This window comes from Curtobacterium sp. YR515, assembly GCF_900113095.1.
Classification (GTDB): Bacteria; Actinomycetota; Actinomycetes; order Actinomycetales; family Microbacteriaceae; genus Curtobacterium.
On sequence record NZ_FOOD01000001.1, the window covers coordinates 455,043 to 512,713 of the forward strand.

The 57,671-nt window shown below is 71.6% G+C and carries 50 protein-coding genes and 1 tRNA gene (1 of these 51 only partly in view); 17 read left to right on the forward strand and 34 right to left on the reverse strand.

Features of this window, described 5'->3' with window-relative positions; all coding sequences use genetic code 11:
* Nucleotides 1–8: 8 nt before the first annotated feature.
* Nucleotides 9–1,271 (forward strand): DNA recombination protein RmuC, encoded by a 1,263-nt coding sequence (rmuC, locus tag BM028_RS02150; protein WP_092384276.1) that lies wholly within the window; start codon nucleotides 9–11, stop codon nucleotides 1,269–1,271.
* A gap of 187 nt (nucleotides 1,272–1,458) precedes the next feature.
* Here the strand turns inward: rmuC and glpX are convergent, their stop codons facing one another.
* Nucleotides 1,459–2,448, reverse strand: a complete 990-nt coding sequence (gene glpX, locus BM028_RS02155; protein ID WP_079238384.1) for a class II fructose-bisphosphatase — start codon at nucleotides 2,446–2,448, stop codon at nucleotides 1,459–1,461.
* 160 nt (nucleotides 2,449–2,608) lie between these two features.
* Here glpX and fbaA point away from each other — a divergent pair, with 160 nt between their 5' ends.
* Together fbaA and BM028_RS02165 are read left to right on the forward strand one after the other, a co-directional pair.
* Entirely contained in the window at nucleotides 2,609–3,637 is a 1,029-nt protein-coding gene (gene fbaA, locus BM028_RS02160; protein ID WP_070416752.1) for a class II fructose-bisphosphate aldolase, read from the forward strand.
* Nucleotides 3,638–3,731: 94 nt separating this feature from the next.
* Entirely contained in the window at nucleotides 3,732–4,991 is a 1,260-nt protein-coding gene (locus BM028_RS02165; RefSeq protein WP_071302380.1) for a M18 family aminopeptidase, read from the forward strand.
* A 23-nt stretch (nucleotides 4,992–5,014) separates the two neighbouring features.
* Here BM028_RS02165 and BM028_RS02170 read toward each other — a convergent pair whose 3' ends face one another.
* Both BM028_RS02170 and BM028_RS02175 read right to left on the reverse strand, forming a co-directional pair.
* Nucleotides 5,015–5,746: a DUF6264 family protein gene (locus BM028_RS02170; RefSeq protein WP_092384278.1), complete on the reverse strand. Its 732-nt coding sequence runs from the start codon at nucleotides 5,744–5,746 to the stop codon at nucleotides 5,015–5,017.
* Nucleotides 5,743–6,807, reverse strand: coding sequence for a 4-hydroxy-3-methylbut-2-enyl diphosphate reductase (locus BM028_RS02175; RefSeq protein WP_441294436.1), 1,065 nt, complete (start codon nucleotides 6,805–6,807; stop codon nucleotides 5,743–5,745). Before BM028_RS02175 ends, BM028_RS02170 begins: the two co-directional genes overlap by 4 nt.
* A gap of 124 nt (nucleotides 6,808–6,931) precedes the next feature.
* On the opposite strand from BM028_RS02175, the gene xseA reads away from it, so the two are divergent.
* Complete coding sequence (gene xseA / locus BM028_RS02180; protein ID WP_092384280.1) at nucleotides 6,932–8,167, forward strand: exodeoxyribonuclease VII large subunit; 1,236 nt, start codon at nucleotides 6,932–6,934, stop codon at nucleotides 8,165–8,167.
* A gap of 52 nt (nucleotides 8,168–8,219) precedes the next feature.
* Here xseA and BM028_RS02185 read toward each other — a convergent pair whose 3' ends face one another.
* On the reverse strand, nucleotides 8,220–8,963 hold the full coding sequence (locus BM028_RS02185; RefSeq protein ID WP_092384282.1) for an alpha/beta hydrolase: 744 nt from the start codon (nucleotides 8,961–8,963) through the stop codon (nucleotides 8,220–8,222).
* Nucleotides 8,964–9,048: 85 nt separating this feature from the next.
* On the opposite strand from BM028_RS02185, the gene BM028_RS02190 reads away from it, so the two are divergent.
* From BM028_RS02190 to BM028_RS02205, 4 genes are all read left to right on the forward strand, one after another.
* Complete coding sequence (locus BM028_RS02190) at nucleotides 9,049–9,294, forward strand: exodeoxyribonuclease VII small subunit (protein ID WP_022906010.1); 246 nt, start codon at nucleotides 9,049–9,051, stop codon at nucleotides 9,292–9,294.
* The gene (locus BM028_RS02195; RefSeq protein ID WP_092384284.1) at nucleotides 9,291–9,929 is read left to right on the forward strand and encodes a DUF4245 domain-containing protein; all 639 of its coding nucleotides are present in this window, start codon (nucleotides 9,291–9,293) and stop codon (nucleotides 9,927–9,929) included. The genes BM028_RS02190 and BM028_RS02195 overlap by 4 nt, the downstream gene beginning before the upstream one ends.
* A 68-nt stretch (nucleotides 9,930–9,997) precedes the next feature.
* On the forward strand, nucleotides 9,998–10,612 hold the full coding sequence (locus BM028_RS02200; RefSeq protein WP_070416758.1) for a carbonic anhydrase: 615 nt from the start codon (nucleotides 9,998–10,000) through the stop codon (nucleotides 10,610–10,612).
* A gap of 119 nt (nucleotides 10,613–10,731) precedes the next feature.
* Nucleotides 10,732–12,132, forward strand: a complete 1,401-nt coding sequence (locus BM028_RS02205) for a class II fumarate hydratase (protein WP_092384906.1) — start codon at nucleotides 10,732–10,734, stop codon at nucleotides 12,130–12,132.
* Between the two features lie 155 nt (nucleotides 12,133–12,287).
* On the opposite strand, the gene BM028_RS02210 is transcribed toward BM028_RS02205, so the two are convergent.
* From BM028_RS02210 to BM028_RS02220, 3 genes are all read right to left on the reverse strand, one after another.
* Nucleotides 12,288–13,649 (reverse strand): PhoH family protein, encoded by a 1,362-nt coding sequence (locus BM028_RS02210; RefSeq protein WP_175473660.1) that lies wholly within the window; start codon nucleotides 13,647–13,649, stop codon nucleotides 12,288–12,290.
* 188 nt (nucleotides 13,650–13,837) lie between these two features.
* Entirely contained in the window at nucleotides 13,838–14,947 is a 1,110-nt protein-coding gene (locus tag BM028_RS02215; protein ID WP_092384286.1) for an aminotransferase class V-fold PLP-dependent enzyme, read from the reverse strand.
* Nucleotides 14,948–15,042: 95 nt separating this feature from the next.
* The gene (locus BM028_RS02220) at nucleotides 15,043–15,828 is read right to left on the reverse strand and encodes an isoprenyl transferase (protein WP_229085150.1); all 786 of its coding nucleotides are present in this window, start codon (nucleotides 15,826–15,828) and stop codon (nucleotides 15,043–15,045) included.
* A 99-nt stretch (nucleotides 15,829–15,927) separates the two neighbouring features.
* On the opposite strand from BM028_RS02220, the gene trhA reads away from it, so the two are divergent.
* On the forward strand, nucleotides 15,928–16,662 hold the full coding sequence (trhA, locus tag BM028_RS02225) for a PAQR family membrane homeostasis protein TrhA (RefSeq protein ID WP_070419188.1): 735 nt from the start codon (nucleotides 15,928–15,930) through the stop codon (nucleotides 16,660–16,662).
* Nucleotides 16,663–16,787: 125 nt separating this feature from the next.
* Here trhA and BM028_RS02230 read toward each other — a convergent pair whose 3' ends face one another.
* Both BM028_RS02230 and mca read right to left on the reverse strand, forming a co-directional pair.
* A complete protein-coding gene (locus BM028_RS02230) occupies nucleotides 16,788–17,135 on the reverse strand; it encodes a hypothetical protein (RefSeq protein ID WP_092384288.1) in 348 nt (115 codons plus the stop codon).
* Entirely contained in the window at nucleotides 17,132–18,022 is an 891-nt protein-coding gene (gene mca / locus BM028_RS02235; protein ID WP_092384290.1) for a mycothiol conjugate amidase Mca, read from the reverse strand. The genes BM028_RS02230 and mca overlap by 4 nt, the downstream gene beginning before the upstream one ends.
* A 33-nt stretch (nucleotides 18,023–18,055) precedes the next feature.
* Here mca and BM028_RS02240 point away from each other — a divergent pair, with 33 nt between their 5' ends.
* Together BM028_RS02240 and greA are read left to right on the forward strand one after the other, a co-directional pair.
* Nucleotides 18,056–18,547, forward strand: coding sequence for a DUF4307 domain-containing protein (locus BM028_RS02240; protein ID WP_175473661.1), 492 nt, complete (start codon nucleotides 18,056–18,058; stop codon nucleotides 18,545–18,547).
* 67 nt (nucleotides 18,548–18,614) lie between these two features.
* Complete coding sequence (greA, locus tag BM028_RS02245) at nucleotides 18,615–19,103, forward strand: transcription elongation factor GreA (protein WP_070416763.1); 489 nt, start codon at nucleotides 18,615–18,617, stop codon at nucleotides 19,101–19,103.
* An 82-nt stretch (nucleotides 19,104–19,185) separates the two neighbouring features.
* Here the strand turns inward: greA and ilvA are convergent, their stop codons facing one another.
* Both ilvA and BM028_RS02255 read right to left on the reverse strand, forming a co-directional pair.
* Nucleotides 19,186–20,430, reverse strand: a complete 1,245-nt coding sequence (gene ilvA, locus BM028_RS02250; protein WP_070416764.1) for a threonine ammonia-lyase — start codon at nucleotides 20,428–20,430, stop codon at nucleotides 19,186–19,188.
* A 45-nt stretch (nucleotides 20,431–20,475) separates the two neighbouring features.
* Nucleotides 20,476–21,744 carry an AI-2E family transporter gene (locus BM028_RS02255; RefSeq protein ID WP_254789358.1) on the reverse strand — a complete coding sequence of 423 codons (1,269 nt, stop codon included), beginning with the start codon at nucleotides 21,742–21,744 and terminating at the stop codon, nucleotides 20,476–20,478.
* 94 nt (nucleotides 21,745–21,838) lie between these two features.
* On the opposite strand from BM028_RS02255, the gene BM028_RS02260 reads away from it, so the two are divergent.
* Nucleotides 21,839–23,098, forward strand: a complete 1,260-nt coding sequence (locus tag BM028_RS02260) for a winged helix-turn-helix domain-containing protein (protein ID WP_092384294.1) — start codon at nucleotides 21,839–21,841, stop codon at nucleotides 23,096–23,098.
* A gap of 73 nt (nucleotides 23,099–23,171) precedes the next feature.
* Here BM028_RS02260 and BM028_RS02265 read toward each other — a convergent pair whose 3' ends face one another.
* Nucleotides 23,172–24,071 carry a M48 family metalloprotease gene (locus BM028_RS02265; RefSeq protein ID WP_071302385.1) on the reverse strand — a complete coding sequence of 300 codons (900 nt, stop codon included), beginning with the start codon at nucleotides 24,069–24,071 and terminating at the stop codon, nucleotides 23,172–23,174.
* Between the two features lie 22 nt (nucleotides 24,072–24,093).
* On the reverse strand, nucleotides 24,094–24,675 hold the full coding sequence (locus BM028_RS02270) for a LemA family protein (protein ID WP_070416768.1): 582 nt from the start codon (nucleotides 24,673–24,675) through the stop codon (nucleotides 24,094–24,096).
* 238 nt (nucleotides 24,676–24,913) lie between these two features.
* Here BM028_RS02270 and BM028_RS02275 point away from each other — a divergent pair, with 238 nt between their 5' ends.
* Both BM028_RS02275 and BM028_RS02280 read left to right on the forward strand, forming a co-directional pair.
* Nucleotides 24,914–27,271 (forward strand): Ig-like domain-containing protein, encoded by a 2,358-nt coding sequence (locus tag BM028_RS02275; protein WP_092384296.1) that lies wholly within the window; start codon nucleotides 24,914–24,916, stop codon nucleotides 27,269–27,271.
* A 145-nt stretch (nucleotides 27,272–27,416) separates the two neighbouring features.
* Entirely contained in the window at nucleotides 27,417–29,090 is a 1,674-nt protein-coding gene (locus BM028_RS02280; RefSeq protein ID WP_092384298.1) for a class I adenylate-forming enzyme family protein, read from the forward strand.
* A gap of 94 nt (nucleotides 29,091–29,184) precedes the next feature.
* Here the strand turns inward: BM028_RS02280 and BM028_RS02285 are convergent, their stop codons facing one another.
* The 8 genes from BM028_RS02285 to BM028_RS18135 all read right to left on the reverse strand — a co-directional run bounded on the left by BM028_RS02285 (nucleotide 29,185) and on the right by BM028_RS18135 (nucleotide 37,456).
* On the reverse strand, nucleotides 29,185–30,525 hold the full coding sequence (locus BM028_RS02285) for a threonine/serine exporter family protein (RefSeq protein WP_092384300.1): 1,341 nt from the start codon (nucleotides 30,523–30,525) through the stop codon (nucleotides 29,185–29,187).
* Nucleotides 30,526–30,633: 108 nt separating this feature from the next.
* Nucleotides 30,634–30,707: transfer RNA gene (locus BM028_RS02290), tRNA-Leu, on the reverse strand.
* 72 nt (nucleotides 30,708–30,779) lie between these two features.
* Nucleotides 30,780–32,267 (reverse strand): NAD(P)/FAD-dependent oxidoreductase, encoded by a 1,488-nt coding sequence (locus tag BM028_RS02295; RefSeq protein WP_092384302.1) that lies wholly within the window; start codon nucleotides 32,265–32,267, stop codon nucleotides 30,780–30,782.
* Between the two features lie 43 nt (nucleotides 32,268–32,310).
* On the reverse strand, nucleotides 32,311–32,859 hold the full coding sequence (locus BM028_RS02300) for a DUF501 domain-containing protein (RefSeq protein WP_071294715.1): 549 nt from the start codon (nucleotides 32,857–32,859) through the stop codon (nucleotides 32,311–32,313).
* A gap of 35 nt (nucleotides 32,860–32,894) precedes the next feature.
* Nucleotides 32,895–33,428, reverse strand: coding sequence for an FtsB family cell division protein (locus BM028_RS02305; RefSeq protein WP_070416773.1), 534 nt, complete (start codon nucleotides 33,426–33,428; stop codon nucleotides 32,895–32,897).
* A gap of 300 nt (nucleotides 33,429–33,728) precedes the next feature.
* Complete coding sequence (gene eno / locus BM028_RS02310) at nucleotides 33,729–35,012, reverse strand: phosphopyruvate hydratase (protein ID WP_071294716.1); 1,284 nt, start codon at nucleotides 35,010–35,012, stop codon at nucleotides 33,729–33,731.
* Nucleotides 35,013–35,110: 98 nt separating this feature from the next.
* Complete coding sequence (gene hisS, locus BM028_RS02315) at nucleotides 35,111–36,355, reverse strand: histidine--tRNA ligase (protein WP_092384304.1); 1,245 nt, start codon at nucleotides 36,353–36,355, stop codon at nucleotides 35,111–35,113.
* A gap of 318 nt (nucleotides 36,356–36,673) precedes the next feature.
* Nucleotides 36,674–37,456, reverse strand: a complete 783-nt coding sequence (locus BM028_RS18135) for a MazG family protein (RefSeq protein WP_139219726.1) — start codon at nucleotides 37,454–37,456, stop codon at nucleotides 36,674–36,676.
* Nucleotides 37,457–37,577: 121 nt separating this feature from the next.
* Here BM028_RS18135 and nhaA point away from each other — a divergent pair, with 121 nt between their 5' ends.
* A complete protein-coding gene (gene nhaA / locus BM028_RS02325) occupies nucleotides 37,578–38,756 on the forward strand; it encodes a Na+/H+ antiporter NhaA (protein WP_092384306.1) in 1,179 nt (392 codons plus the stop codon).
* 214 nt (nucleotides 38,757–38,970) lie between these two features.
* On the opposite strand, the gene mfd is transcribed toward nhaA, so the two are convergent.
* From mfd to BM028_RS02390, 13 genes are all read right to left on the reverse strand, one after another.
* On the reverse strand, nucleotides 38,971–42,582 hold the full coding sequence (gene mfd, locus BM028_RS02330) for a transcription-repair coupling factor (protein ID WP_092384308.1): 3,612 nt from the start codon (nucleotides 42,580–42,582) through the stop codon (nucleotides 38,971–38,973).
* A 79-nt stretch (nucleotides 42,583–42,661) separates the two neighbouring features.
* Nucleotides 42,662–43,246 (reverse strand): aminoacyl-tRNA hydrolase, encoded by a 585-nt coding sequence (pth, locus tag BM028_RS02335; protein ID WP_070416779.1) that lies wholly within the window; start codon nucleotides 43,244–43,246, stop codon nucleotides 42,662–42,664.
* A 30-nt stretch (nucleotides 43,247–43,276) separates the two neighbouring features.
* Nucleotides 43,277–43,909: a 50S ribosomal protein L25/general stress protein Ctc gene (locus tag BM028_RS02340; RefSeq protein ID WP_070416780.1), complete on the reverse strand. Its 633-nt coding sequence runs from the start codon at nucleotides 43,907–43,909 to the stop codon at nucleotides 43,277–43,279.
* A gap of 278 nt (nucleotides 43,910–44,187) precedes the next feature.
* Nucleotides 44,188–45,564 carry an RbtT/DalT/CsbX family MFS transporter gene (locus BM028_RS02345; protein WP_092384310.1) on the reverse strand — a complete coding sequence of 459 codons (1,377 nt, stop codon included), beginning with the start codon at nucleotides 45,562–45,564 and terminating at the stop codon, nucleotides 44,188–44,190.
* Nucleotides 45,565–45,885: 321 nt separating this feature from the next.
* The gene (locus tag BM028_RS18400) at nucleotides 45,886–46,869 is read right to left on the reverse strand and encodes a hypothetical protein (protein WP_092384312.1); all 984 of its coding nucleotides are present in this window, start codon (nucleotides 46,867–46,869) and stop codon (nucleotides 45,886–45,888) included.
* Nucleotides 46,870–46,886: 17 nt separating this feature from the next.
* Entirely contained in the window at nucleotides 46,887–48,239 is a 1,353-nt protein-coding gene (gene manD, locus BM028_RS02355; RefSeq protein WP_229086823.1) for a D-mannonate dehydratase ManD, read from the reverse strand.
* Nucleotides 48,236–49,522, reverse strand: a complete 1,287-nt coding sequence (locus BM028_RS02360) for a mannitol dehydrogenase family protein (protein WP_092384314.1) — start codon at nucleotides 49,520–49,522, stop codon at nucleotides 48,236–48,238. The genes manD and BM028_RS02360 overlap by 4 nt, the downstream gene beginning before the upstream one ends.
* Nucleotides 49,519–50,406: a sugar phosphate isomerase/epimerase family protein gene (locus BM028_RS02365; protein ID WP_092384316.1), complete on the reverse strand. Its 888-nt coding sequence runs from the start codon at nucleotides 50,404–50,406 to the stop codon at nucleotides 49,519–49,521. Before BM028_RS02365 ends, BM028_RS02360 begins: the two co-directional genes overlap by 4 nt.
* Nucleotides 50,403–51,599 carry a Gfo/Idh/MocA family protein gene (locus BM028_RS02370; protein ID WP_071303149.1) on the reverse strand — a complete coding sequence of 399 codons (1,197 nt, stop codon included), beginning with the start codon at nucleotides 51,597–51,599 and terminating at the stop codon, nucleotides 50,403–50,405. Before BM028_RS02370 ends, BM028_RS02365 begins: the two co-directional genes overlap by 4 nt.
* Nucleotides 51,596–52,432: a sugar phosphate isomerase/epimerase family protein gene (locus tag BM028_RS02375; protein WP_092384318.1), complete on the reverse strand. Its 837-nt coding sequence runs from the start codon at nucleotides 52,430–52,432 to the stop codon at nucleotides 51,596–51,598. The genes BM028_RS02370 and BM028_RS02375 overlap by 4 nt, the downstream gene beginning before the upstream one ends.
* 93 nt (nucleotides 52,433–52,525) lie before the next feature.
* Complete coding sequence (locus tag BM028_RS02380) at nucleotides 52,526–53,479, reverse strand: carbohydrate ABC transporter permease (RefSeq protein ID WP_175495959.1); 954 nt, start codon at nucleotides 53,477–53,479, stop codon at nucleotides 52,526–52,528.
* Nucleotides 53,476–54,507 (reverse strand): carbohydrate ABC transporter permease, encoded by a 1,032-nt coding sequence (locus BM028_RS02385; RefSeq protein WP_092384320.1) that lies wholly within the window; start codon nucleotides 54,505–54,507, stop codon nucleotides 53,476–53,478. Before BM028_RS02385 ends, BM028_RS02380 begins: the two co-directional genes overlap by 4 nt.
* Entirely contained in the window at nucleotides 54,507–55,865 is a 1,359-nt protein-coding gene (locus BM028_RS02390) for an ABC transporter substrate-binding protein (RefSeq protein ID WP_175495960.1), read from the reverse strand. Before BM028_RS02390 ends, BM028_RS02385 begins: the two co-directional genes overlap by 1 nt.
* A gap of 187 nt (nucleotides 55,866–56,052) precedes the next feature.
* Here BM028_RS02390 and BM028_RS02395 point away from each other — a divergent pair, with 187 nt between their 5' ends.
* Nucleotides 56,053–57,090 carry a LacI family DNA-binding transcriptional regulator gene (locus BM028_RS02395; RefSeq protein WP_070416787.1) on the forward strand — a complete coding sequence of 346 codons (1,038 nt, stop codon included), beginning with the start codon at nucleotides 56,053–56,055 and terminating at the stop codon, nucleotides 57,088–57,090.
* A gap of 11 nt (nucleotides 57,091–57,101) precedes the next feature.
* A protein-coding gene (gene uxaC, locus BM028_RS02400; protein ID WP_092384915.1) for a glucuronate isomerase crosses the window boundary here: on the forward strand, nucleotides 57,102–57,671 show its 5' end (the start). It continues 870 nt past the right edge of the window; 570 of the gene's 1,440 nt are visible here — the first part of the coding sequence; it begins with the start codon at nucleotides 57,102–57,104; its stop codon lies off the right edge, out of view.

The window sequence follows — 57,671 nt, forward strand, 5'->3', positions numbered from 1 at the left end:
GTCGCGACATGCAGATCCTCGCCCTGGTCATCGGTCTCGTGATCGGCGTCGCCGTCGGTGCGGTCGTCGCCTGGTCGCTCGCGCGGTCCCGCGCCGGCGTGGACGCGGCCACGTCCCGCGCCAGCGCCGAGGCGCTCCGGTCGCGCCTCGACGAGGTCCGTCGCGACGCCGAGGAACGGCTCGACGCGCAGGACGCGCAGTACCGGCGGCAGGTCGACTCGCTCGAACGCCGGGCTGCCGAACTCGAGCACCTCGTCCAGCGCATGCACGGCGCCGACGCCGCCCGGACCCAGGGCGAGTCGAAGGTGCTCTCCGCGCTCAGCCCGGTCGCCCAGACGCTCGACGTCATGCGCGCCAAGATCGCCGAGCTCGAACAGTCCCGCAGCGAGCAGTACGGGGCCCTCTCCGCACAGCTGCGCTCCGCTGCCGAATCCGAGGAACGGCTGCGCGCCACCGCCGACACGCTGGCCAGCGCCCTGTCGTCGAACAGCACGCGCGGCGTCTGGGGCGAGACCCAGCTGCGCAACGTGGTCGAGGCCGCGGGACTCCTCGAGCGCGTCGACTTCGACGTGCAGTCCTCCGTCACCACGACCGCCGGCACCACACGCCCCGACATGGTCGTGCACCTGCCGGGTGGCAAGACCATCGCCGTCGACGCCAAGGTCCCGTTCAGCGCCTACCTGCAGGCTGCCGAGATCCCGGCGACCGCGACCGGCGCCGAAGGAGCCCGGCGCGATGCGCTCATCGGGCAGCACGTCAAGGCACTGCGGGCGCACGTCGACGCCCTCGCCGCGCGGGAGTACTGGACCGGCTACGACGCGTCACCCGAGCTCACCGTGGCGTTCATCCCGTCGGAGTCGCTCATCTCGAGCGCCCTCGCCGCCGACCCCGGGCTGCTCGACCACGCGTTCCGCAAGCGCATCGCACTCGCGTCGCCGGTGACGCTGTGGTCGGTGCTGAAGACCGTGGCGTTCTCGTGGCAGCAGGACGTCGTCTCACAAGAGGCGCACGAGCTCTTCCGGGTCTCCCGCGAGCTCTACGGTCGCCTGGCCACCATGGCCGGACACGTCGACAAGCTCGGGCGGTCGATCCGGGGCTCCGTGGTCGACTACAACCGGTTCGTGGGGTCGCTCGAACGGCAGGTCCTGCCGAGTGCCCGGCGGCTGTCACTCCTCGACGAGTCGAAGGTCATCGCGGACCCGGCGACGATCACCGACGAGCCGAGGCTGCTCACCGCGCCGGAGCTCGTCGGCGCCCTCGACGACGACTGAGCGCGCGCTCCGGCGCGCTGGCGCCGCCCCGCCCCGCTTCGCCCGGCGCCGCCCCGCCCCGTCCCGCCCCGCACAACGAAAGTCCGTCCGAACCACGCGGGAACGTGGTTCGGACGGACTTCGGTTGTGCGAACGCGATGTGCGCCGCGCCGCCGCGCAGCGCCGGCCGCGCCGCGGCGTCAGCGGATCAGAACCACTTCTCCGCGCGGTGGTCCGCCTGGATGCGACGGATCGTGTTCGAGCGGGACCGCAGCACGAGCGAGTCCGTGTGGATGACGCCGCGCGACCGGCGGACACCGTCCACGAGCACGCCGTCGGTGACACCCGTGGCGACGAAGAACGTGTTGTCGCCCGTGACCAGGTCGTCCTGGTCGAGGACCTTGTCGAGATCGTGTCCGGCGGCGATCGCCTTCTCGCGCTCCTCGTCGTCCTTCGGCTGGAGCTTGCCGAGGATCACACCACCGAGCGCCTTGATCGCGCACGCGGTGATGATGCCCTCCGGGGTGCCGCCGACACCGACGCACATGTCGATCGTCGATCCGGGCAGCGCCGCCGCGATGCCACCGGCGACGTCACCGTCGAGCAGCAGACGGGTGCCGGCACCGGTCGCACGGATCGCCCGGATGAGTTCGTCGTGGCGGGGACGGTCGAGGACGGCGATCTGCATGTCCTCGAGGTCCTTGCCCTTCGCCTTCGCGAGCGCACGGATGTTGTCACCGATGGGCTTCTCGAGGTCGAGGACGCCGCGACCCTCGGGGCCGGCGGCGATCTTGTCCATGTAGAACACGGCGGACGGGTCGTACATCGAGCCGCGGTCCGAGACGGCCATCACCGAGATCGCGTTCTGGCGACCCGCGGCGGTCAGCGAGGTGCCGTCGATCGGGTCCACGGCGATGTCGCAGGCCGGGCCGTGCCCGTTGCCGACGTGCTCGCCGTTGTAGAGCATCGGGGCGTTGTCCTTCTCGCCCTCGCCGATGACGACCACGCCGTCGAAGTTCACCGTGCCGAGGAACTTGCGCATCGCGTCGACGGCGGCACCGTCCGCGAGGTTCTTCTCACCACGCCCGACCCACGGCTGCGCACGGATCGCCGCGGCCTCCGTCGCACGCACGAGCTCGAGCGCCAGGTTGCGGTCGGGCTGGAGGAACAGGGAGCCGGTTTCCGTCGTGGGAGTCACGACCGCCAGCCTACCGACCGGCAGCCGACCGACGGTCCGGACAACGGGCCCGTGGACGCATGTGCACGCCGGGCGCGGGCCGACCGCGTAACCCGCACCGCGCCTCCAGTCCGGCTGACTACGATCGGCGAGGACACCACCGAAGTCGAAGGAGATCCACGTGCCCATCGCAACGCCGGAACAGTACGCCGAGATGATCGAACGAGCGAAGGCCGGCAAGTTCGCGTACCCCGCCGTCAACGTGTCGTCGTCACAGACGATCAACGCGGTCCTCCAGGGCCTCGCCGAGGCGGGCTCGGACGGCATCCTCCAGGTGACCACGGGTGGCGCCGACTACTTCGCGGGCCACACCGTCAAGAACCGCGCCGCCGGTGCCCTCGCGATGGCGAAGTTCGCCCACGAGGTCGCGAAGAACTACGACATCACCGTCGCGCTGCACACCGACCACTGCCCGAAGGACGCCCTCGACGGCTTCGTCCTGCCGCTCATCGCAGCGAGCGAGGAAGAGGTCCGCGCCGGCCGCAACCCGATCTTCCAGTCGCACATGTGGGACGGCTCGGCCGTGCCGCTCGACGAGAACATCGAGATCGCCAAGACCATGATCGAGAAGACGCGGAACATCAACGCGATCCTCGAGGTCGAGATCGGCGTCGTCGGCGGCGAAGAGGACGGCGTCGAGCACGAGGGCACGAACGACGCCCTGTACACGACCCCGAACGACGTCGAGAAGGTGGTCGACGCACTCGGCCTGGGCGACAAGGGCCGCTGGATCGCCGCGCTCACGTTCGGCAACGTGCACGGCGTCTACAAGCCGGGCAACGTCAAGCTCCGCCCCGAGCTCCTCGGCGAGATCCAGGCCTCGGTCGCGGCCAAGCACGGCACCGGCGAGAACCCCCTCGACCTCGTCTTCCACGGTGGCTCCGGCTCGACCGACGACGAGATCCACGAGGCCGTCCGCAACGGCGTCATCAAGATGAACATCGACACGGACACGCAGTACGCGTTCACGCGCTCGATCGCCGACTCGATGTTCCGGAACTACGAGGGCGTCCTGAAGATCGACGGCGAGGTCGGCAACAAGAAGCAGTACGACCCGCGCGCCTGGGGCAAGGTCGCCGAGACCGCGATGGCGGCTCGCGTCGGCGAGGCCGCGAAGGTGCTCGGCTCGGCCGGCCACACCAAGGGCTGACACCCCGAGCAACAGCCTGGAGGAACGGGGCGCGTCCGACGGACGCGCCCCGTTCTGCGTCCGGTCACCTCCACCGTCGTGCCACGATGGTCGAGTGACCGCCGACGCCATCGCCTCCGACTTCGCCCAGTTCGTCACCGAGTCCCCCACCGCGTTCCACGCGGCAGCGGCCGCCCGGGACCGCCTCGTCGCCGCGGGGTTCGAGGAGCTCGACGAGCTCGGCGCCTGGCCGACGACGCCCGGCGCCTACGTGGTGGTCCGTGACGGTGCCGTCATCGCCTGGCGTCTGCCGTCCGGGGCCACCCCGACCACCCCGTTCCGGATCCTCGGCGCCCACACCGACTCCCCCGGGTTCCGCATCAAGCCGAACCCCGGCGTGCGCACCGGCGGCTGGGAGCAGCTGAACGTCGAGGTCTACGGCGGCGCGCTCCTCTCCACGTGGTTCGACCGCGACCTCCGCATCGCCGGCCGGGTCGTCGACGCGGACGGGACGGTCCGTCTGGTGTCCACCGACGCCGTCGCCCGCATCCCGAACCTCGCGATCCACCTCGACCGCGGCGTGAACGACGGCAAGGAGATCGACCGCCAGCGCCACACCCTGCCGATCGTCGGGGTCGACGGCGACACGGGCGGGACGGACGTGGTGTCGTGGCTGCGCGCCCGGCTCGGCGACGGTGCCGTGTCGTGGGACCTCTTCCTCGCCGACACCCAGGTGCCGGCCCGGATCGGCATCGACCGCGAGTTCCTCGCCTCGGGCCGGATGGACAACCTGACGAGCGTGCACGCCGGACTCCGCGGCATCGTCGAGGCCCCGGCCGACGGCGACCACATCCCCGTGTTCGCGGCGTTCGACCACGAGGAGATCGGGTCCTCGACCCCGTCCGGTGCCGGCGGTCCCTTCCTCGAGGACGTCCTCGGTCGCGTGCAGGAGGGCCTCGGCGCCACCCGTTCCGAAGCCGCGCGGGCGTTCCGTGCCTCGTGGCTGCTGTCGAGCGACGCCGGGCACCTCGTGCACCCGAACCAGCCGGAGAAGCACGACCCCACGAACCGCCCGCGTCCGGGAGCGGGCCCGCTCCTGAAGATCAGCGCGAACCAGCGCTACATGACCGAGGCGAAGGGCGAGGCCGTCTGGGCCACCGCGTGTGCTGCCGCGGGCGTGCCGTGGCAGCCCTTCGTCAACGTGAACACCATCCCGGGCGGCTCGACCATCGGCCCGATCGCGGCGACCCGGCTCGGGATCCCGACGATCGACATCGGCGTCGGGCTGCTGTCGATGCACTCGATCCGCGAGCTCGTGCACGTCGACGACCTCGCGTCCCTGCACGGCGCCGTCGCCGCGTTCCTGGCCGGCTGACGCGGGAGCGCCCGGCGGGCGGGTCAGCCGCCGGCGGCCATCCGCTGCACGTACGCCGTGAACGCCGGGTCCTGGAAGAGCACGACCATCACCGGCACGATGCCGAGCACCGACGCGACGACACCGCCCACGAGCGGGACCCAGAACGTCCAGCGCCGGGCACGGAGCCGTCGGATCGACCACCAGGCCACGAGCACGAACACCACGACGAGCACGACCGCCCGCACGAGCACGGCGGTCGACAGCGCCGCCGGGTCGGACAGCTCGGTGTACTGGCGCTCGACGAGGGTCCGGATGGTCGAGGCGGTCGTGCCGACGGCGAGGGACTCGACGACCGACCAGAGCCCGATCACGAGCAGCCCGACCGTCAGGACGAAGTCGATCGGGGTGCGGCCGAAGCGTCCGGCGAGGGGTGTCGGGCGAGCCGTCCCGCCGTCGGTCGCCGGGCCGGGCCGCTGGGCGCCGGCACGGGGATCGCGGTCGCGAGCGGGGTGGTCGCGGGTCTCGCGTTCGCCTGCGGCTCGGGAGCGCTCCTCGTGCTCGAGGCGCTCCTGTTCGACGAGCACCGGGTTCACCCAACCGTCGGGCGCGTACTCGCCGTACTGCGGTGCCGGACGGCCGTGGACGCGACCGTGCGCGTCACCGTCGGCCGACGGGGCGGGGGTGCGCCGCGCCTCCTGGCCGAGGGAGGGATCGACGACCTGACCCGGCTCGCGGGCGGGCACCGCGGACCAGCCGTCCGTGCCCCCGCTCACCGGCGACGCCCGCCGAGTGCGCGCGTCGGGTTGCCCGACGCGTCCGTGCGGAGTTCCTTCGGCAGCGAGAACATGAGGTCCTCGTGCGCCGTGACGACTTCTTCCACCGTGGCGTAGCCGGCGTCCGCGAGCTGGTCGAGGACCTCGGTGACGAGCTCTTCCGGCACGCTGGCGCCGCTCGTGACGCCGACGGTGCCGACTCCGGTGAGCCAGTCCTGCTGGATCTCGGCGGCGTAGTCGACGCGGTGTGCGGCCTTCGCGCCGTGCTCCAGCGCGACCTCGACCAGGCGGACGCTGTTCGAGGAGTTCGCCGAGCCGACCACGATCACGAGGTCGGCTCCGGGGGCGACCTTCTTGATCGCGACCTGGCGGTTCTGGGTGGCGTAGCAGATGTCGTCGGAGGGCGGGTCCTCGATCGTGGGGAACTTCTCGCGCAGGAGCCGGACGGTCTCCATCGTCTCGTCGACGCTCAGCGTGGTCTGCGAGAGCCAGACGAGGTTCTCGGGGTCGGGGACCTCGAGCGCGGCGACGTCGTCCGGTCCGTTGACCAGGATCGTGCGGTCGGGTGCGTGGCCCATGGTGCCCTCGACCTCTTCGTGGCCGGCGTGCCCGATGAGGATGATGGTGCGGTCGGCCTTCGCGAAGCGCGTCGCCTCCCTGTGGACCTTCGTGACGAGCGGGCACGTTGCGTCGATGGCGTGCAGGTCGCGGTCGGCGGCGCCCGCCACCACGGCCGGTGAGACGCCGTGCGCGCTGAAGACCACGTGCGAACCGCGCGGGACCTCGGCGACGTCGTCGACGAAGACCGCTCCCCGCTGCTCGAGCGTCGACACGACGTGGACGTTGTGGACGATCTGCTTGCGGACGTACACGGGCTCGCCGTACTGCTCGAGCGCCTTCTCGACCGCGACCACGGCGCGGTCGACGCCCGCGCAGTACCCGCGGGGGGCGGCGAGCAGGACCTTCTTCGTACCGGCGACCGGTTCGTCCCGCAGGCGGCCGCGCGCCGCGAGGACCCGCGGCGGGGCGAGCGGGACCGTGTGGCCGTTGGTGATCGTCACGTCCCCGATGATAGGTGAGCGGGACGCGCGCGGGCTGAGCGCGCACGGACCTGTGGACAACCCGTCCGGAGCGCGCTGTCACCGGTCTCGGGCAGCATGGACGTCCCGCGTGGAAGGAACGACATTGGCGATCGAACAGGGTCCCCCGACGGCTGACGACCCGTGGCCCGTCGCGCTGCTCGGCGCGAAGCTCCGCGACTGGATCGACCGGCTCGGCACCGCTTGGGTCGAGGGCGAGATCACCCAGTGGAACGTCGCGGGCGGCAACGTCTACGGCAAGCTCAAGGACGTCGACGTCGACGCCACCGTGTCGTTCTCGATCTGGTCGAGCGTGCGCTCCCGGGTCCCCGCGGACATCAAGCAGGGCGACCGGGTCGTCGCGGCCGTCAAACCGAACTACTGGGTCAAGGGCGGCTCGCTGACGATGCAGGTCGTCGAGATGAAGCACGTCGGACTCGGCGACCTGCTCGAGCGGCTCGAACGCCTGCGCCGCACCCTCGCCGAGGAAGGGTTGTTCGACCCGTCCCGGAAGAAGCGCCTGCCCTTCCTGCCGCACCGGATCGGGCTGATCACCGGCAATGACTCCGACGCCGAGAAGGACGTCAAGCGCAACGCCCAGCTCCGGTGGCCGCAGGTCGAGTTTCGGACGGTCCACACGGCCGTGCAGGGCGAGCGCGCCGTGAGCGAGGTCACCGCGGCGATCCTCGAGCTCGACGCCGACCCGACCGTCGACGTCATCATCGTGGCCCGCGGCGGCGGCGACTTCCAGAACCTGCTCGGCTTCAGCGACGAGGGACTCGTCCGTGCCGCGGCCGCTGCGAGCACCCCGATCGTCTCGGCGATCGGGCACGAGGCCGACCGGCCGATCCTCGACGAGGTCGCCGACCTCCGTGCCTCCACCCCGACCGACGCGGCCAAGCGCGTGGTGCCCGACGTCGCCGAGGAACTCGCCAACGTCCGGCAGGCGCGGGCACGACTCGGGCTCCGGTTGTCGCACACCCTCTCGGTCGAGGCGGACCGGATCGCGGCCCTGCGCTCCCGCCCCGCCCTGGCGTCCACCGCCTGGCTCGTCGACACCCGCGCGGAAGAGGTGGCGCGCGACCTCTCCCGCGCCCGTGAACTCCTCGACCGCCGGCTCGAACGCTCCCACTCCGAGGTCGGGCACCTCACCGCCCGGCTCCGGGCGCTGTCCCCGCGGGACACCCTGCGGCGCGGCTACGCGATCGTGCAGACGGCCGACGGCGGCGTGGTGCGGGGCTCGGAGGACCTCAGCGGTGCGACGCCCGTGCACGTGACGCTCGGCGCGGGCACCGCCACCGGGACGCTCGAGCCGGACGGTCCCGGTCCGGACGGGGCCTGACCCCGGTCGACGTCGCGGCGGGTGTCGCGGCGGGTGTCGCGGCGGCGAGGGGTCACCACCCGCGATCGCGCAGCCAGGCCTCGGCGACGTCCGGCCACGCGGCAGCGGTCCCGGTACCCTCGGCGAGCCCGATCCCGTGCGCGCCACGCTCGAACACGTGCAGTTCGAACGGCACCGCCCGGCGCGCGAGTGCCTCCCCGTAGCGCAGCGAGTGCGTGACGTGGACGGCCGGGTCCTCGGCGGTGTGCCAGAGGAACGTCGGCGGGGTAGCGCCGTCGACCATGAGCTCCGTGTCGAGCGCCCCCAGCGCCCACACCGTCGCACCCGTGCCGAGCAGGTTGTCCGCGCTCCCCCGGTGTTGGTGGTCGGTCATCGAGACCACCGGGTAGCAGAGCAGTGCGAGGTCGGGTCGGTCGTCCACGTCCGACACGGCGCGTTCGTCGGGCGTCGGCGCGTTCGAGACGAGGGCAGCGAGGTGGCCACCCGCGGACGAGCCGACCAGCAGGACGCGTGGAGCGGACGGGAGGCCCGGGTACCGTCCGGCGCGCAGGTCGCGCAGGAGCGTCCTGGTCGCCACCACGGCGTCGGGGTGCCGGTGCGGGGCGACCGGGTACGCGAAGACCACGGCGGAGATGCCGATCGTGTTGAGCCACCGGGCGTAGCCCTCCCCCTCGTGGGCGGCGTGGCCGTGGTACCCGCCGCCGGGCAGGACGAGGGCAACGTCGGGTCGCGCGTCCGCGGGGTCCGGGGCGGTCGGGGCCGGGTACCAGGTCGCGCCGTCGGGGAGGTCCGTCATGCCCCCAGACCCTACGCGGCCGGGAGTTGTCCACGGGTTCGTCCCCGCGGGCGGCACGTCGGTGGGCGCTCGGTAGGATCGAGGGGTGTCATCCCAGCAGGAACCCGAGCAGCCCGACGTCCGGTCGCTGAGCTACGAAGCGGCGCGCGACGAACTCGTGCGCGTCGTCGCCGAGCTCGAACAGGGATCGGCCACGCTCGAACGCTCGCTGTCCCTGTGGGAACGGGGCGAGTCCCTGGCCGCCCGGTGCGAAGAGTGGCTCGTCGGCGCCCGGGCCCGGCTCGACGCCGCACGCGCCGCGTCCGAGTCCGAGGACGGCGCAGCGCGATGACCGACGCCGACGGCCGCCCGATCGTCGCCGAGCTGGGCCGCCCCGAGACACCGGAGGAGACCTGGGCGCGCAAGGACGCTGCCCGCACCGCCCGGCGGCAGCACCAGACCGCGTTCAACCTCGTGCTCGCACTCATCGCGTCGCTCGGCATCGTGCTGTTCCTCGTCGCGGTCGTCGTGCGTCCGGACAACACGATCGGCGACCGGACGGTCGACTACCGCCAGGTGGCCTCGCAGGCCCAGGTGCCGGGCGTCACGCTCGCCGCGCCCGCGTTGCCGGGGGACTTCTCGTCCAACCGTGCCGACTACCAGGACAAGACGTCCGACGGGGTGAGCGTCTGGACCGTCGGCCTGCTCACGCCGGACAAGCAGTACATCGGCCTGCAGCAGGGCATCGACGCGAACGCGACCTGGGTGTCGAACCAGCTCGACCAGCACGCCGCCACGGGCACCCGCACGATCGCCGGGACGAAGTGGACGGTGTACGACCGTCGGGCCGAGGGCGACGACGCGGGCAACCAGGCGTACTCGCTCGTGTCGACGTTCGACCAGGGCACCGTCGTCCTGTCCGGCACCGCCGACGACACCTCCTTCCGGACCGTCGCGACCGCCGTCAGCAAGCAGTTCGCGAACTGACGAGCCAAGACCCGCCGCAGCAGCAGCACGACCACGACCCGAACCACCCGAAGCACCCGAGGAGCCCCATGCCCGACCGCGCCGCCTCCACCCCGTCCGACGCCCTCCGACTCCTCGTCGAGGGCAACGCCCGCTTCGCCGCCGACAAGCGCCGCACCGGCCGGATCGACCCGGACCGCCGCTCGGAGCTCGCCGGGTCGCAGGCACCGTTCGCCACCGTCCTCGGCTGCTCGGACTCCCGCGTGCCGTTCGAGCACGTGTTCGACGCCGGCATCGGGGACCTCTTCGCCATCCGCAACGCCGGCCAGATCGTCGACGACGTCGTGCTCGGATCGATCGAGTTCGCCGTCGTCGCGCTCGGCACGCCGCTCGTGGTCGTCCTCCGGCACACCAAGTGCGGTGCCGTCGCGGCCGCCCGCTCCGGCGAGCCCGTCCCCGCCCCGCACCTGCAGGCCCTCGTCGACGCCATCGCCCCGAGCGTCGAGCGCGTCCGCACCACCGACGCCGACGTCCCGCAGGAATCCGTCGGCGCCGCCCACCTCGAAGCCACGCTCCGTCAGGTGATCGAACGCTCCGGCGCCGTCTCGGACGCGATCGCCGAGGGTAGATTGGCCGTCGTCGGCGCGACCTACGACCTCACCACGGGCGAGGTCGCCGTCGACACCGTCGTGGGCCAGGCCTGACCGACCGCCACGACGACCCGTCCCGGACACCATCGGGACACCCACCAGCCGGCGCGACCGCGGCCGGCGAGCACCCCAGGAAGGACCACGACGACGTGACCGACACCACCCCGACCACCGTGACCGACAGCTCCGGCGAGTACCGCATCGAGCACGACACCATGGGCGAGGTCCGGGTGCCGGTGTCCGCGCTCTACCGGGCGCAGACGCAGCGCGCGGTGGAGAACTTCCCGATCTCCGGGAGCGGGCTCGAGTCGGCCCAGATCGTCGCCCTCGCCCGGATCAAGCGGGCGGCCGCGATCGTCAACGGTGAGCTCGGCATCGTCGACCCGACCCTGGCCGCTGCCGTGGTCGAGGCGGCGGACACCATCATCGGTGGCGCCCACCACGACCAGTTCCCCGTCGACGTCTACCAGACCGGCAGCGGGACCTCGTCGAACATGAACATGAACGAGGTCCTCGCGACCCTCGCGTCCGAGGTCGCCGGTGCCCCGGTGCACCCGAACGACCACGTGAACGCCTCGCAGTCCTCGAACGACGTGTTCCCGACGTCGGTGCACGTCGCCGTGACCGAGGCCCTCATCCGCACGCTCGTCCCGGCGCTCGAGCACCTCGCCGAGTCGCTCGAGGCGAAGGCCACGCTCTGGGCCGACGCGGTGAAGTCCGGCCGCACGCACCTCATGGACGCCACGCCCGTCACCCTCGGGCAGGAGTTCGGCGGCTACGCGCGCCAGGTCCGTCTCGGCATCGAGCGGGTGAACGCGACGCTCCCCCGCGTTGCCGAGGTCCCGCTCGGCGGCACGGCCGTCGGTACCGGGATCAACACCCCGAAGGGCTTCCCGCAGCGGGTCATCGCCCAGCTCGCCAGCGACACGGGGCTGCCCGTCACCGAGGCACTCGACCACTTCGAGGCGCAGGGCGCCCGGGACGCCCTGGTCGAGGCGTCCGGGGCGCTCAAGGTCATCGCGGTCAGCCTGACGAAGATCAACAACGACCTCCGGTGGATGGGCTCGGGGCCGAACACCGGCCTGGGCGAACTGCACATCCCGGACCTCCAGCCCGGCTCGTCGATCATGCCCGGCAAGGTCAACCCCGTCATCCCCGAGGCCACGCTCATGGTCGCCGCACGGGTGATCGGCAACGACGCCACCATCGCGTGGGCGGGCGCCTCCGGTGCGTTCGAGCTGAACGTCGCGATCCCCGTGATGGGCACCGCGCTGCTCGAGTCGATCCGCCTGCTCGCGAACAGCTCGCGGGTGCTCGCCGACAAGACGATCGACGGGCTCGAGGCGAACCTCGACCGGGCCCGCGCGTTCGCCGAGTCCTCGCCGTCCATCGTCACCCCGCTCAACCGCGTGATCGGGTACGAGGCGGCGGCGAAGGTCGCGAAGTTCGCGGTGCAGGAAGGCGTCACCGTGCGCGAGGCCGTGATCGCCCTCGGCCACGTCGAGCGGGGCGAGGTCACCGAGGAGCAGCTCGACAGCGCCCTCGACGTGCTCAGCATGACGCACCCGAACTGACCCACCCCGTCACGGACAGGAGGCGCGGTGCCAGCTGGCACCGCGCCTCCTGTCCGTCGGGTTGTTCGGAACCACGAAACCGACATCGAACCAGCATCCAGGGCCGGTTCGACGTCGGTTTCGTGGTTCGACGCGCAGCGTGCCGCGCGCCGCCGCTAGACCAGGTCGGGCGAGTCGAGCATCTCCGTGACCAGCGCCGCGATCGCGGACCGCTCCGAGCGCGTCAGCGTCACGTGCGCGAACAGCGGGTGCCCCTTGAGCCGCTCGATCACCGAGGCGACCCCGTCGTGCCGACCGACCCGCAGGTTGTCGCGCTGCGCCACGTCGTGCGTGAGGACCACCCGCGAGTTCTGCCCGATGCGGGACAGCATCGTGAGCAGCACGTTCCGCTCGAGCGACTGCGCCTCGTCCACGATCACGAACGCGTCGTGCAGGGAGCGTCCGCGGATGTGCGTCAGCGGGAGCACCTCGAGCATGCCCCGCTCGACGACCTCGTCGAGGACGTTGTCGGAGACCAGGGCGCCGAGCGTGTCGTACACCGCCTGTGCCCACGGGTTCATCTTCTCGGACGCGTCGCCCGGCAGGTACCCGAGCTCCTGGCCGCCCACCGCGTAGAGCGGCCGGAACACCATGATCTTCTTGTGCTGCTGGCGTTCGAGGACGGCCTCGAGACCGGCGCAGAGCGCGAGCGCCGACTTGCCCGTGCCGGCGCTGCCGCCGAGCGAGACGATGCCGATCTCCGGGTCGAGCAGGGCGTCGATCGCCAGCCGCTGTTCGGCGGAGCGCCCGCGGAGGCCGAAGACCTCGCGGTCGCCACGCACCAGCGCCACCGCACCGGCGGTGTGCACCCGGCCGAGGGCCGAGCCGCGCTCGGAGTGGATGACGACGCCGGTGTTGACCGGGACGCCGTCGAGCTGCGACGAGCGGATCTCCTCCTTCTCGTAGAGGTCGGACATCTGCTCGCCGGACACCTGCAGGTCGGCGATGCCCGTGTACCCGGAGTCGACCGCGAGCTCGGCGCGGTACTCCTCGGCCGCCATGCCGATCGAGGACGCCTTGACGCGCAGCGGCAGGTCCTTCGACACGACGACCACGTCGAGTCCGTCGTTCTTGAGGTTCGAGGCGACCGCGAGGATCCGCGAGTCGTTGTCGCCGAGCTGCAGCCCGGACGGGAGGACGGACTGGTTCGAGTGGTTCAGCTCGACCCGGAACGAGCCGCCGTCGCCGATCGCGATCGGGAAGTCGAGCCGCTCGTGCTCGATCCGGAGCTCGTCGAGGAGCCGGAGTGCCTGCCGGGCGAAGTACCCGATCTCCGGGTCGTTGCGCTTGGACTCCAGTTCGCTGACGACCACGACGGGCAGGACCACCGCGTGCTCCGCGAAGCGGAACAGTGCCCGCGGATCGCTGAGGAGCACCGAGGTGTCGAGCACGTACGTGCGCTGGGCGACCGATGTGGACGAGTCCGCGGTGTGCTGCTGCTGTGTTCCGCGAGAGACGTTCTGAGAGGTCACGACCACTCCATCCCCGGGCCGCGCTCGGCCCGGTCCATGTCCTCGAACGCGGCCGTGGAGCGGGTCTGCGAAGCACCGACTGTGGCCGCTTCGATCGGGCGCGGTGCCCGATGGGGACAAGCTACGTCCGACCCCCGACACGGCACCAGCGACACGCGGTTCCCCGAGTTACGGTCACGTGAACAACGCGGCCGCTACTGCATCGTGGCGTACGACAGGCAGGCGTCGCGGAACATGTCGAGCGTCTCGTCCGTGGTGGACGCGAACACCGACACCCGCGCGACCCCGAGCCGCGTCGTGACCGTCACGCCGTGGTTGTGGAACGCCGCGGACAGCGCGGTGAGCCGTCCCTGCGGCGGTCGGAGCACCACGATCCCGGCGCGCTCCCGGGGGTCGCGGCTGGACTCGACGGAGAGGCCGAACTCGTCGGCGATGTCGAACACCCGCTCGACCCGGTCGGTGACCCGCTCCTGCACGACGGCGACACCGACGGCCGTGAGCCGGTCGAGCGACACCGCCAGGCGTGCCTGCGACACCGGGTCGGTGCGGGTCATCTGGAAGCCGGCGGCACCCGGACGGACCGACGGGACCTCGGTCGGCCACCCGGTCGTGCCGTGCGGGCCGGACAGGGCGGGCCGGAGGCGGTTCAGCGCACGGTCGCTGAACGCGGTGAACCCGGTGCCCCACCCGGCGTGCAGCCACTTCTGGCCGCCGGTCGCGACGACGTCGGCGAGCTCGTACGGGGCGTCGACCACGCCGAAGCCCTGGATGGCGTCGACGATGAGGAGGCGGTCGCCGATGACCTCGCGGATGGCGGCGAGGTCGGCGAGGTAGCCGGTCTGCCAGTCGACGAGCGAGACGGCGACCGCGGTGACGTCGTCGGACAGGCGCGACTCGATGAGCGACGGCGTCATCCACCCGGCGCCGGACTCGACCACGACGGGCTGGACGCGACCGCCCGTGGCCGAGGCAGCACTCGCGAGGGCCAGCGGCAGCGAGGGGTACTCGTCGGCGGAGACGAGCACGCCGCCGGTGAGCCCGAACGCGGTGTGCAGGAGCCCTGGCGTCGTGGCGGTCTGCGAGACGACCTGGTCCTCGCGCCGGCCGACGAGCCGTGCGGCGACGGTGCGGACCCGGGCGTCCTGCTCGTCGAGCGTCTCCATGGCGCCGAAGCGCATGTGCTCCTGGATCGTCCCGAGCACGCGCTGCTCCTCGAGGACCGCGGTCTGGACGGGACCGAACGCGGCGTGGTCGAGGTAGCCGGGCTCCTCGGCGAAGCCTGAGGCGTACTCGGCGATGTTCACAGGGGCAACCTTCCGTGGGACGAAAACCCTGTGAGTCTACTGGGATGAACGGCCGACAGCCGCCGCAGTGCGGGGAACGGCGCGACCCCGACCGCTCAGCCGCCGTACCGGCGGGACCGCAGCCCGAAGTCGCGGACGGCGCGCAGGAAGTCGACCTCGCGCAGGTCCGGGTAGAGCGCCTCGACGAAGTAGAACTCGCTGTGCGCGCTCTGCCACAGCATGAAGTCGGACAGCCGCTGCTCGCCCGACGTCCGGATGACCAGGTCGGGGTCCGGCTGCCCCTGGGTGTAGAGGTGGTCGCCGATGAGCTCGGGCGTGAGGACCTCGGCCAGGGTGTCGAGCGTGCCGCCGCCCTCGTCGTGCGCCTGCACGATGCTGCGCATGGCGTCCGCGATCTCCCGACGGCCGCCGTAGCCGACCGCGAGGTTCACGTGCAGCCCGGTGTGCTCCGCCGTGCGCTGCTCGGCGGCGGAGAGCGCGGCGACGAGGGGTTCGGGCAGGCCCTCGTTCGAGCCGACGTGCTGGACCCGCCAGTCCCGGTGGTCGGCCAGGGTCCCCGCGAGGTCGGCGATGATGCCGACGAGCTGCTCGAGCTCGTCGCCGCCACGACCCTTGAGGTTGTCGGACGACAGCAGGTAGAGCGTCACGACCTCGATGCCGAGGTCGTCGCACCACGTGAGGAACTCCGGGATCTTCGCGGCGCCCGCGCGGTGCCCGTGCGCGGCGGACTCGAGGCCGAGCTGCTTCGCCCAGCGACGGTTGCCGTCCACGATCATGGCGACGTGCTTCGGCATCGCCGAGCCGTCGATCTGCCGGCGGATCCGGTTCTGGTAGGCGCGGTAGAGGATCCCTCGTCCTGCCCATCCCACCCTGCCGGTCACGGAACGAACATAGTGCACGGCGCCTCGGAGCGAGCCGCGTTCCCCGGGCCGTCCGCCCGTGTTCGGCGTTCGTTCGGCATCGGCCCCTACGGTCGGACCATGCAGGCCGAGCACGACACCGGGACCCTCCCCCACGTCCCCTTCACCGACGAGGCCGCGAGCACCGCGACCGCCGGACGGACGACCGCCAGCGCGTCCGAACCCCGGCCCGCGTGGCGCGGTTGGATCCACCTCGGGGCGTTCCCGTTCGCCATCGCGATGGGCATCGTGCTCATCGTCCTCGCGGGCTCACCCGCGGCGAAGGTGGGCAGCGCCGTGTTCATGGCGACGTCGCTCGCGATGTTCGGCGTCTCGGCGACCTACCACCGGTTCCCCTGGGGCCCGACGGTCAAGGCGGTGCTCAAGCGCATCGACCACACGAACATCCTGCTGCTCATCGCCGGCACGTACACACCCGTGGCGATCTGCGCCCTGCCGCACACCCTGATGGTCGTGGTGCTCTGGGTGATGTGGTCCGGCGCGGCGCTCGGCATCGCCTTCCGGGTCCTCTGGATCGGGGCGCCCCGATGGCTCTACGTGCCGATCTACCTCGTCCTCGGCTGCGCGGCGCTCGGGCTGCTGCCGCAGTTCTTCGCCGCGAGCGTCCCGATGACGGTCCTCGTGCTCTCCGGCGGCGTGGCCTACATCCTCGGTGCGCTCGTGTACGGCTTCAAGCGGCCGAACCCGTCGCCGACGGTGTTCGGCTTCCACGAGGTCTTCCACGCCCTCACGGTCGTCGCGTTCGCCGCCCAGTGGGCGGGTGTCCTCATCGTGGCGCTGGACCCGGTGCGCTGACCGCGACGGTCCGTCGGACGGGAGGCGCGGGTCGGGCCCGCACCGTGCCTCCCGTCCCGCACTCACGCGGGTCCACCGCGCCCGTCGCGTCAGCCGCGCCGGTCGCGTCAGCCGCGCCGGTCGCGTCAGCCGCGCTCGGTGTCGTCCCCGACGTCGGCCCGGCCGTCCTCGGCCGCACGCCGCTCCGGCTCGTCCGTCGCGACGCCGTCGCGATCGATGCCGTCACGGTCGATGCCGTCACGATCGCCACCCGCGGTGCCGTTCGCCTCGGCCTCGAGCCGCTCCCGGATCTCCGCCCGGTAGCGGGTCCGCCGGATGCGCCGGGTCATGTCGATCACGAGCAGGATCGTCACGATGGCCACGACCGCGATCGCGATGAAGCCCGCGACGCCGGGCGTCACGTCGACGTCCGGGACGCTCGAGGTCGGGCTCGGGCTGGGGGTCGCGGCGAGTGCCGCGTGGAGGGTGCTCACGCAGTGGTGTCCTTGTCGGCAGGGATCCCCGCGAACAGGTCGGACTCGGGGAGCTCGGTCGGCACGCGGGCCTCGACGAGCTGGTAGTCCTCGGTCGGCCACACCGTCGCGAGGAGGTCGTTCGGCCAGTAGAAGAAGGCGCTGTCCGGCGGCACCTGGCTCGCGTGGGCCCGGAGCGCCGCGTCACGCGCGTCGAAGTACTCGTGCACGTCGACGTGGGTCGTGGCGAGGTCGGGCCGGTCGGCGAACCGTTCGACCCACTCGCGCAGCTGCTCGACCGCCGGGCTGTCCGGGTCGCGTTCCTGCAGGGCCTCGAAGACCGTCCGGAAGCGCCGGGGGTTCATGGTGCGCTCGTAGTAGAGCTTCGCGACGGACCACGCGGGCCCGGCATCGGGGTACTTCTCGGGGTCCGCGGCGTCGCGCCAGGCGGCCACCGAGACCTCGTGCGTCCGGATGTGGTCCGGGTGCGGGTAGCCGCCGTTCTCGTCGTACGTGACGAGCACGTGCGGGCGGAAGCGCCGGATGACCCGCACGAGCGCCTCGGTCGAGTACTCGAGCGGCACCGTCGAGAAGGTGCCGCGGCGGACCGTCTCGCCCTTGTCGGCGTCGGGCAGGCCGGAGTCGTGGTACCCGAGCCACAGGTGGTCGATGCCGAGCGCCGCCTGGGCCCCGGCCATCTCGGTGCGGCGGTACCCGGCCATGTCGCGGTGCGCCCGGCTCGTGGCGGGCTCGCCGAGCTGGTCGTTGAGGATGTCCCCCGCCTCGCCGCCCGTGCAGGAGACCACGAGGACCTCGTTGCCCTCGGCCGCGTACTTCGCCGCGGTCGCCGCTCCCTTGCTCGACTCGTCGTCGGGATGGGCGTGGACGGCCATCAAGCGGTACGGCACTGGTCTTCCTCACTGATCGCGTGGCAGCACACAGTGTCACGTGAACTACCCTGGGATCAGGATAATCACCCCGGGAGCCCCGAACTGTCCGAACCGCAGCACCAACCGGCACCTCAGCCGTCCGCCAGCACCACCGCGACGCTGGACGACCGCTACGGCCGCACCCCCGGACGCGCTCGTCGCACGCGGCTGATCGGGATCGTCGCCGCTGCCGCCGTCGCCCTGGTGTTCATCGTCTGGGTGGTCTGGGCCGGTCCCGGGCAGACCAGCCACGGCCTCGACACCGACGACGTCGGGTACCAGGTCGTCTCCGACCACCAGGTGGTCGTGCACACGCAGATCTCCGTCGACCCGGGCACGGTCGCGAAGTGCGCCGTCCAGGTCCTCGACAAGTCGTACACGATCGTCGGCTGGCGCGAGATCCGGGTGCCGGCATCCGATCAGCGCGTCCGGAGCATCAGCACGCCCGTGAACACCGTGTCACGCGGTGTGACCGGCTTGATCCACGACTGCTGGGTTCCCTAGACTGCTGTGATTCGCGGACAAGACCGGCCACACCGGCCGGTCTTGTTCTTTGCTGAAGGGAATCACCATGAGCAACGACACCCAGGTCACGTGGCTGACGCAAGAGGCGCACGACCGCCTCACGGCCGAGCTCGAGACGCTGTCCGGTGAAGGTCGCCAGGAGATCGCGAACCGCATCGAAGCCGCTCGCGAAGAGGGCGACCTCAAGGAGAACGGCGGCTACCACGCCGCCAAGGACGAGCAGGGCAAGATCGAGGCCCGCATCCGTCAGCTCACCGAGCTCCTCAAGCACGCCACCGTCGGCGAAGCGGACTTCGACGGCACGGTCGAGCCCGGCACCGTGGTGACCGCCGTCATCGCCGGTGACGAGTCGACGTTCCTGGTCGGCAACCGCGAGATCGTCGGCGAGGGCTCGGACCTCACCGTCTACAGCCCGGTCAGCCCGGTGGGCGCGGCCATCGTCGGCCTGCGCGCCGGCGAGAAGGCCACGTACACCGCGCCCAACGGCAAGGAGATCGCCGTCGAGGTGACGAAGGTCGAGCGCTACGAGCCGTAGACGCGACCGTTGACGGACAGGAGGCGCGGTGCCGGCTGGCACCGCGCCTCCTGTCCGTCTCCGGCTCGGTCCAGCGCCCGTCTCAGTGCTCGAGCAGCTCCGGCTGGAAGCCCACCTCGTGCAGGCGGTGGATGACCTCCTGTGCGTGCTCGGGGCCGCGCGCCTCGATCGACAGGTCGAGTGCCACCTCGTTGATGACGAGCCCCTGGCCGTGCCGGGTGTGGAGCACCTCGACGACGTTCGCGCCGGCGTCCGAGATGACCTGCGAGACGCGGGCGAGCTGACCGGGGCGGTCCGGCAGCATGATGCGGATGCCGATGTAGCGCGACGCCGCGACGAGGCCGCGGGTGATCACGCGTTCCATCATGAGCGGGTCGATGTTGCCGCCGCTGAGCAGGACGACGGTGCGACCGGTGTCCCGGACGGCACCGGACATGATCGCCGCGACGCCGACGGCCCCGGCGGGCTCGACGACGAGCTTGGCGCGTTCGAGCAGCACCAGGAGCGACCGGGCGACGTCGTCGTCGGACACGGTGACGATGTCGTCGACGAGGTCGCGGATGATCGGGAAGTTCAGGTCGCCGGGTCGCGCCACGGCGATGCCGTCCGCGATCGTCGGCTTCGTGCTGACGGTGACGGGCTCGCCGGCCTCGAGCGAGCTCGGGTAGGCGGCTGCGTTCTCGGCCTGCACCCCGATGACCCGGATGGTGCGTCCGAGGCGCTCGGCGACGCCCTTGACGGCGAGGGCGATGCCTGCGATGACGCCGCCGCCGCCGATCGGCACGATGACCGTGTCGGCGTCGGGCACCTGGTCGAGGATCTCGAGCCCGAGCGTGCCCTGGCCGGCGATGACCGCGGGGTGGTCGAACGGCGGGATGAAGACCGCTCCGGTCCGTGTCGCGAAGTCCTTGGCCGCGCTCAGCGCCTCTTCCACCGAGTGCCCGCGCAGGACGACCTCGGCGCCGTAGTGCCGCGTGGCCTGGAGCTTCGGCAGGGCGACGCCGACCGGCGTGAAGATCGTCGCGGGGATGCCGAGCTCGCGCGCGGCGAGGGCGACCCCCTGCGCGTGGTTGCCGGCGCTCGCGGCGACGACCCCCGCGGCCCGCTGCTCCGGGGTGAGGGTCGACAGGCGGTTGTACGCACCGCGGACCTTGTACGCACCGGTGCGCTGCAGGTTCTCGCACTTGAGGTGCACCGGCGACCCGAGGACCTCGGCGAGGAACTGCGAGGTCTCCATCGGGGTGACACGGGCGACCCCGGCGATCGTCACACGTGCCTTCTCGATGTCGTCGAGCGTGGGGATCAGCGGCGTGGTGGTGTCGGTCACGGGTCCATCATCGTCGCTCGCGGCACTCCTGACGAACCCGTGACGTCAGTTGGTGCTGGCAGTGCCCTCAGCCGCCGCCGGCTCCGGCTTGCTGCCCGGTGCCGGGACCGCGTCGCCGACCTTGTGGCGGCGGCCACGCCGGAGCTGGAGCTGCCCGTGCTGGCCGCGCCTCGGGGTGGCCTCGAGCACGTGCTCGGAGTCGAGTCCACGCCAGCGGCCGCTCGCGATCGTCATGACCATCGTGTTCACGGTGGCGATCAGCGGCACGGCGAAGAAGGCACCGGCGATGCCCGCGAGCCCGGAGGCCGCCGTGACGCCGAGGACCACCGCGAGCGGGTGGACCTTGACCGCGTTGCCCATGACGAGCGGCTGGAGGATGTGTCCCTCGATCTGCTGCACGAGCAGCACGACCGCGAGGACGAGGACGGCCGCGAGCGGGCCGTTGAAGATGAGCGCGACGAAGACGGCCAGGAACCCGGTCACGATCGCACCGACGACGGGGATGAAGGCACCGAGGAAGACGAACGCCGCGATCGGGATCACCAGCGGCATGCCGCCGAAGAACAGCCCGACGATGAAGGCGCCGAGCCCGATGCCGACGGCGTCCACGAACGCGACGAAGATCTGCACGCGGATGAAGCTCGTCAGGGTGATCCACCCCGCGACACCGGCGCCGTCGACGGTCGCACGGGCCTTCTTCGGGAAGAGCCGCACGGCCCACCGCCACACGTTCTTGCCGTCGATGAGCAGGAAGATCGTGGTGAACAGGATGATGAAGAGCGCCTCGAACACGTGCGTGGCACCGGACCCTGCGCTCGCGACCCCGGAGAGGATCGACGCGCTGTTGTCCTGCAGCCACTTCGTGCCGTCGTCCAGCCAGCCGTTGACGTCGCCCTGCGTGATGCCCAGGCCGGAGTTCAGGACGAGGTCCTTGATGTTCGCGTACTGGTCGACCGTCCGGTCGCGGAGTGACGGGTAGGACGCGATGATCTGGTCGACGACGAGCCACACCAGCGCGCCGATCGCCGCGAGTCCGCCGAGCAGGCTGATGACGACCGCGAGCCACTTCGGCACGTGGTGGCGCTGCATCCAGTTCGAGATCGGCACGAGCAGCGCCGAGACGACGATGCCGACGAGGAACGGGATGAGGATCTGGCTGAAGATCGTCATCAGCCAGATGAAGACCGCGATCACCCCGATGACGACCAGGATCCGCCACGACCACGCGCCGGCGATCCGCATGCCGGTCGGGACCGACTCCTCGACCACGGGGTCCGGATGCGTCGGTTGCTGCTGCTTTCTGCCCCATGCCATGGTCGCGAGTGTACCGATGTGCGGCCCGACAGGTACCAGATACGGCATACGTCACCGGACGCGGGGTGTCGGCGGCGATCGGTAGCCTTCGGACATGGTCAGGACCACGCTCTCCGCTGCCGAGGCCCGCCGCGTCGCACTGGCTGCCCAGGGCTTCGGCCAGCCGCCTGCCGACGCCGTGTCGACCCGGGCGCTGAACGCTGGGTTCGCGCGCCTCGGCCTGCTGCAGATCGACTCCGTGAACGTCTTCGAGCGCAGCCACTACCTGCCGCTCTTCGCCCGGCTCGGCGCCTACGACCGGTCCACGCTCGACCGTCTGACGATGTCGAAGCGCGGTCCCTACGCCGAGTACTGGGCGCACGAGGCCGCCTTCGTCGACCGCACCGATCTCCCCCTCTTCCGGTGGCGGATGGACGCGCTGCGCGAGCGCGACTCGTGGCCGAACCGGATCGACGGCGTCCGGCGGACCGAGGGGGTCCGGCGCGAGCTCCGGGCGCTGCTCGCGGCCGAGGGGCCGATGCCGGCGAGCGCGGTCGAGCACGAGTCGAACGTCCGTCGGGGGCCGTGGTGGGGCTGGAGCGACGTGAAGCTCGGACTCGAGCAGATGTTCCGCTGGGGCGACGTCGTGAGCGCCGGACGGTCCGGCTTCGAGCGGGTCTACGCGCTCCCCGAGCAGGTCCTGCCTGCCGGCACGCTCGAGGACGCACCGGCGCGACCCGCAGCCGTCCTCGAACTCGTCCGTCGGGCCACCCGGGCACTCGGCGTCGGCACCCGCGCGGACATCGCCGACTACTACCGGCTCCGTTCCGACGACACCGCCGCGGCGATCGCCGAACTCGTCGCCGCCGGGGAGCTCGTGCCGGTGCGGGTCGAGTCCTGGGGCGAGCGCGCCTGGATGCACGCCGACGCCCGGGTCCCGCGGCACGTGACGGCCGACGCCGTGCTCAGTCCGTTCGACCCGGTCGTGTGGTTCCGGCGGCGGGCCGAGCGGATGTACGGCTTCCACTACCGGATCGAGATCTACACGCCGGCACCGAAGCGGGTCTTCGGCTACTACGTCCTGCCCGTCCTGCAGGACGACCGGCTCGTCGGGCGGGTCGACCTGAAGAGCGACCGGCAGCGCGGGGTCCTGCGCGTGCGGACGGCGTGGGAAGAGCCGGGCGAGCGGCTCGATGCCGGGCGACTCGCCGAGACCCTCCGACGGACGGCCGCGTGGCAGGGGCTCGACGGGGTCGAGGTCACCGATCGCGGAACCGCCGCGGCTGCGGTCGCAGGGGCGCTCGGCGTCCGGCTGGTGCCGCACGTCGCAGCCGACGACGCGGACGCGAGCGTGGCGTTGGAACCGGCCGTCTGACGGGCCGGTGGCGTGGGGCGGGGCCGACCCGCGCCTCCTGGGCCACACCCGGTCGCCGGCACCCGCCGTCGGGTCAGAACCGGTCGAGACTCCCGCGCAGCCGCGCGATCCGGTCCGGCAGCGGCGGGTGCGTGGAGAACAGTCGGTCCATCAGGCCGGGCCGCATCGGGTCGGCGATCCAGAGGTGCGCCATCGACGAGTTCTGCGTCTGCATCGGCCGGCCGTACGCGCCGAGCTTCTCGAGCGCACGGGCGAGCCCCTCGGGGTGGCGGGTGGTCATCGCGCCGGTCGCGTCCGCCAGGTACTCCCGCTGCCGGGACACCGCGGCCTGCACGCCCGCCGCGGCGATCGGCGCCACGATGACCGCGACGAGGCCGGCGATGAGCAGGATCGGGTTGTTGCCGCCGTTGTCGTTGTTCCGGTTCCGACCGCCGGCGAGCCCGCTGAAGATCGAGATGCGGAGGAGCACGTCGGCGATGAGACCGACCGCGACCACGAGCCCGAACACCATCGTGGAGACGCGGATGTCGTAGTTCCGGACGTGCCCGAGCTCGTGGGCCATGACGCCCTGGAGCTCCTGGTCGTCCATGATCGCCAGCAGCCCGGTCGTCGCGGCGACGATCGCGTGGTCGGGGTCACGGCCGGTGGCGAAGGCGTTGGGCGACGGGTCCTCGATCACGAAGACGCGCGGCATCGGCATCCCGGTGGCGATCGCGAGGTTCTCGACCGTGCGCCAGAGTCGTGGCTCGGTGTTCCGGTCGATCTCGATGCCGCCCGCGATCGCCGTGGCCTGGCGACCCGCGGCGAAGTACTGCACCAGCGCGTACCCGAGCGCGACCACGAGGACGATCACGCCGATCGACACGTTGCCGGCGAGGTAGCCGCCGAGGAACCCGAGCGCCCCGATGATCAGCAGGAAGACCAGGACGATGAGGACCGTGTTGCGCTTGTTGCGCGCGATCGCGCTGTACACGTCGCAGCCGTCGCCCGGCGGGTCAGAACTGGACGCGCGGCGGTTCGGCGATCGCCGCGGGCTCGGCGGTCTCGAAGAACGACGCCTCGGTGAAGCCACGGCTCTTCGCGAACGACGAGTTCGGGAAGACCCGGATCTTGGTGTTCAGTTCGCGGACGCCGCCGTTGTAGAAGCGACGGGCGGACTGGATCTTGTCCTCGGTGTCGACGAGTTCGGACTGCAGCTGCAGGAAGTTCTGGCTGGACTGCAGCTGCGGGTACCCCTCGGCCACCGCGAACACGCTCTTCAGTGCCTTCTGCATGTGTCCCTCTGCCGTGGAGGCGCTCGAGGCGTCCCCGGCGCTGAGCGTCTCGGCGCGGGCCTTCGTCACGGCCTCGAACACGGACTTCTCGTGCGTGGCGTAGCCCTTCACCGTCTCGACGATCGTCGGGATGAGGTCGGCGCGGCGCTTGAGCTGCACGGAGATGTCACTCCACGCCTCGTCGACGCGGACCTTCAGCGTGACGAGCGAGTTGTACGTGACCCACAGGTAGATCCCCACGACGACGAGGAGGACCACCACCACTCCGACGACGATCAGCGTCGTGATGAGTCCGGTGTCCATGAGGGCGTACTCCTTTGCGCGTCGGGATCGCGGTGTGACGGGGCCGTCGGGCCTGCGTCACGGCCGAGGACGATTGTATCGACCAGCGGGGTGCCCTCTCGTCCACGGCCCCGGTTCACGGGCGATTCCCGAGTCGCACACACCGCGCGCTCGGGCTGCTCGGCGTGTCGCTCGGTCCACGGACATCATCCGATCGACGTATTGACCCGAGCGGCTCGATCACGTGGGATGGACTCGGATGAACGCGCGCGGGGAGAACGTGGACGACCGGGCTGTCGGGGGCGACGGCCCCGTTCGCCGAACCCGGATCACGCTGGCCGTCGCCGCGGGGGCCGCCCTGGTCGTGGGCCTGCTCGCCCTCGCCGTGGCCCCGGCCACCGCCGTGACGTCCGCAGCCGTGACGTCCACCGCTGCTGCCGCTGCGGACCCCGATCCGGGCACGACACCCACCCCCACGCCAGCGCCCCAGGACCACCTGACCCCGGCGCCCCCGACCACGTCGCCGAGCCGGCCCCCGGTGCGCCCGTCGATCGACGACCCCGGCGACATCACCAGCGGGACCGTGCGCTTCAGCGGCAGGGGCACCCCCGGGCACGACCTGCGGGTCACCGGTCCGGCGTCGACCGGGTCGACCGGCTGCACCGCGACCGTCCACGACGACGGTGCCTGGTCCTGCCTCGCGACCGTCCGGAGCGGACCTCAGCAGGTCTTCACCGTGGCGGACCAGAGCTTCCCCGGGCTCGGCTCGGCGCGCACCCCGGCGTCCGACGTCATCGTCCCGCCGGTCGTCACCACCGCACGGCCCACGAACGGTCCGGTGACCGGCACCGGGCACGCAGGGTCGACCGTCACGCTCTCGGTGTCCGGGTCGTCGACGGACCGGACCGCCACGGTCGGTGCCGACGGTCGGTGGACGGTGTCCCTCCGCGGCGGCACCCCGGGCGGCGACGCACGGCTCTCCGTCACCGCCACGCAGACCGCGAGCACGGCCGACGGATACCGGTCCGACCTGCGGAGCGCCGCGTCGACCCCGGTGACCGTGACGCTCGACCGGACCGCGCCGACGGCACCGCGCATCACCGCGCCCGGCTCCGGCGACCGCGTGCGCGTCCAGCCCCTGACCGTCAGCGGAACGGGCGAGGCGGGCGCCGTGCTCACCGTGTACGTGGACCGTGCCCCCGTGTGCCGGACCGAGGTGCCTGCCTCCGGCCGGTGGTCCTGCACCACGGCGGGTTCGACGCTGGGCGCCGGTACCCGGGCGGTGACGGCGACGCAGCACGACGCCGCCGGCAACTTCTCGCCGACCTCGACGGCCGTCCGGGTCGTCGTCTCCCGTGCGTCGGCGGCGCCGGGCACGCCGGGTGACGGGTCCACCGGCAGCGGCTCGCCGTCCGGGACCCCTGGTACCGGGACGGGCAGCACCGGCACGACGACGCGCCCGAACGGCCACGGCACCGCGACCGGTGGCTCCTCCGGCCCCGGCACCGGTTCGGACTCCGGTCCGGGCTCCCGTCCGGGCTCCGGTCCGGGTTCCGGTTCCGATGGAGGCGCCGGCAGCGACAGCGGGTCCGGCACCACCACGGGCGGGCACGGCCGCGGGCTGGATTGGTCCGGCCCGGCGGGCGACTGGACCGCCTCCACCGCGTACGACACCACCGTGCCGACCATCCAGGCGGCGTTCTCGTGGCGCACCGTCCTCGTCGCCACGGCCGTCGCCGCCGGGTTCCTCGTGCTCATCGCGGGGCCGCTCGCACTCGTCGCCGGCGTCGCCCGGGGCCGGATCCGTTCGCCGTTCGCCGGGCTCCTCGGTCGCAACCGCCCCCGTGACGAGCGACGCCGCGGCGAGGACGTGCTCCCGACCTGGGCCTCGATCACCGTCGCGGTGCTGGTCGTCGGGCTGTGCACGCTCCTCGGCGTGGGCATCTCCCTCGAGGCCCGCTACGTCCGTCTGGCGATCGCGGTCCTGCTCGGCGCGGCCGTCCTCACGACGACGATCGTCCTCGCCACCCGCTGGGCAGCCGGCACCGATCGCAGCACCATCGGGTTCCGGGTCTCCCCCTGGCTGGTGCTCGCCGCCCTCGTGGCGTGCGGCGTCACCCGGACGTTCGACCTCTCACCTGCTGTGATCGTCGGTGCCGTCCTCGTGCCGATCGGCCGACCGGACCTCGACACCCGGGCGCTCCGGCTCGGCTCCTCGATCGCTTCCGGCGCCCGCAGCGCCACCTGGCGGTCGATCTCGCTGCTCGTCGTGGCGGCGGCCGGCTGGGTCCTGCACTCCGTCACGCCGGGGTCCGGCTTCTGGGTGTCGTTCGTGTCCGAGTTCGCGATCACCCTGTGCGTCGGCGGCCTCGGCGCCGTCGTCGTGACGCTGCTGCCGGTGGCCGGGTCCGCCGGGCAGTCCCTGCTCGCGCGGTCCCGTGGTCGGTACGCCGCCATCGCCGCGGTCGCCGTCGCGTTGGCCGCCGCCGTGTACTCCGGGTCGGCCGGGACGCACGTCTCCCCCGTCGCGCTGGTGGTCGTCGCCGCGGTCTGCACCGCCGGAGCCGTCGCCGTCTGGTGCTGGCAGCGGGCGGCCCGGGTCGACCAGCGCGCCTGAACGTGGCACCGTCAGGGCTCGGATCGGGCTGCCGCCGAGGCTCGCTGCACGGATACGCTGACGAGCGGTGCGCGCGACATCACGAACGGAGCGCGCCGTACCACGGACGGTGCGTGCAGCACCACGACCGCTGCTGGGAGCGACGATGACCGAGACCCGATCCGACTACGACCCGACCCGCTTCCGCGACGTCTTCGAGCACAGCTACACGTACGCCAACGGCTTCGCCCGGAACACCCACCGCTTCGCCGGCCGACCGGCGCTCCGCGATCCCGACACCGACCGCTCGTGGACGTACGCCGAGCTCGGCGCCGACGTCGACCGCGTCGCCGGGTGGCTCGTGCGCCACGGGGTCGGTCGCGGCTCCGTGGTCATGGTCGAGCTGTTCAACTCCCCCGAGTTCGCGATCCTGTACCTGGCGGCCCACCGCATCGGCGCGGTGTTCTCCCCCACCAACTTCCGACTCGCGTCGGACGAGGTCGCGTTCATCATCGAGGACTCCGCCCCCGTGGTCCTCGTCCACGACGCCGCCCGCTCGACCGACATCACGGCCGCGCTCGCCAGCTCCGACCACACGCCCGAGCACGTCGTCGTGGTCGGCGACGGAACCCGACCCGGCGACGTCGACTTCGCCGCGCTCCTCACCAGCGACCCCGTCACCGCCGACGAGCTCGCCGCGTCCGAGCCCCGCAGCACCTACGACGAGACGACGCGCCTGTACACGAGCGGCACGACCGGACGGCCGAAGCCCGTGCCGCTGCCGAGCCTCGTCGAGGTCCTCAGCGCCCACGACGTGATCATGCACTTCCCGCTGAGCCCGTTCGACAAGACCCTCAACATGTCGCCGCTCTTCCACCGCGGCGGTCTCTACTCCGGCGGCCCGAACCCGGTGTTCTACGTCGGCGCCGAACTCACCACGCTCCGGCACTTCGACGCCGACCGTGTGCTCGACCTGGTCGAGTCCGAGCAGCTGACGTTCCTCATCGGCGCCCCGCCGAACCTCGTGCAGCTCGCGAACGCCCAGGAGCAGCGGCCCCGCGACCTGTCCTCCCTCAACGGCATCGTGACGATGGGCGCACCGCTGGACCGGGCCGCGGCGCTCCGGTACCAGGAGCTCCTGTCGCCCCGCATCTTCAACGGCTACGGCACGACCGAGACCTTCTGGAACACCTTCCTCCGTCCCGAGGACTTCCCCGACGGTGCCGGGTCGACCGGCCGGGCCTCGACCGACGACGACGTCGCCGTGGTCCGCGTCTACGAGGACCGCCTCGCCGACCCGAGCGACACCGTGCCGAAGGACGGTTCGGAGATCGGCGAGTTCGCGGTCCGCACCGTGAAGTCCGGCTACTCGTACCGCAACCCCGGGCTCGAGGCCGAGAAGTTCGCGAACGGCTGGTTCTACCCGGGCGACCTCGCCACGTGGGACGAGCACGAGCGCGTGACGATCGTCGGGCGCAAGGACGACATGATCATCTCCGGCGGCGAGAACGTCCACCCCGTGCAGGTCGAGGCCGCACTGCAGGAGCACCCGGGCGTCGCCGACGCGATCGTGGTCGGCGTCCCCGACGAGCGCTGGGGCGAGGTCGTGACGGCGTACGTCGTCCGCGCGCCCGGGCGGCTGCCGGAGGACGACGTCGAAGCCGCCGCCGCCCTCGAGGAGTGGACCGCGTCGCACCCCGGCCTCGCCCGCTACAAGCGGCCGCGGCTCTACCGATTCGTCACCGAGCTGCCGTACAACGCCACGGGCAAGAAGGTGCACTACCTCGCGAAGGAGACGGCTGTGGACGACCAGGCTGCGGGGCTCCTGCTCGCGCCGTGACGGCCTGGAGGCGCGGTGCGGGCCGGCACCGCGCCTCCCGTCCCGCAGTGGGTCGCGTCCACGGCGACTGCCGCGCTCTCCGCGCTGCGCGCGTCTACTGGGTCGCGTCGGCCCCGCGGTGCGGTGCGTTCCGTGCGAACAGCCCCGGCAGCAGGCCGCCGATCTTCGTGCCGATGCAGAGACTGACGAACGTCGCGAGCGGGTTCGCCAGCGCCTCCGGGTCGAACGTGGCGACCGCGACGAGCCCGACCGTCCCCGGCACGAGCAGCAGGAACGCCGGGAAGAACGAGACCGTCGCCGGGATCGCCGGCACCAGTCGCTCCAGCAGCCGCGTCGCGACGAACAGCAGCGCGGCGGTCGCACCGGTGGCGACGACGCTCCCCCACAGCGGGGTCGTCCCACTCACCAGCGCGTAGGCCGTGACCATGACCGCGACGGACACGAGCGTGAGCCGCCACCCCGACCGGAAGACCAGGCCGAGGCCGACGGCCAGCCCGACCACCGCGACCCACGACACCCAGTAGGACGGCACGGCCTCCCACCCGCCGCGGTCCGTGCCGACGCCGGCGACCTCGCCGACGAGTGCCGCCGAGGACGGGTCGACGTGCAGCCCGGTCAGCGCGCTCCCCGATGCGATGCCCGCAGCCATGAACCCGAGCATGATGAGCCCCTGCACGAGCCGCGACGACCCGGTCACGATGTCGGCCGCGGTGAGCTCGAGCAGGGCGTTGGTGATGAGGGCTCCCGGCACGAACACGGCCACGGGGGCGCACACGGCGAAGAGCGGGACGTGGTCGAACCCGGTGCCGGCGGCGACGAGCCCGACGATGGTCGTGGACACGAAGGCCGCGAGGAACGGGATGATCGCCACGGCCTCGCGGAAGCGACGGAGCACGAGCCCGATCACGCCGACGAGGGCTCCGACGGCCAGCGCCACGAGGATCGCCCACCACGGGCAGCGGAACACCACCGCGAGTCCGGCCGAGGTCAGGGCGTTGCCGAGGATCCACGGCAGTGCCGGCGGTGGGACGGTCCCGGCGCGGATCGCTCGGACCCGTGCGGGGATCTCGGCGAGGGCGATCGAGCCGCTCTCGAGGCCGAGGACGAGCCGGTTCGCCCGAGCGGCCTGGCGGCTCGAGAGCTCGACGCCCTCGGCGTTGACGATGGTGGCGGCGCCGGTGGCGACCTCGCTCACCATGACGAGGGCGGGGAGGACCCCGACGGCGAGCGTCGGCCCGACCCCGGCGGCGTCGCGGGCCTTCTCGAGCGCCGAACGGACGTCGGTCACCGAGCTGCCGGCGTCGAGGAGGAGGGCGCCCAGCGTGCCGAGCAGCATGCCGGTGGGGACGGTCTCGCCGTCGACCACCTCGACGTGGGCCTCGGGTCGGCCGAGGGCGTTCCGCAGGTTCGCGAGCGCGCTTCCGAATCCGACCACCCGAGAATGGTAGCGGGGGCGGGCTTTCGTCCGTCGCCTCGGAACCCCCGGTGGGACTCGAACCCACAACTCGGCGATTGTAAGTCGGGTGTCGGTTCCCGCTCGTCGTACCCCCGGTGGGACTCGAACCCACAACTCGGCGATTTTAAGTCGCATGCCTCTACCGATTGGGCCACGGGGGCGGGCCGCAACAGCCTACCGACGAAGACGAGGCGGCCACCCCGTGGGGTGACCGCCTCGTCTGGAGCGTGCCGCTACTTGGCGTCCGCCTCGGCCTTCACCGGCTCGGCGTCGTTCGAGACGTCCTTCGCCGGCTCGCCGTAGGCGGGACCGGCCGCACCGGCGGGCTTGCCCTCTTCCGGAGCGGTGGTCGGCTTCGACGCCTCGACCGGTGCCGCGGGGGCCTCGGCTGCGGGCTTCGGACGGGACGCGAACGCCTCGAACGCGGCGCGCGGGGTCTCGCGGTCGTCGAGCGACGCGATGTCGCGGCCGAGGAAGAAGCCACCGACCCAGTCGCCGATGACGCGCCACTTGCGCTCCCACGACGGCATCGCCAGGCCGTGGTAGCCGCGGTGGGCACCCCAGGCCAGGAAGCCCTTCATGGCGAACTTGCCGGACTGGAAGACACCGATGCCGAGACCGAGGCCGGCGACGGCACCGAGGTTCTCGTGCTTGTAGTCGGTCGTCGCCTCGCCGCGGATCGTCGCGACGAGGTTCTTCGCGAGCTGCTTCGCCTGGCGGACGGCGTGCTGGGCGTTCGGCACGCAGAACCCGCCGACGCCACCACCGGTGAGGTCCGGCACGGCCGCGACGTCACCACAGGCCCACGCGTCGGCGATCACGCCGTTGTCGTCGACCACGCGCAGGTCGGGCTGCACGCGGATGCGGCCACGCTGCTCGAGCGGGAGGCCCGTGCCCTTGACCATCGGGTTCGCCATGACGCCGGCGGTCCAGATGATGAGGTCGGACTCGATCTTCTCGATCGCGCCGTCGTTGGTCTTGAGCTCGCAGACGCCGCCGACCGCCGAGGCCAGCTGCGTCTCGAGGTGCACCGTGGCGCCGCGCTGCGCGAGGTTCTTGAGCACCCAGTGCGACGTCTCGAGCGACACCTCGGGCATGATGCGGCCCATCGCCTCGACGAGGTGGAAGTGCGTGTCGTCGAACGACAGCTCGGGGTAGCTCTTGAGCAGGTCGGAGACGAACGAACGGAGCTCGGCGAACACCTCGATGCCGGCGAAGCCACCACCGACGACGACGACGGTCAGCAGGCGGTCACGCTCCGGGCCGGCCGGCAGGGTCGCTGCCTTGTGGAAGTTCGTGAGGATCTTGTCGCGGATCGCCGCGGCCTCTTCGATCGTCTTCAGACCGATCGCCTCGTCGGCGACGCCCGGGATCGGGAAGGTACGCGAGACCGCACCCGCGGTCATGACGATCTGGTCGTAGGACTCCTCCCACGCCTCGCCCTCGGCCGGGGTGATCGTCGCCGTCTTGCTGGCGTGGTCGACCTTCGTGACCTTGGCGGTGACGACGCGCGTCTTCTTGAGGTGACGGCGGTGGGAGACGACGGCGTGACGCGGCTCGATGGAACCGGCGGCGACCTCGGGGAGGAACGGCTGGTACGTCATGTACGGCAGCGGGTCGACCATGACGACCTCGGCTTCGCCCTGACGAAGGTGCTTCTCGAGCTTCCAGGCGGTGTAGAAGCCGGCGTAACCGCCGCCGACGACGAGGATCTTGGGCACGGTGGATGATCTCCTTGGAGTGGGGTGGTTGCCGGGAGGCTGGTCAGAATTCGCCGCCACCCGCCCCGACTCCGGCGTCTGCTCCCTCATCATACGCCCGGCACTCACACCGGGCGGGCGACCAGCTCGTGCGCTCGAGCGCGAGGTCGCCGATGGGGTTGACGCCGGGTCCGGCGGCGAGGGCGTGGCCGACGAGGGCGTGCAGGCACTTCACGCGGGTGGGCATGCCACCCGCGGTGATGCCGTCGATCTCGTCGACGTGCTCGATCGACTCGCGATCGGCGAGGTAGGACTCGTGCGCCGCGCGGTACTGCTCGGCGACGGTCGGGTCCTCGAGCAGGGCTGCCAGCTCGGGCATGACCTGGTTGGCCTCGAGGGTGCTGACCGCAGCGGTGGCCGCGGGATGGCACAGGTAGTACAGCGTCGGGAACGGGGTGCCGTTCGACAGCCGGGGCTTCGTGGACACGACGGTGGGGTTGCCACAGACGCAGCGAGCAGCGATCCCGATGACGTCACGCGCCGGTCGGCCGAGCTGCGCCGAGACGACCTGGATGTCGCGTTCGGAGGGCGGGTCGAAGGGAGGGGTCGTCACGGGTACGTGAGCCTACCGGAGTCCCGCGCGTCGTCCTACTTCGTGTCGCCGGTGCCGGAGACGTCCGGTGCGACCAGCTGCTGCGTGGTCTCGTCGGTGAGCCCCGAGGTCAGCACCGACGACAGCATCGCCTGCACCCAGTCGACCTTCGGCGTCTGCACGGTCGAACTCACGGGCGTGCCGGAATCGGTCGTCGGCGTCGACTCGGCCTTCCGGTTCTCGCTGCCCATCACGAGGTAACTTTCCTCGCCCGGGTACACGTAGAGCAGTCGGTCCCGAGCCTGCGCCTCGATGTACGCGGGGTCGTCCCAGCGCGCGACGTCCTTCTTCTTCTGGGCGACGTCGGCCTTCTGGCTCGCGACCTCGCGCTGCTGCTGGGCGATCTGCTCCTGCTGCTGGATCAGGGTCCGGAGTGACGGTGCGAGCACGACGACGAACAGCACGATGATGGCCAGCATGAGCAGGCTGAACCCGGAGAACCGGATCGAGCGGTACCACGGCTGCTCGGACGAGCCACCCTCGGGCAGCGCCACGGGGACGCGGCGGACACGGGGCTTCTGGCTGGGCACGGTCCGACGATAACCCGCCGGCGGGCCTGCTGGCGGTCGGCACGCGGCCGTTCGGCGCCCTCTCAGCGGGCGATCCAGGAGGCGCGGCGCACCCCCGGAACGCTGCCAGCGCCCGGCACGCGGTCGCGCAACACGCCGCGGGCGATCCGCTGAGGTCGCACGATCGGTCGCCCGCGTCCGGCTGAGACGGCAGTTCGTGCGACCTCGACGGTCGGCGCTCGGCATGCCGTGCGACCTCGGCGCCCGAACGACGAGACGCCGCCCTCCCGAGGGAGGACGGCGTCTCGCAGAGGCGCTGGGTTACAGGGAAGCCGAGCGCGGGAAGGCCGAGCGGCCCGCGTAGACCGCGGCGTCGCCGAGCTCTTCCTCGATGCGGAGCAACTGGTTGTACTTCGCGACACGGTCCGAGCGGGCCGGGGCGCCGGTCTTGATCTGACCACCGTCGACCGCGACCGCGATGTCCGCGATCGTGGTGTCCTCGGTCTCGCCGGAGCGGTGCGACAGGATCGCCGTCATGCCGTGGCGCTGCGCGAGGGAGACGGCGTCGAGGGTCTCGGTCAGGGTGCCGATCTGGTTCACCTTGACGAGGATCGAGTTCGCGGCCTTCTCGTCGATGCCCCGCTGCAGGCGCGTCGGGTTCGTGACGAACAGGTCGTCACCGACGATCTGCACCTTGTCGCCGAGCTCGGCGGTCAGGTGCGACCAGCCGGCCCAGTCGTCCTCGGCCAGCGGGTCCTCGATCGTGGCGAGCGGGTAGTCGCGGACGAGCTCGGCGAAGTAGGCCGTGAACTCCTCGCCGGAGAGCTGCTTGCCCTCGAACGCGTACTTGCCGTCGTGGAAGAACTCGGTGGAGGCGACGTCGAGGCCGAGCGCGATGTCCTTGCCCGGCGTGAAACCGGCCTTCTCGATCGCGGCGAGCAGGAAGTCCAGCGCGGCGCGGTTGGACGCGAGCTCCGGGGCGAAACCGCCCTCGTCGCCCAGGCCGGTCGCGAGGCCCTGCTTCTTCAGCTCGCCCTTGAGCGCGTGGTAGGTCTCGACGCCCCAGCGGAGCGCCTCGGAGAAGGACTCGGCGCCGTAGGGCACGAGGAAGAACTCCTGGATGTCGACGTTGGTGTCGGCGTGCGCGCCACCGTTGACGACGTTCATGAGCGGGACGGGCAGCGTGTGCGCGTTCGGGCCGCCGAGGTAGCGGAACAGCGGCAGGTCGGCCGAGTCGGCGGCCGCGCGTGCGACGGCGAGCGAGGCGCCGAGGATCGCGTTCGCACCGAGGCGCGACTTGTTCTCGGTGCCGTCGAGCTCGATGAGCGCGGCGTCGACGAGGCGCTGGTCGGTGGCGTCGAAGCCCTCGAGCGCCGGACCGATCTCGTCGAGGACCGCGTCGACGGCCTTGAGGACGCCCTTGCCGCCGTAGCGGGAAGCGTCTCCGTCACGGAGCTCGTACGCCTCGAACGCACCGGTGGAGGCGCCGGACGGGACGAGTGCGCGCGAGACGACCCCGTCGTCGAGCAGGACCTCGACCTCGACCGTCGGGTTGCCTCGGGAATCGAGGACTTCGCGTGCGCCTACGGCGTCGATCTGGGCCACGGGGTACTCCCTACACGTTCGGTTGTGGTGATTGCGGAGTCGATCCTAGCGAGGCGCGGGTGAACACGAGGCGTGCATGACGGGCGACTGTGGAGAACTCACGCCAGCGGGCGGAACTCCACACCCTCGAGCGACTGCGTGTCGGCACCCACGGAGGCGAACGCGTCGAAGCCCTGCGCGACGAGTACCGCGAGCAGGTTCTTCATGTTCTTCGTGCGTCGCTCGAGCCGGACACGACGGTGCCCCTCGAGCGCTTCGGCCTTGAGCGCCGCGAGCCGGACCGGGTCGACGTCCTTGTCGTACACGAGCACGACGGCGTCGGACTCGGCGGACTCCGGGAGCGTGACGAGGTCGACGAGCCGCTCGAACCCGAGCGAGAACCCGACCGCGGGCACGTCCTGACCGAGGAACCGGCCGATCATGCCGTCGTAGCGCCCACCACCGCCGAGGCTGTAGCCGAAGTCGGGATGCGCGACCTCGAAGATCGTGCCCGTGTAGTAGCCCATGCCACGGACGAGCGTCGGGTCGAAGCGCAGGTCGACGCCCGGGAGCGCCGAGCGGAGCCGCTGCAGGTCCTCGAACGCGTCGGCGTCGAGCCACGTGGCTCCCCCGACGGCGTCCCAGTCGGCGGTCTCGAGCGTGCGGATCGTGTCCTCGAGCCCGGGGAGCTCGACGCCGACGGTCTCGCGGAGCTCTGCCGCCACGCCGTCCGGCCCGATCTTGTCGAGCTTGTCGATCGTGATGAGCGCACGGTCGGCCGCGGTCGGGTCGGTGATCCCCCACGACCCGAGGAGCGCCAGGAGGATCCGGCGGTCGTTGATCCGGATCGTGGTGCCCTGGACCCCGAGCGCGTCGAGGGCAGCGGTCGTCGCCCGGATGAGTTCGATCTCGGCGAGCTGCCCGGGCTCACCGAGGATGTCGATGTCGCACTGCACGAACTGCCGGTAGCGCCCCTTCTGCGGACGTTCGGCACGCCAGACCGGGGCGATCTGCACCGACCGGAACACCGACGGCAACTCGGCCCGGTGCGTGGCGTAGAAGCGCGCGAGGGGCACGGTGAGGTCGAACCGCAGCCCGAGGTCGGCGAGGTCGAGCGGCGCACCGGCGTGCTGCAGGTCCTCGGTGGAGAGCCCGCGCTTCATGACCGCGAACGCGAGCTTCTCGTTGTCGCCGCCGAGGCCCGAGTGCAGGCGGGCGGCGTCCTCGACGACCGGGGTCTCGATCTCGTCGAACCCGTGGCGCGCGTACACGTCGCGGATCACGCCCAGGACGTGCTCGCGCCGGGCCTTGTCTGCCGGGAGGAAGTCACGCATGCCACGGGGAGCCGTCACGGTCGGAGCCATGGATCGATTCTGGCAGATCGGCCTCCCCGGCTTGCACACGTTCCGACCGGCTGATATTCTTCATCCAGAACCTCGGTTCGACGGGTGCCTGATCCATCCGACGAACCGATCGCGTGGGCAACGTGCTGCAGTGTGCCCCGCGGTTCGAGTGGGCTGCTCCATCGGCACCGCATCCCTGGTGGTGCCGTCGGCCCACTCGCGGGCGTCCTCCTTTTTTCGGGTTGGGAGGACGCCCGCACTCCCCTCGCCCGCGCCCCCAGCGCCCCGCACCCGCACCGCACTCCGCGCACCCGCACCGCTCGGGTGCGGCGGGTGGCCTCACTCTCCGACGCGGCCGGCCGACTCCAGCTCCGCGACCGCAGCACGCAGACTCGCGATCGGGTCGATCCCGGTGCCACGCGCCTCCGCGATCATCGCGAGCACGGAGGTCCCCCACCCGGCATCCACGACGGCACCACCGGCGCCTTCCACCCGCACCTCCCGACCAGGACCCGTGTCCGGAACCGCACCCGCGTCCGGAACCGCACCCCCGGCCCTCGATCGCGCCCCCGCACCCGCAGCACCGGCGTCCGGGACGCCACCCGCGCCTCCCGACCGCGCCCCCGCGCCCGCCGCCGCGACGACGGAGGCGACGACCGCGTCGGAGTCCCCCCGTTCCTCCAGGCGTTCCAGCAGCTTCACGGCCCGCTCCATCGGCGGCATCGCCCGAGGGACCCCGTCGAAGACGCTCCGCCGCGACGACTTCTCCGCAGCCTTGGCCGCCCGCCAGACGCGCACGACGTCCTCCACGGTGTCCGCCCGCTCGTCCCCGAACACGTGCGGGTGCCGGCGCACCATCTTGTCCCGGGCGCCGGCGGCCACGTCCTCGAGGTCGAACGACTCCGCGAGTCCCGCATGGAGGACCACCTGGTAGAGCACGTCGCCGAGCTCCTCGCGGAGTTCGTCGTCGTCCCCGGAGTCGATCGCGTCGACCAGCTCGTACGACTCCTCGACCGCGTACCGCGCCAGCGAGGCGTGGGTCTGGGCGCGGTTCCAGACGCACCCTCCGGCGGGGTCGAGCAGGCGGTCGACGACGGTGACGAGGTCCGAGACGGCGGTCATGCGGTCATCGTGCCACGCAGCACACCGTGGACGCCGCCGAGGGTCGGCCGGTATGCTGTACGTGGCGTGTCGGGAAGTCTGGTCGACGATCTCCCACCCGACCCTTCTCCGACGGAGCTCCATGCCGGCAATCGTCCGTTCCCCCCGTTTCAGCGCCATCGCCCTGCTCACCGCGGCGATCCTCGGGCTCGTCGTGGCGAACTCGCCGCTCGGCCCTGGCCTCGAGCACCTCCTGCACGTGCGGGCCCCGTGGGGTGCGGTCGGACTCGACCTCTCGGTGTCGCACTGGATCAGCGACGGGCTGCTCGCGGTGTTCTTCCTGCTCGTGGCGATCGAGCTGAAGCACGAGCTCGTCGCCGGTGAGCTGTCGAACCCGAAGACGGCGGTCATCCCCGCAATCGCGGCGGTCGGCGGCGTGCTCGTCCCGGCGGGCATCTACCTCCTCGTGACCGAGGGGACGCCGTACGGGCACGGGTGGCCGATCCCGACCGCGACGGACATCGCCTTCGCACTCGGCGTCCTGGCGATGTTCGGTCGCGGGCTGCCCTCGACGCTCCGGGTGTTCCTGCTGGCCCTGGCGGTGCTCGACGACCTCATCGCGATCATCATCATCGCCGTCGTGTTCGCGCACGACACCGACTTCCTCGCGCTGGCCGGCGCCGTCGTCGTGCTCGCGCTCTTCTGGCTGCTCGGCAAGGCCTTGCGCCCCGGGCGTCCCGGCCAGGCCTGGGTCATCGCGGGCATGGTCGTGCTCGGTGTCCTGACGTGGTGGCTCGTGTACCACTCGGGCGTGCACGCGACGATCGCAGGCGTGGCGCTCGGGCTCGTCCTGCCGCGCCGCCCCGGGCACACGCTGCACGGCAACGTCGAGCCGTGGTCGAACGCGATCGTCCTGCCCGTGTTCGCCTTCGCGTCGGCCGCGGTGGTGGTGCCCGCCGTCGGCATCGGGGAGCTCTCGCCGACCTTCTGGGCGGTGGTGCTCGCGCTACCGGTCGGCAAGGTGATCGGCATCACGCTGTTCGGGGCTGTCGCGACCCGGATCTTCCGGGCGCCCGGCCGCTCGACGCTGTCGTTCTGGTCGATCGTCACGGTGGGGGTGTTGGGCGGGATCGGGTTCACGGTCTCGCTGCTCATGAACGAGCTCGCCTTCGCCCGCAACGAGGAGATCCTCGACGAGGGGGTGCTCGCCGTCCTCGTCGGCTCGGGCATCGCGATCGTGGCCTCCGCCGTCGTGGTCAGCCTGCGGGCGCGTCGGTACCGGGCGCGGCGGGAGCTCTCCGAGGCCGAGGCGACCGAGTAGCGGGGTCGCGCGGGGTCCGTGCGCGCGCCTGTTCCGACATTGCACGCGTCGATCGACCGGCGGAACGTCGGATGATGCGCACGGACGCAAGCGCCCGCCCACGCCGGCACGCACGCGCCCACGACGCGACCACCGACGGACGGGAGGCGCGGCGCCAGCTGGCACCGCGCCTCCCGTCCGTCGCCACGCACGCGCGCGGCGGCAGCCCGCCCGACTACGCCGCCGGCGTCTCCGCCGGCGCCTTCGACGCCCCGTACACGGCCGTCAGGATGCTCTCCACCCACTGGATGAGCGCAGCGTCCGGCAGGGTCTCACCGTGCGGCTTCGGCAGCGGGATGCTCGCCGCGTCCTGCTGCGGGAACCACCGGGCTCCAGGGAACATCCGCTTGAGCCGCACCTGCGCCGAGTCGGCGAGCTCCTTGCCCGCGACGCGCAGGTTCGACCCCATCACGACGACGTCGGAGAGTCCGACCTGCTGCGCCATCCGGCGGAGGCGCGAGACCTCGACCAGGGTGAGCACGGCCTGCGGCGGCTGGCCGTACCGGTCGGTGAGCTCGTCGAGGACCATGTCGATCCCCTCGGCCTGCGCCGCGGGGGCGGAGGCGGCGGAGAGCTTCTGGTACGCCTCGAGCCGGAGCCGCTCGGACTCGACGTAGTCGTCCGGGATGTGCGCGTCGACGGGGATCTCGAGCCGGAGCTCGGTCTGCCCCTCGGCGACGTCTCCGCGGAACTGCGAGACGGCCTCACCGATCATGCGCAGGTAGAGGTCGAACCCGACGCCCGCGATGTGGCCGGACTGCTCCCCGCCGAGCAGGTTGCCCGCCCCGCGGAGTTCGAGGTCCTTCATGGCGACCTGCATGCCCGCGCCGAGCTCGTTGTTCGCGGCGATGGTCTCGAGGCGGTCCTGTGCGGTCTCGGACAGGGGCTTCTCGGCGTCGTAGAGGAAGTACGCGTACCCGCGCTCACGCCCTCGGCCGACACGACCGCGCAGCTGGTGCAGCTGCGACAGCCCGTACTTGTCCGCCTTGTCGATGATGAGCGTGTTCGCGTTCGCGATGTCGAGGCCGGTCTCGATGATGGTGGTCGAGACGAGGACGTCGAACCGGCGCTCCCAGAAGTCGACCATCACCTGCTCGAGCGTCGACTCGGACATCTGCCCGTGCGCGACGGCGATGCGGGCGTCGGGGACGATCTCGGCGAGGTGCGCGGCGACGGACTGGATGTCCTTCACGCGGTTGTGCACGTAGAACACCTGCCCTTCGCGCAGGAGCTCGCGGCGGATCGCGGCGGCGACCTGCAGGTCGGACTGCGGCCCGACGAAGGTGAGGATCGGGTGGCGGTCCTCGGGTGGGGTGGCGAGGGTGGACATCTCGCGGATGCCGGTGACCGCCATCTCGAGCGAGCGCGGGATCGGCGTCGCGGACATCGCCAGGACGTCGACGTTCGTCTTGAGCTTCTTGAGCTGGTCCTTGTGCTCGACGCCGAACCGCTGTTCCTCGTCGATGATGACCAGGCCCACGTCCTTGAACTGGATGCCCTGCGACAGGATCCGGTGGGTGCCGATGACGATGTCGACCGTGCCGTCGGCGAGGCCCGCGATGGTCTCCTTCGACTCCTTCTCGGTCTGGAACCGGCTGAGGGCGCGCAGGTGCACGGGGAAGCCGGCGAAGCGCTCCTGGAAGGTCTCCATGTGCTGGCGCACGAGCAGCGTCGTGGGGACGAGCACGGCGACCTGCTTGCCGTCCTGCACGGCCTTGAACGCGGCGCGGATCGCGACCTCGGTCTTGCCGTAGCCGACGTCGCCGGAGAGCAGACGGTCCATCGGGATCGGCCGCTCCATGTCGCGCTTGATCTCGTCGATGGTGGTGAGCTGGTCGGCCGTCTCGGCGAACGGGAACGCCTCTTCCAGCTCGCGCTGCCACGGGGTGTCCGGGCCGAACGCGTGCCCCTTCGACGCCATCCGCGCGGAGTAGAGCTTCACGAGGTCGACGGCGATGTCGCGGACGGCCTTGCGCGCCTTCGACTTCGCCGAGGCCCAGTCCGAGCCGCCCATCTTCGACAGGGTCGGGGACTCGCCGCCGACGTACCGCGAGAGCTGGTCGAGCTGGTCGGTCGGCACGAAGAGCTTGTCGCCCGGGTACCCGCGCTTCGACGGCGCGTACTCGAGCACGAGGTACTCGCGCTGGGTCTTCACCGCGTTGCGCCCGCCGGAGCTCACCTCGCGCGAGACGAGCTCGACGAACTTGCCGATGCCGTGCGTGGCGTGCACGACGACGTCCCCGGGCTTGAGCTGCAGCGGGTCGACGACGTTCTTGCGCCGGCTCGCGAGCTTCTTGACGGTGCGCGCGCCCTGCTGGACGCTGCGGCCGTAGAACTCGGCCTCGCTGAGGACCGCGATGCGCGGATCCGGGGTGGCGAAGCCGTGCTCGACGGTGGCGGTCGTGACGACGGCGACGCCGGGCTCGGGAGGCGCGGTGACGGTTTCGGCACGGGCGGCGACCCCCGCGTCGGCGAGCACCTGCACCGCCCGTTCGACCAGTCCCTGGCCCTGGGCGGTCACCACGACGGCCCACCCGTCGTCGGTGAGTTGCTTCACGTGCGCGATCGCACCGTCCGCGCTGCCGGCGAAGCTCGGGATCGCCTCGGCCCGGACGCGGATGTAGTCGCCCGCCTCGGCCACGGCTTCGGCGTCGGTGAGCACGCGCTCGGCGTCGCCCTCGTCCAGCCCGGAGTCGAACGGCGAGACCGTCCACCAGGTGCGCTGCCCACGGCCGTTCTTGAGCTGCTGGACGGTGAGGAAGTTGCCGGCGTCGAGGTCGATCGGCGCCTGCGCACCCGCGACCGCGGCGCTCCAGGCGGCCTGGAGGAACTCGGTGTTCGTCTCGGCGAGGCTGTGCGCGCGGCCGCTCACCCGCTCGGGCGAGAACACCGCGATGACGGAGTCGTCCGGCAGGTAGTTCGTGACCGGCACGAGGTCCTGCACGAGCGCGGGGGCGAGGGACTCCATGCCCTCGACCGGGATCCCCTCGGCGATCTTCGCGAGCATCTGGGAGAGGTTCGGGAACTCGTGCAGCATCTCGCGCGCCCGCTGCCGGACGTCGTCGCTCAGCAGGAGTTCGCGCGAGGCCGTGAGCTCGACGGAGCCGAGGTCGTCGTCGGTGGTGCGCTGGTCGGCGACGGAGAAGGCCTTGATCGCCTCGATCTCGTCACCGAAGAAGTCGACGCGGACCGGGTGGTCGGCCGTCGGCGGGAAGACGTCGAGGATGCCGCCGCGCACGGCGAACTCACCGCGGCGGGTGACGAGGTCGACCCGGGCGTACGCCATGTCCACGAGCTGCCCCGCGATGGTGCCGAGGTCGTTGCCGCGGGACTCGGTGCGGAGGGCGATCGGCGCGAGGGAGGTGAGGTTGCCCGCGATCGGCTGCAGCGCCGCTCGGACGCTCGCCACCACCACGGTCGTGCGGCGCTGGGCCACGGGCGCGTCTTGCCACGCGGCGAGCTTCCGGAGGGTCGCGATGCGCGTGCCGACGGTCTGCGCGCTCGGGCTGAGCCGTTCGTGCGGCAGGGTCTCCCACGCGGGGAACTCGAGGACCTCGGCATCGGGGAGGTAGCTGCCGACCGATGCGCGGACGGCCTCGGCCTCGCGCCCGGTGGCCGTGATCACGAAGACGCACTGCGGCCCGGTGCGTTCGGCCAGCAGGGCGCCGAGCAGCGGCACGCGCAGACCGTCGACGACCGAGAAGTCGGCGTCACGGGGAGCGGCACGGAGGACGCGATCGAACGCGGAGGCGCGCGAGAGCGCAGGGATGATGCCCGAGATCGTCACTCAGGAGATGGTACCGGCCACCACTGACACCGGCCGCTGTGTGCGCGACCGGCGAACGCACGGCACCGGGCAGCGCCGCTCAGGACGGGGCGTGCACGCGCTGCTGTGCGGCGAGGAGCCCGAGGTCCGCGATCGCCTCGACCGCGTCCGCGCCGTCCGCCAGCAGGTTCGGCAGCGTCTTCTTCTCGGTCGGCGAGAAGTCACGCAGCACGTAGTCGGCCGGGTCCTGGCGCCCGGGGGGTCGGCCGATGCCGATCCGCACGCGGGTGAACTCGTTGGTCCCCGTGGCCTTGATGATGTCGCGCAGGCCGTTGTGGCCGCCGTGCCCGCCACTGCCCTTCAGGCGGACGGTGTCGAACGGCAGGTCCAGCTCGTCGTGCACGACGACGAGGTCGGCCGGGGTGGCGCTGTAGAACCCGAGCACGCTCGAGACCGGGCCACCCGAGGTGTTCATGAACGACCCGGGCTTGGCGAGCACCAGGCGGGGTCCCCCTGGAACCAGGCGCCCCTCGGCGACCTGGTTCGGGGTCTTGTGCTTCTTGAACGTCGCGCCCATGCGAGCGGCGAGTTCGTCGAGGACCATCTGGCCGACGTTGTGACGGTTGCCCGCGTAGCCGGGCCCGGGGTTCCCGAGCCCGACCACGACGAGCGTCTTGCCTGTCATCAGCGTCGGCCAGATGTCCGCGAAGGGGTGTTACTCGCCGTCGACCGGGGCGGAGCCGCCCTCGGCACCGGCCTCGGCGCCCGCCTCGGCAGCGGCCTCGTCGGCGGCGTCGTCGTCGGCGGTGCCACGCGGGGTGACGATCGCGACGACGAGTGCCTCGGCGTCGGTCTCGAGCTCGGCGCCCTCGGGGAGCTGGAGCTGCGAGGCGTGGATCTGCGTGCCGTCCTCGAGGCCCTCGACGTCGACGACGACGTGCTCGGGGATGGAGGTGGCGAGCACCAGGAGCGAGACCGTGTTGAGGTCCTGCACGTGGATGGTGCCGGAGAAGGACTCGCCCTCGACGACGACGGGCACGTCGACCGTGACCTTCTCGCCGCGGCGCAGGACCACGAGGTCGATGTGCTCGATGATCTGGCGCACCGGGTCACGCTGGACGTCCTTGACGAGGGCGAGCTGGGCCGCACCCTCGATGTCGAGGTCGACGACCGCGTTGGCGGTGCGGACGAGCAGCATGGTCTCGTGGCCGGGCAGCGTGATGTGCTTCGGCTCGGTGCCGTGGCCGTAGACGACCGCGGGGATCTTGTCGGCGGCACGGAGCTTGCGAGCAGCGCCCTTGCCGAACTTGGTGCGGACTTCCGCTGCGAGCTTGGTGTAGTCGGCCATGGTGTCTCCTGGTCTCGGGGACGACACCGGGGTGCCGGCATCGTGGGGGTCTGTGGTGTTGCAACTCGAACGCGTGCACGCGTGAGGAACGTTCCCAAGCTGGGCCGGGTCTCCCACCGCGTCGATCACGGCCGCGCATGCGCGGCCCTCGCCGAAGTCAGTCACCGAGTCTAGCAGGACCGATCCGGGCGTGTCGCACCGTGCCCTGGACGTCGGTACAGGCGGCCTGGAGGCGCGGTGCGGGCCCGCACCGCGCCTCCAGGCCGCAGGTGGTCGCGTCAGTGGCCTGCCACTTCGGCGCCCTTCGGCACCTTGAGGAAGGACAGCACCACGAAGGCGAGCACGTAGAGGCCGACGAACGTCCAGACGACGCCGCCGGGGCCGCCCCAGGGCAGCACGGCGCTGACGACGGCGTTGCCGAGGAACGTCGCACCACCCGCCGCGGTGGCGTACATGGCCATCGCGGCGCCACGGCGCTCCTCGCCGGCGAAGGCGGGGACGATCGCGCCCATCGGCGTGAACCCGGCGAGCATGATGCCGAACACGGTGCCGGCGGCGGTCGCCAGCCAGAAGCCCCACTCGGACCCGGCCGGCACGAGGTGCGGGACGTACCACCACGCGAGCAGGCCGATCGCCGAGGCGCCGATGCCGAACCACTTCACGGTGCGGATCCACCCGATGCGGTCGCCGAGGGCGCCGAAGAACGCGTTGAACAGGATGTTGCCGGCGTAGACGATCACGGTCATCGTCAGCCACTTCGACTGGCCCCAACCGAGTTCGGTGCCGATGATCGCGGGCATGATCACGAACATGCCGAACTCCGGGGCGGTGTTCACGAGCCGGATGAGGACCGCGAGCAGGACCTTCGGGCGCTTGACGCAGACCTCGATGCCGCTCGCGATCACCCGGGCGGCGGAGTGCGAGCGCGGCGCGATCCGACCGAGGCCCGTCGGCTCGTGCACGCCGAACCGGACGATCGCCCAGCCGACCGCGACGAGGAGCAGCGACAGCGCCATCGACCAGGTCTCCCCGGTGTGGCCGCCGCCGAACGCGGGGATGGTGCCGATCGCGATGAGCGAGCCGAGCGTCGGCAGGCCGCCGGTGAACACGACGTAGAACCAGCCGACGGCGGTGGCGTTCCGCTCTCGGGCGACCGTGTGGTTCACCCAGCAGAGGAACGAGAACGCGAACAGCGGGAAGCCGAGGCCCCGCAGGAAGTACGTCAGCGCGATGAGGCCGACCGACCCGGTGGGCAGTGCCGCGAGGAACGCGACCTGGAACACGACCCAGAGCACGGCGCCGATGGTCATCACCCGGCGCGGGCCCCAGAGCTCCGACAGCACGCCGGCGAAGTACGACGCGACGAGGACCGCGACGCCGTAGAGGCCGATCACCATCGCGGCGCTGTCGACCCCGCCGGAGCCGAGCGCCGCCGCGATGTGCGGGGAGATGAAGTTCGACTCGATGCCGTCGCCGGTCATGAAGACCAGGACGCCGAGGAAGCCCCAGCGCAGCGGGTGCGGGATGCCGAGGCGGGCGAGGAGTCCCTCGCGGGCGGCGGCGGCCGGCGGTGGCGCGGCGGTGCCGGATTCGGGAGCGGTGACGCCGTTCGGGGGCGTGAGAGTGGTGGTGCGGGCGGTGCGGGGTTCCGACATGTGTCGTCTCTCCTGGAGGGGCCCCGGAGTGCTCGACCCGGCATCGCGGCATGTCTCCGGGGTGCGCCGCGCGCCGTGCAGCCCCTCACCCGCGCAGGGGCTGCGGGTGGGGTGCTGCGTCGGCGATGATGCGAGTCCTGTACCCGGGCCGCCCGGTGCTGTCGTCGGGGCGGACCCGGCGGACCATCGCCGGCCCGAAGCATGGTGCCCGAGATTAGACCGCTCCAACGCAGTCCGTCAAGAACGACAACTGTTGGGTAACGATGTGGGCTCCGGGGCCGCTCGAGGGGTACTGGTCAGTCCGTGTCGGACGGGCTCCGGTCAGCGGCCGACCTCGCGTCGGTGGTGCTGGGCGGCCGCGAGGAGCTCGCGGGCTCGGTCGCTCGTGGTCTCGGCGTCGTCGCGGGCGTGTTCGAGTCGCGTGACCTCGGCGGTGGCCTCGGCGAGCTGGCGTTCGAGGTCGGCCCGGCGGGCCTCGGCGGTCGCGAGGGCGTCCTCGGCCGCGTCGAGTGCGGCGTCGGCGTCGCGGGACTCCGTCCGCGCGGCCGTCTCGGCCTCGCGCGCTGCGCGGCGTTCGGCGGCCGGGTCGGTCGCGGGTGAGGAGTCCGGGGCAGGCTCGGGCTCGCGGTCCGGCTCGCGGCCCGGCTCGCGGTCCGGCTCGCGGCCCGGCTTGCGGTTGGGCTCGTGGTCCGGCCTGCGTTCGGGCTTGCGGTCGGGCTTCCGGGAGGCGCGGGTCGTCCCCGCCGCGCGTCTCCCCTCCGTGATGGGGATCGGCGCCGCGCCGCTCCCCGACCACGCATCGGGCACCGCATCCGGATCGGCGAGCGCCCCGTCGAGGTCCACGTCGTCGAACCCGGCGCTCTCGAGCGCGCGGACGAGGAGCCCGGAGCGCACCGCGGCACCGGCGTGCGGGTCCGCCATCGCGGCCTCGATCGTCGCCCGCACCTGGTCGAGCACGGCCGGCGTCACCGGGTGCCCGGCATCGGACGCGAGGTCGGCACCGGCCTGGGTGAGCGCGTCGACCACGCCCGCTCGCTGACGCCGGAGCTTCCGGATGACGGCCGGGTCGGCGTCCGCCTGTGCCTGCCGGATGGCGGGTCCGAGGTCGACGGCCTCGTCCAGTGCACCCTCGTGCGCCAGCAGGTCGATGACCCACGCGGCCGGCGCGGGCTTCCGGAGGCCGCCGATCGCCGTCGCGAGGGTACGGTCGTCCTTCCGGACCGCCCGCTGACGCGCCGACCGCTCGGCGACGAAGTCCGCGGGCGCGACGAGGAGCAGTTCCCTCGCCACGTCCGCGAACCCCATGCGGCCCAGCTTGCCCGCTACCAGTCGTGGACGGTGCCGTCGGCGAGGCGGTTGAAGGGCAGGTACGCCTGCTCGTAGGGGTACTTGCCCGCTTCGTCGACGTCGAGCGAGACCCCGAGGCCCGGCTCGTCGCCGGGGTGCAGGTACCCGTCGGTGAAGGTGAAGGTCTGCCGGAACACCTGGTTCGTCTTCGGGCCGTGCTGCATGTACTCCTGGATGCCGAAGTTGTGGATCGCCAGCCCGAGGTGCATCTGCGCCGCGAGGCCCACCGGTGAGATGTCGGTCGGCCCGTGGAACCCGGACTTGATCTGGTACATCGCGGCGTAGTCCATCGTCTTCTTGAGCGGGGAGATGCCGCCCATGTGGGTCACGGCGCCGCGGACGTAGTCGATGAGCTGGTCGCGGATGATGTCCTTGAAGTCCCAGATCGTGTTGAAGACCTCGCCGATCGCGAGCGGCGTCGTGGTGTGCTGCCGGACGAGCTTCAGGGCCTCTTGGTTCTCGGCCGGGGTGCAGTCCTCGAGCCAGAACAGGTCGTACGGCTCGAGCGACTTGCCGAGCTTCGCCGCCTGCAGCGGGGTCATCCGGTGGTGGCCGTCGTGCAGCAGGGGCAGTTCGGGGCCGAACTCGTTCCGGACGGCCTCGAACACGGTGGGCACGTGGCGCAGGTACGCCCGGGTGTCCCAGTCCTCCATCGCGGGGAACGCACCGCGCTGCGCGGGCTCGAAGTCGTAGCGGACGCCCTCGTTCCCCGTCGTCGTCTTGTTCGACGCGATGCCGTAGATCGACTCGAGGCCGGGGACGCCCGTCTGCACGCGGATCGAGCGGTAGCCCTCGGACTGGTGCTCACGGATGGAGTCGAACAGCTCCGGCAGCTCCTTGCCCGAGGCGTGGCCGTACGCCATCAGCCCGGTCCGGGAGGCGCCGCCGAGCAGCTGGTACACGGGCATCCCCGCGACCTTGCCCTTGATGTCCCAGAGCGCCATGTCGACCGCGGCGATCGCGGCCATGGTGACCGGACCCCGCCGCCAGTACGACGAGCGGTAGAGGAACTGCCAGGCGTCCTCGATCCGGCTCGCGTCGCGGCCGACCAGCAGCGGCACGACGTGCTCGGACAGGTAGGTGGCGACGGCGAGCTCACGACCGTTCAGGGTGGCGTCGCCCAGCCCGGTGACGCCGTCGGCGGTGGTGAGCTTCAGCGTCACGAAGTTGCGGTTCGGGCTCGTGACGATGACCTCGGCGCGGTCGATCAGCTGCCCACGGTCGGCCGACGCCCACGTGTCCGGACGTCCGGCGGTGGGGTCGGTCGCCGCGCCGGCGTCAGTCGCACCCGGCACCGGGGCCGCGGGGTTCGTCGTGGTGTCGGTCATGCGTGGACTCCTTCGTCGGTTCTCGTGCGCTCCGCGGTGTCCCGCGCGGCACGGATGCGGTCGGCCGCGGCGGTGATCGCCGCGACGACGGGGGTGGTGTCGAGGTCGGGGGCGATGACGCGCAGCACGTCGTGCACGTCCGAGTCTGCCCCGGGGGCTCCGTCGTCGCTCACCAGGTCGGGCTGCTCGGTCAGGTGCAGCCACCACGCCGCGATGGCGGTCGCGGCACCGGGACCGATGCCCGCGGACGGGTCGCGGTCCAGTCGGTGCCGGAGCACGTCGACCACGCGGACGGGGAGCTTCTCGGAGCCGCCGGCGGCGATCTGCCGGAGGGTGTGCCGGATCCGGGGGTTCGCGAACCGGTCGACCAGGGCGTCGCGTGCCGCGGCGACCTCGGCCGCGGGCAGTGGGAGCTCGAGCGCCGCTTCGTCCCAGAGCTGCTCGACGGCCGCCCGGCAGACGGGGTCGCCCATCGCGGACGCGACCGTGTCGTGGCCGAGCTGCAGGCCGAGGTACGCCAGCAGTGAGTGGGACCCGTTCAGGAGCCAGAGCTTCCGCTGCTCGTACGGGGTGACGTCGTCGACGATGCGGACGCCGGCGGTCTCCCACGCCGGACGGTCGATCCCCGCGAAGCCGTCCTCGAGCACCCATTCCGCGAAGGGTTCGGTGACCACGGGCACCCGGTCGCCGTCGAGCGCACCGGGCAGCTCCGCCAGCGCCGCCACGTCGTCGTCGGTCGTGGCCGGGGTGATCCGGTCGACCATCGACGAGGGGAACGAGACGTTCGCGTCGACCCAGTCCTGCAGCGCCGGGTCGGACACGGCGGACGTCACCGCGTCACGGAGCACGTCGCCGTTGTGGGTCAGGTTGTCGAGGCTGACGAGCGCGATGCGCCCCGACCCCGCGGCGCGGCGGGCCTCGAGCCCCTCGACCAGGCGGGCCGGGACGTCGGAACCGGACCGGTAGCCCTGCTCGGTGACCGTCAGCGTGACGACGGTGGTCGCCGGGGACGCGACCACGTGCCTCCAGGTCGAGGAGTCGCTGCCCGGGTGGGCGGCCACGATCGTGTCGACCACCTCGGCGTCGTCGCCCGAGGCGGCCCGGGTGACGAGCGTGTACCGGCACCCCTGGGCCTGCAGCGCGTCGGCCGTGTCCGGCGAGCGTCCGGTGAAGGCGGTGATGCCCCACGGCTCGCCGTCGGCGTGCGCCGTGTACCAGGCGAGGTGGGCGCGCGCGAACGCACCCACCCCGAGGTGCACGATGCCGGGTCGGCGATCGGTCATGCCGACACCGGTACGAGGGACCGCAGGTACGCCAGGTTGTCGGCGGTGCGGGCCTCGAGCGGGAGGTCGGTGGAGAAGTCCTCGATCGTGACCCAGCCGTCGTAGCCGACCTGGCGGAGCGCGTCGAGGTACTCGGAGACGGACGCCTGGCCGGTGCGCAGCGGTGCCCACTCGTTCTGCCAGATCGTGCTGCCGTCGGCCCGGGTGTCGCCGGTGTCGACCCAGCGGGCGTTCTTCACGTGCGCGTGGGCGAGGTAGGGGCCGAGGAGCTCGAACGCGGCGAGGTGGTCCTCGTGTCCCTCGATCACGAGGTTGCCGAGGTCGTGGATGACGCCGACGTGCTCCGGGTCGAGGCCGTCGACGAGCCGGAGCGCCGCCGACGCCGAGGGCGTGATCGTCATGTGGTGCAGCTCGACGAGCGCCTTCACGCCCAGCTCGGTCGCACGCGAGACGGCCCACTCGAGGTCCGCCCGGGTGCGGTCGAAGATCTGCGTGTAGGTCTCGCCGGTGCGCTCCTTCTCCTGCCGGTACATCGGCATCGAGACGCGGACCTGGCGGGCGCCGAGCTCGCTCGTGACACGCAGCATGGTGTCGACGCCGTCACGGTTCGACGCCTGCTGGTACCCGCCGATGCCGGAGTACTCCAGCCCGGCGGCGTCGGTGGTGCGGGCGATCTCGCCGACCTGGTCCTCGATGCCGGTGAACTGCCACGTGGAGTTGTTGCCGGCCCAGAACGAGCGCCCGGCGGGCACGGCCTCGCCGGAGGCCGGACGGTCGTCGACGATGCGCCACTCGATGCCGTCCCAGCCCTGCTCGGCGAGCGTCTGCGCGGCCTGTGACGGGGTCCAGTCGGGGGTGGAGGCGGTGAACACGGAGAACTTCATCGGGTGGCTCCTTCTGCTGCGTGTGCGCCGACGACGGGGACGACGTCGTCGTACGCGCCCTCGATCACGTCGTCGATCCGGACGGGCTTGCCGAGCGTCGCGCTGACGTAGAGGCCGCGGACGGTGGCGAGGGACACGAGGGCCGCGTCGACCGTGACGCCGGGTTCGCGGCCGTCGCGGATCGCCTCGACGATGTCGGTGTACTGCCGGGCGTGACCGGCGGCGAAGTGGTCGGGTTCGGCCGGACCGCCGACGACGTGCTCCGGCGGGACGACCTCGTCCTTCTGGTCGACCGCACCGGCGACCGCCGTGGCGTTCGCGGTGGTGGACGCGGACTCGAGCGTCGCCGCGTCGGGGGCGATGTGGAAGTACGCCAGGCGGTCGTCGTCGACGATCGCGGACCCGTGCGTGCCGTAGACGGCGTACCGGGCGGAGAGGCCCGGGTACGCGGCGGTCGTGCAGTGGATGACGCCGAGCGCTCCCCCGGCGAACCGGACGGTGGCGACCGCGGTGTCCTCGACCTCGATCCGGTCGTGCGCGAGCAGGCCGGTCTGCGCCGAGATCTCGACCGGACGGCCGAGCGCCCAGACGAGCAGGTCGACGGTGTGCACGCCCTGGTTCATCACCGCGCCGCCGCCGTCGAGCGCCCAGGTGCCGCGCCAGTCGCCGGAGTCGTAGTAGCCCTGCGAGCGGTACCAGGCGACGCTCGCGAGGCCGGAGGTCACGGTGCCGAACCCGCCGTCGTGGGCGGCTGCTGCGACCGCGGCGGAGGCCGGGTCGAAGCGGTGCTGGCTGATGACGCTCGTCACCAGTCCGCGCGCTCGTGCGGAGGCGGCGAGCGCGGCGATCTGCCGTGCGCGGGGCATCGTGGTGTCGAGGGGCTTCTCGATGACGACGTGCTTGCCGGCGGCGAGGGCGGCCTCGGCCAGCTGGACGTGCATGCCGGACGGCGAGCAGATCGCGACGACGTCGATGTCGGTCTGCGCGATCGCTTCCTCGATGGTGGACGTCGTGATGGGGCGGGTGACGCCCATCGCCTCGATCTCGTCGGCGGCGCTCGTGGCCGCTGCGGGGATCGCGTCGACGAGGGCGACGACCTGCAGGTCGGGGTGATGGACGGCGACCTTGGCGTGGTGGCGTCCGATGACGCCGGCGCCGACGACGGCGAGCTTGAGCGGGGTGGGTTCGGTCATCGCAGGGTGACTCCGATCTGGTCGGTGAGCTTCCGGAGGGCACGACCGGCGCGGCCGAACGCCGCGGGGCCGGAGAACCCGCCGAGGTGGGTGAAGTCGCTGAGGTGCGGCTCGAGCGAGGCGTAGCCGGAGTACCCGGCGTCGCGCAGCGCGGTGAGGGTCTGCAGCAGTTCGCCGTCGCCCTCACCCGCCGGGACGACCGACGAGTCGGCGGCGAGGGCGTCCTTGACCTGCAGGTAGTCGACGTACGGCGCGAGCTGCGCCCATCCGTCGGTGAACGGCTTGACGCCGCACTGCACGTAGTTCGCGTTGTCCCAGGCGAGTCGGAGCGCGGGCGAGCCGACGCTCTCGACGATGTCGAGCACGCGCGAGGGGACGTCGCCGTAGATGTCCTTCTCGTTCTCGTGCAGCAGCGTCACGCCCTCGCGCTCGGCGAGGTCGGCCAGAGCGCGCATCCGCACGAGGACGTCGTCGCGGACGTCCTCGGGCTGCCGGCCCTCGAAGTAGAACGAGAAGATCCGGATGTTCGTGGTGCCGAGGGCGTGCGCGGCGGCGATCGCGCGGCCGAGTCGTCCGACCTCGTGCTCGACGGGCTCGTCGACCGACACCTTGCCGATCGGCGAGGCGATGGCGGACACGGTTTGCCCGCGTTCCTCGAACAGGCGGTGCAGGCCGGCGAGCTGGTCCTCGTCGAGGTCGACGACGTTCACCCCCCACGCGCTGCGGACCTCGATGGCGCTGGCGCCGAGCGCCTGCAGCACCGCGACCTGGATCGCCGGATCGGCGTCGATCTCGTCGCCGAAACCGGAGAGTTCCCAACTGGGCTGGGTCATTGCATTCCCTTCATGCGACCAGCCTGGAGGCGCGGGGCGGGCTGGCACCGCGCCTCCAGGCAGTCTGTGGACAAGTCGGCAGACTGCACAGCGCTACTTGACGGAGCCGGCGGTGAGACCGCCGACCAGGTAGCGCTGGAAGATCAGGTAGAGCGCCACGACCGGGACCGCGCAGACGATCGACGCGGCCATCATCTGGCCGTAGATCGGGACGGCGCCGCCCTCCTGCGTGGTGCCGAGGACCTGCAGGACGACCGCCACCGTGCGGGTGTTGGGGGTCGTCATGATCGTCGAGAACAGGACGTCGTTCCAGCCGAGCAGGAAGGCGAAGATCGCCGACACGACGATGCCGGGCCACGAGAGCGGCAGGACGATCTTCGTGAGGATCTTGGTGCTGGACGCGCCGTCGATGCGGGCGGCCTCCTCGAGTTCCTTCGGCAGGCCGCGCAGGTACGTGACCATCACCCACGTCGAGAACGGCAGGGCGAACGTCAGGTAGGTGACGAACAGGCCCCAGCGGGTGCCGATGATCTGCACGCCGGTGGCGCTCGCGATGTTCGAGAACACCACGAACACGGGCAGGAGCAGGAGCGTGCCGGGGATCGACTGCAGCGCGAGCAGGCCGCGGAGGAACGTCAGGCGTCCGAGGAAGCGGAACCGGACCAGCACGTACGCGGTGGAGACGGCGAGCGCCGCACTCGCGACGGCGACGGCACCGGCGGTGAGCATCGAGTTCACGAGCCCCTCGCCGAGTGCGACCGTCGACCAGATGTCCACGTAGTTCGCGAGCGTGAACTCCGAGGGGAAGTACTCGCCCCGGGCCACCGCGACGTCGGAGTTGACCGACCCGAACAGGATGTAGAGCACGGGGACGGCGATGAACGCGATGATCACCGCGATCACGAGGATGAGCAACCAGCGCGGCAGGAGCCGGGTGACGTCGGTGTCGTACGGGCGCTTGTGCCGACGGCCGCGGTCGCCGGCGGTGATGCTCTCGGTCAGCGTCGCCGTGGGGCGGGTCCGCGTGGCGGTGGTGAAGGCGCTCATGCTCGGGCTCCGTCGATGTCGGCGGCAGCGGCAGGGGTCGCTGCCGCGAGGGTGCGCCGGTCGGCACGACGCTGCTTGCGGTTGGGGCCCGCGTCGTCACCGGTGTCGAGCTTCACGGCCCGCAGGTAGACGAACAGCGGGATCGCGACGATCACGAGCGAGCAGATCGCCATCGCCGCGGACAGACCGAAGCGGAACGACTGGAAACTCGCGATGTACGTGAGGACGGGCATGACCTCGACGCTCGACGGCAGCGGGATGCCGAACAGCACGAACGGGAGGGTGAAGTTGTTGATGTTGTGCAGGATCGCGATGATCACCGCGAGGCTCAGGGGTCCGCGCAGGTACGGGAAGATGATGTAGCGGAGCTTCGCCCACCAGGTCACCCCGTCGAGTGCGGCGGCCTCGTGCACCTCGTTGTCGACCGCCTGCAGTCCGGCGAGGGAGAGCAGGTAGACGAACGGCCAGCTCGTCCAGATCATCACGCCGGCGAGCGCCCAGTACGACGCGGAGCCGTTCAGCCAGAGCACGTCGGTGTGCAGGATCGAGTTCACGACGCCCTGCGGCTGGAGCATCGTCCGGAAGAACGTGCCGACGACGAAGGCGGGGAGCACGTACGGGATGAGGTAGATCGACCGGACGAGTCCGCGACCGGGGAACCGGTTCTGCGTCGAGATCGCCGCGGCGACGCCGATCGGGACGGTGACCGCGGTGACGAGCACCGAGATGGACACCGAGATCCAGATCGAGTGGAGCAGGGGCGAGTCCGTGAACGCCTCGGCGAAGTTCGCGAACCCGACGAACGGAGCGCTGAACCACTGGCGGAGCGTGTACTGGTCGAGGTCGAGCATCGCGATGTAGAAGCCCACGAGGAGCGGCACCACGATGACGGCGAGCATGAGGACGCCGCCTGGGAGGAGCATCCAGAGGGGACGCTCCCGCTTGTAGAGCGGGGTCGTGCCGTGCGGACGGACCTCGCGGTCCCGCGGCTCGGTCGCGCGCGGCGCGGGGGTCTGGACCTGCGTCATCACAGGCCTCCGTTCTTCTGCCGGTCGAGCGTGGACTGGGCGTCCTTCTGGGCGTCCTGCAGACGCTTCCGGAGCTGGTCGTCGGTGACCTCACCGCTCTTCAGCGACGGGATGGACTGCACGACGACGTCCACGAGGGAGAGTTGGATGTCCGACCAGGCACCGGTGAAGGCGGTCGGCTTCGAGAGCTTGCCGGCGTCGATGATCGGCTTGAGCTGGGGGTTCGCCGCCGCGAGTTCGGCCGCGGCGTCGGAGTTCGTCGGCAGGTTGCCGAAGAGCTTGTAGTACTCGAGCTGCGCCTTGGGCGTGCTGAGCTGCTTGATGAAGTCGAACGACAGGTCCTGCTTCTTGCCGTAGTCGGCCACGACCCAGTTGTCGCCGGAGAGGATGCTCGCCGCCTCGATGCCGCCGGACGGACGCGTCGTCGCTCCCGGGGGCACCGTCGGCAGGAGTGCGAACTCGTACTTGCCGTCGACGGGGGTGTTCTTGAACGAGTTGATCGCGGTGGTGGTCGTCATCGGGAAGAACGCCGCCTTGCCCTCGGTGAACTGTGCGAGGGCCTGGGCGTTGTTCCACCCGATCGCGGCCTTGTCGACGACGCCGTCCTTGGTGACCCAGTCGAAGTAGGTGCGGTAGGCGTTCTCGACGGCCTTGGAGTCGATCTCCGCCTTGCCGTCCTTCGAGACGATCGTGTTGCCGGCGTTCTGCGCCATGCCCCAGACGAACTTCCACGGGTCGAAGCCGTCGGCGTAGGCGATCGCCAGGCCGTGTCGGCCGCCCGTGGTGGTGGCCTTGGCGTCCTCGGTCAGCTGGTCCCAGGTCGTGGGCATCTCCGTGATCCCCGCGTCGGCGAGCAGGTCCTTGTTCACCGCCATCACGAACGGTCGGCTGGCGAACGGGATGCCGATCTGCTTCGAGGTGCTCGGTCCGGAGATCCCGAAGGACGCGGGGTCGAACTGGTCCTTGCCCCCGACGGCCTTCCACTCCTTCGAGCCCATCTCGACGAAGGCGCCGGTGGCGTACGCGGTCGGCGTGAACGTGCTGCCGATCGCGTACACGTCCGGACCCTGCCCCGAGATGACGCTGGTCTGGATGGCGGTGAGCTCCTCCTGGGCGGACGAGTACGTCTCCCACTGGACGTTCGCACCGGTGGTGCGCTTGAACTCAGCGGCGACGTCCTGCTGCCACTGCTTGCGTTCCTTGGGGTAGGTGGTGTCCGCGCCCATCATGACGCGGAGGGTGTTCGGGTCGTCGCCGCTGCCGTTCACCACGGCGCATCCCTGGAGGGACAGCGCGGCGAGGGCGACCACGGCCGCGGCACCGATCACGGTGCGGGCATGAAGTCTTCGCGTGTTCACGGGGGTTTCCTCCTCGAGACCTCCTCCGGGCGGCACTGCCCGGTCGATCCACTGTCCCGCGGTTGGCAACATGCGGCAATCGGTTGCCACTTGTTGCCAGACCGGTTTACGTTCGCTGCACCGGCGCACCGAGGCACCGGCAGACCGCACCGGCGCACCGACGCGCAAGCCGGACGACGGAGGAACCGTGACCGACACCGACACCGCCCGGCGGGTGACCATCCGCGACATCGCCGACGCCACCGGTGTGGCGCCGTCCACGGTGTCCCGGGCGCTCTCCCTGCCCGACCGTGTGAACCAGGCGACGCAACAGCGCATCCAGCAGGCCGCCCGGGAACTCGGCTACGTCCCGAACTCGCAGGCCCGGGCGCTCACGTCCGGCCGGACCCGCGCGGTCGCCGTGCTCGTGTCCGACATCACGAACCCCTTCTACTTCGACGTCATCCGCGGGACGCAGCACCAGCTCGCCGGTGCCGGGTGGACGCAGCTCCTCGTCGACACCGAGGAGTCCGCCGACGCCGAGATGGCCGCCCTCAGCGCGATCGCCGGGAAGGCCGACGGGGCCGTGCTCACCGCGTCGCGACTGTCCGACGCGCAGATCGCCCGGTTCGCCGAACGCACCCCGCTCGTCGTGGTGAACCGCCGGCCCGCCGGGGTCCCCTCCGTGCTCATCGACACCCCCGGCGGGGTCGAGCAGGCCGTGCAGCACCTGGTGTCCCTCGGTCACCGGGACATCCTCTACGTCGCCGGCCCGGACAGCTCGTGGTCGAACGAACGCCGGTGGAAGGCCCTCGTCCGCGTCGCCAAGCGCCTCGGCGTGCGGGTCGGCCGCGTCGGGCCGCACGCGCCGTTCGTCGATTCCGGAGCAGCGGCCGCCGACGCCGCCGTGCACGCCGGTGCCACCGCCTGCATCGCGTTCAACGACCTCATCGCGATCGGCATGCTCGCCAGACTCCGGGAGCGGGGCGTCCGCGTCCCCGAGGACATGAGCATCGTCGGCTGCGACGACATCTTCGGCGCGGACTTCTGCAACCCCCCGCTCACCACGATGACGTCGCCGATCGAGCGCGCCGGCCGGGTCGCGATCCGGATGCTCCTCGGACGGCTCGGCGCGATCCCCGCCGACGAACTGCCCGGCGAGCACATGAGCGGCGCGGTCGCGCTGCCGACCCACCTCACCGTCCGCGAGTCCACCGGTCCCGCACCCGTCCCCCACGCGTCATGAAGGAGTCGACGATGACCCAGACCACCACCGCCACACCGCTCGCCCCGCACCCGGACCGGCTCTTCGCAGCCGACCCGGGAGCGCGAGCGGTCGCCCGCACGGTCTACGACGCCGTCAAGGACGCGCCGATCATCTCCCCCCACGGGCACGTCGACGCCGCCCTCATCGCGGACGACCAACCGTTCGAGGACCCCGCGTCGCTGCTCATCACGCCGGACCACTACGTCCTGCGGCTCCTGCACGCGAACGGTGTCGGACTGGAGGCGCTGGGTCGCGTCGACCTGTCGGGAACCGGCACCGTGCCTCCAGGACGATCCATCTGGCGGAACCTGGCCGAGCACTGGGACGACTTCCTCGGCACTCCCGTCCGCTACTGGTTCGAGACGGAGCTGCACGACGTCTTCGGACTGACGGAGCAGCCGTCGGCCGCGAACGCGGACGCCCAGTACGACCACATCGCCGAGCTCCTCACCACGCCCGCGTTCCGTCCGCGCGCCCTGTTCGACGCCTTCGGCATCGAGGTCCTCGCGACCACGGACGCGCCCACCGCCGACCTCGCCGCGCACGCGCGGCTCGCCGCC

What these genes read in the sequence shown, in the direction of transcription:
- rmuC (WP_092384276.1), top strand. Translation starts at nt 9, where the DNA reads ATGCAGATCCTCGCCCTGGTCATCGGTCTCGTGATCGGCGTCGCCGTC.
- BM028_RS02185 (WP_092384282.1), bottom strand. Translation starts at nt 8,963, where the DNA reads ATGACGGACCTCCCCGACGGCGCGACCTGGTACCCGGCCCCGACCGCC.
- BM028_RS02195 (WP_092384284.1), top strand. Translation starts at nt 9,291, where the DNA reads ATGACCGACGCCGACGGCCGCCCGATCGTCGCCGAGCTGGGCCGCCCC.
- BM028_RS02200 (WP_070416758.1), top strand. Translation starts at nt 9,998, where the DNA reads ATGCCCGACCGCGCCGCCTCCACCCCGTCCGACGCCCTCCGACTCCTC.
- trhA (WP_070419188.1), top strand. Translation starts at nt 15,928, where the DNA reads ATGCAGGCCGAGCACGACACCGGGACCCTCCCCCACGTCCCCTTCACC.
- greA (WP_070416763.1), top strand. Translation starts at nt 18,615, where the DNA reads ATGAGCAACGACACCCAGGTCACGTGGCTGACGCAAGAGGCGCACGAC.
- BM028_RS02255 (WP_254789358.1), bottom strand. Translation starts at nt 21,744, where the DNA reads ATGGCATGGGGCAGAAAGCAGCAGCAACCGACGCATCCGGACCCCGTG.
- BM028_RS02260 (WP_092384294.1), top strand. Translation starts at nt 21,839, where the DNA reads ATGGTCAGGACCACGCTCTCCGCTGCCGAGGCCCGCCGCGTCGCACTG.
- BM028_RS02270 (WP_070416768.1), bottom strand. Translation starts at nt 24,675, where the DNA reads ATGGACACCGGACTCATCACGACGCTGATCGTCGTCGGAGTGGTGGTG.
- BM028_RS02275 (WP_092384296.1), top strand. Translation starts at nt 24,914, where the DNA reads ATGAACGCGCGCGGGGAGAACGTGGACGACCGGGCTGTCGGGGGCGAC.
- BM028_RS02280 (WP_092384298.1), top strand. Translation starts at nt 27,417, where the DNA reads ATGACCGAGACCCGATCCGACTACGACCCGACCCGCTTCCGCGACGTC.
- hisS (WP_092384304.1), bottom strand. Translation starts at nt 36,355, where the DNA reads ATGGCTCCGACCGTGACGGCTCCCCGTGGCATGCGTGACTTCCTCCCG.
- BM028_RS18135 (WP_139219726.1), bottom strand. Translation starts at nt 37,456, where the DNA reads ATGACCGCCGTCTCGGACCTCGTCACCGTCGTCGACCGCCTGCTCGAC.
- nhaA (WP_092384306.1), top strand. Translation starts at nt 37,578, where the DNA reads ATGCCGGCAATCGTCCGTTCCCCCCGTTTCAGCGCCATCGCCCTGCTC.
- pth (WP_070416779.1), bottom strand. Translation starts at nt 43,246, where the DNA reads ATGACAGGCAAGACGCTCGTCGTGGTCGGGCTCGGGAACCCCGGGCCC.
- BM028_RS02340 (WP_070416780.1), bottom strand. Translation starts at nt 43,909, where the DNA reads ATGGCCGACTACACCAAGCTCGCAGCGGAAGTCCGCACCAAGTTCGGC.
- BM028_RS02345 (WP_092384310.1), bottom strand. Translation starts at nt 45,564, where the DNA reads ATGTCGGAACCCCGCACCGCCCGCACCACCACTCTCACGCCCCCGAAC.
- BM028_RS18400 (WP_092384312.1), bottom strand. Translation starts at nt 46,869, where the DNA reads ATGGGGTTCGCGGACGTGGCGAGGGAACTGCTCCTCGTCGCGCCCGCG.
- manD (WP_229086823.1), bottom strand. Translation starts at nt 48,239, where the DNA reads ATGACCGACACCACGACGAACCCCGCGGCCCCGGTGCCGGGTGCGACT.
- BM028_RS02360 (WP_092384314.1), bottom strand. Translation starts at nt 49,522, where the DNA reads ATGACCGATCGCCGACCCGGCATCGTGCACCTCGGGGTGGGTGCGTTC.
- BM028_RS02365 (WP_092384316.1), bottom strand. Translation starts at nt 50,406, where the DNA reads ATGAAGTTCTCCGTGTTCACCGCCTCCACCCCCGACTGGACCCCGTCA.
- BM028_RS02370 (WP_071303149.1), bottom strand. Translation starts at nt 51,599, where the DNA reads ATGACCGAACCCACCCCGCTCAAGCTCGCCGTCGTCGGCGCCGGCGTC.
- BM028_RS02375 (WP_092384318.1), bottom strand. Translation starts at nt 52,432, where the DNA reads ATGACCCAGCCCAGTTGGGAACTCTCCGGTTTCGGCGACGAGATCGAC.
- BM028_RS02380 (WP_175495959.1), bottom strand. Translation starts at nt 53,479, where the DNA reads ATGAGCGCCTTCACCACCGCCACGCGGACCCGCCCCACGGCGACGCTG.
- BM028_RS02385 (WP_092384320.1), bottom strand. Translation starts at nt 54,507, where the DNA reads ATGACGCAGGTCCAGACCCCCGCGCCGCGCGCGACCGAGCCGCGGGAC.